The 47,953-nt window shown below is 71.4% G+C and carries 45 protein-coding genes and 7 pseudogenes (1 of these 52 only partly in view); 22 read left to right on the top strand and 30 right to left on the bottom strand.

What is annotated here, in order from left to right; translation table 11 throughout:
- A partial coding sequence (locus ABZ656_RS05410) for a zinc-binding alcohol dehydrogenase family protein (protein ID WP_360264771.1) occupies nt 1-575 on the bottom strand: 575 nt, incomplete at its 3' end.
- Nucleotides 576-720: 145 nt separating this feature from the next.
- Here ABZ656_RS05410 and ABZ656_RS05405 point away from each other — a divergent pair.
- From ABZ656_RS05405 to ABZ656_RS05390, 4 genes and pseudogenes are all read left to right on the top strand, one after another.
- The gene (locus ABZ656_RS05405) at nt 721-1,518 is read left to right on the top strand and encodes a VOC family protein (protein WP_101408397.1); all 798 of its coding nucleotides are present in this window, start codon (nt 721-723) and stop codon (nt 1,516-1,518) included.
- Between the two features lie 178 nt (nt 1,519-1,696).
- Nucleotides 1,697-2,731: a helix-turn-helix domain-containing protein gene (locus ABZ656_RS05400; RefSeq protein WP_101407143.1), complete on the top strand. Its 1,035-nt coding sequence runs from the start codon at nt 1,697-1,699 to the stop codon at nt 2,729-2,731.
- Nucleotide 2,732: 1 nt separating this feature from the next.
- Nucleotides 2,733-3,452: a ribonuclease H gene (locus ABZ656_RS05395; RefSeq protein ID WP_101407142.1), complete on the top strand. Its 720-nt coding sequence runs from the start codon at nt 2,733-2,735 to the stop codon at nt 3,450-3,452.
- A 108-nt stretch (nt 3,453-3,560) separates the two neighbouring features.
- A pseudogene (locus tag ABZ656_RS05390) lies at nt 3,561-3,878 on the top strand (hypothetical protein); the annotation flags it as partial.
- Between the two features lie 698 nt (nt 3,879-4,576).
- Here ABZ656_RS05390 and ABZ656_RS05385 read toward each other — a convergent pair.
- Nucleotides 4,577-5,401 carry a tyrosinase family protein gene (locus ABZ656_RS05385; protein WP_101407141.1) on the bottom strand — a complete coding sequence of 275 codons (825 nt, stop codon included), beginning with the start codon at nt 5,399-5,401 and terminating at the stop codon, nt 4,577-4,579.
- 34 nt (nt 5,402-5,435) lie between these two features.
- A complete protein-coding gene (locus tag ABZ656_RS05380) occupies nt 5,436-5,819 on the bottom strand; it encodes a tyrosinase cofactor (protein ID WP_101407140.1) in 384 nt (127 codons plus the stop codon).
- A gap of 402 nt (nt 5,820-6,221) precedes the next feature.
- Here ABZ656_RS05380 and ABZ656_RS05375 point away from each other — a divergent pair.
- The 3 genes and pseudogenes from ABZ656_RS05375 to ABZ656_RS05365 all read left to right on the top strand — a co-directional run.
- A pseudogene (locus ABZ656_RS05375) lies at nt 6,222-6,491 on the top strand (FAD-binding monooxygenase); the annotation flags it as partial.
- A gap of 98 nt (nt 6,492-6,589) precedes the next feature.
- Nucleotides 6,590-8,035, top strand: a complete 1,446-nt coding sequence (locus tag ABZ656_RS05370; RefSeq protein ID WP_360264766.1) for an MFS transporter — start codon at nt 6,590-6,592, stop codon at nt 8,033-8,035.
- Nucleotides 8,032-8,631: a TetR family transcriptional regulator gene (locus ABZ656_RS05365; RefSeq protein WP_101407139.1), complete on the top strand. Its 600-nt coding sequence runs from the start codon at nt 8,032-8,034 to the stop codon at nt 8,629-8,631. The genes ABZ656_RS05370 and ABZ656_RS05365 overlap by 4 nt, the downstream gene beginning before the upstream one ends.
- A gap of 39 nt (nt 8,632-8,670) precedes the next feature.
- On the opposite strand, the gene ABZ656_RS05360 is transcribed toward ABZ656_RS05365, so the two are convergent.
- Both ABZ656_RS05360 and ABZ656_RS05355 read right to left on the bottom strand, forming a co-directional pair.
- A complete protein-coding gene (locus ABZ656_RS05360) occupies nt 8,671-9,297 on the bottom strand; it encodes an alpha-ketoglutarate-dependent dioxygenase AlkB (RefSeq protein ID WP_360264763.1) in 627 nt (208 codons plus the stop codon).
- 45 nt (nt 9,298-9,342) lie between these two features.
- A complete protein-coding gene (locus tag ABZ656_RS05355) occupies nt 9,343-10,245 on the bottom strand; it encodes an aminoglycoside phosphotransferase family protein (protein ID WP_101407137.1) in 903 nt (300 codons plus the stop codon).
- 292 nt (nt 10,246-10,537) lie between these two features.
- Here ABZ656_RS05355 and ABZ656_RS05350 point away from each other — a divergent pair, with 292 nt between their 5' ends.
- The 3 genes from ABZ656_RS05350 to ABZ656_RS05340 all read left to right on the top strand — a co-directional run bounded on the left by ABZ656_RS05350 (nt 10,538) and on the right by ABZ656_RS05340 (nt 14,625).
- Nucleotides 10,538-11,596, top strand: coding sequence for a tetratricopeptide repeat protein (locus ABZ656_RS05350; protein WP_101407136.1), 1,059 nt, complete (start codon nt 10,538-10,540; stop codon nt 11,594-11,596).
- Nucleotides 11,593-12,648 (top strand): polyprenyl synthetase family protein, encoded by a 1,056-nt coding sequence (locus ABZ656_RS05345; protein ID WP_101407135.1) that lies wholly within the window; start codon nt 11,593-11,595, stop codon nt 12,646-12,648. Before ABZ656_RS05350 ends, ABZ656_RS05345 begins: the two co-directional genes overlap by 4 nt.
- A gap of 201 nt (nt 12,649-12,849) precedes the next feature.
- Complete coding sequence (locus tag ABZ656_RS05340) at nt 12,850-14,625, top strand: M4 family metallopeptidase (protein WP_360264759.1); 1,776 nt, start codon at nt 12,850-12,852, stop codon at nt 14,623-14,625.
- Between the two features lie 64 nt (nt 14,626-14,689).
- On the opposite strand, the gene ABZ656_RS05335 is transcribed toward ABZ656_RS05340, so the two are convergent.
- Together ABZ656_RS05335 and ABZ656_RS05330 are read right to left on the bottom strand one after the other, a co-directional pair.
- Nucleotides 14,690-15,367 (bottom strand): AIM24 family protein, encoded by a 678-nt coding sequence (locus ABZ656_RS05335; protein WP_101407133.1) that lies wholly within the window; start codon nt 15,365-15,367, stop codon nt 14,690-14,692.
- Nucleotides 15,368-15,501: 134 nt separating this feature from the next.
- Nucleotides 15,502-16,065, bottom strand: a complete 564-nt coding sequence (locus tag ABZ656_RS05330; protein ID WP_101407132.1) for an NADPH-dependent FMN reductase — start codon at nt 16,063-16,065, stop codon at nt 15,502-15,504.
- A 128-nt stretch (nt 16,066-16,193) separates the two neighbouring features.
- Here ABZ656_RS05330 and ABZ656_RS05325 point away from each other — a divergent pair, with 128 nt between their 5' ends.
- On the top strand, nt 16,194-16,853 hold the full coding sequence (locus tag ABZ656_RS05325) for a TetR/AcrR family transcriptional regulator (RefSeq protein WP_101408396.1): 660 nt from the start codon (nt 16,194-16,196) through the stop codon (nt 16,851-16,853).
- Between the two features lie 14 nt (nt 16,854-16,867).
- Here the strand turns inward: ABZ656_RS05325 and ABZ656_RS05320 are convergent, their stop codons facing one another.
- From ABZ656_RS05320 to ABZ656_RS05295, 6 genes are all read right to left on the bottom strand, one after another.
- Nucleotides 16,868-18,031: a glycoside hydrolase family 64 protein gene (locus ABZ656_RS05320; protein ID WP_360264778.1), complete on the bottom strand. Its 1,164-nt coding sequence runs from the start codon at nt 18,029-18,031 to the stop codon at nt 16,868-16,870.
- 199 nt (nt 18,032-18,230) lie between these two features.
- Nucleotides 18,231-18,476 carry a hypothetical protein gene (locus ABZ656_RS05315; RefSeq protein ID WP_360264754.1) on the bottom strand — a complete coding sequence of 82 codons (246 nt, stop codon included), beginning with the start codon at nt 18,474-18,476 and terminating at the stop codon, nt 18,231-18,233.
- An 83-nt stretch (nt 18,477-18,559) separates the two neighbouring features.
- Nucleotides 18,560-20,902: a helix-turn-helix domain-containing protein gene (locus ABZ656_RS05310; protein WP_360264751.1), complete on the bottom strand. Its 2,343-nt coding sequence runs from the start codon at nt 20,900-20,902 to the stop codon at nt 18,560-18,562.
- A 745-nt stretch (nt 20,903-21,647) separates the two neighbouring features.
- Nucleotides 21,648-22,538 carry a S41 family peptidase gene (locus ABZ656_RS05305; protein WP_360264748.1) on the bottom strand — a complete coding sequence of 297 codons (891 nt, stop codon included), beginning with the start codon at nt 22,536-22,538 and terminating at the stop codon, nt 21,648-21,650.
- A 641-nt stretch (nt 22,539-23,179) separates the two neighbouring features.
- Nucleotides 23,180-23,692 carry a universal stress protein gene (locus ABZ656_RS05300; protein WP_101407127.1) on the bottom strand — a complete coding sequence of 171 codons (513 nt, stop codon included), beginning with the start codon at nt 23,690-23,692 and terminating at the stop codon, nt 23,180-23,182.
- A gap of 180 nt (nt 23,693-23,872) precedes the next feature.
- On the bottom strand, nt 23,873-24,430 hold the full coding sequence (locus ABZ656_RS05295) for a DUF4389 domain-containing protein (RefSeq protein ID WP_101407126.1): 558 nt from the start codon (nt 24,428-24,430) through the stop codon (nt 23,873-23,875).
- Here ABZ656_RS05295 and ABZ656_RS05290 point away from each other — a divergent pair.
- From ABZ656_RS05290 to ABZ656_RS05245, 10 genes and pseudogenes are all read left to right on the top strand, one after another.
- Nucleotides 24,412-24,612: a hypothetical protein gene (locus ABZ656_RS05290; protein WP_101407125.1), complete on the top strand. Its 201-nt coding sequence runs from the start codon at nt 24,412-24,414 to the stop codon at nt 24,610-24,612. The genes ABZ656_RS05295 and ABZ656_RS05290 overlap by 19 nt on opposite strands.
- Nucleotides 24,613-24,961: 349 nt before the next feature.
- Nucleotides 24,962-25,159: pseudogene (locus ABZ656_RS05285) on the top strand (hypothetical protein); the annotation flags it as partial.
- 148 nt (nt 25,160-25,307) lie between these two features.
- The gene (locus ABZ656_RS05280; protein WP_360264744.1) at nt 25,308-26,213 is read left to right on the top strand and encodes a universal stress protein; all 906 of its coding nucleotides are present in this window, start codon (nt 25,308-25,310) and stop codon (nt 26,211-26,213) included.
- 42 nt (nt 26,214-26,255) lie between these two features.
- Nucleotides 26,256-27,278 (top strand): zinc-dependent alcohol dehydrogenase, encoded by a 1,023-nt coding sequence (locus ABZ656_RS05275; RefSeq protein ID WP_101407123.1) that lies wholly within the window; start codon nt 26,256-26,258, stop codon nt 27,276-27,278.
- A gap of 5 nt (nt 27,279-27,283) precedes the next feature.
- Nucleotides 27,284-28,156 (top strand): universal stress protein, encoded by an 873-nt coding sequence (locus ABZ656_RS05270; RefSeq protein ID WP_360264741.1) that lies wholly within the window; start codon nt 27,284-27,286, stop codon nt 28,154-28,156.
- A 227-nt stretch (nt 28,157-28,383) separates the two neighbouring features.
- Nucleotides 28,384-30,774, top strand: coding sequence for a phosphoketolase family protein (locus ABZ656_RS05265; RefSeq protein ID WP_360264738.1), 2,391 nt, complete (start codon nt 28,384-28,386; stop codon nt 30,772-30,774).
- A 31-nt stretch (nt 30,775-30,805) separates the two neighbouring features.
- The gene (gap, locus tag ABZ656_RS05260) at nt 30,806-31,819 is read left to right on the top strand and encodes a type I glyceraldehyde-3-phosphate dehydrogenase (RefSeq protein ID WP_360264735.1); all 1,014 of its coding nucleotides are present in this window, start codon (nt 30,806-30,808) and stop codon (nt 31,817-31,819) included.
- Between the two features lie 211 nt (nt 31,820-32,030).
- Nucleotides 32,031-32,643 (top strand): annotated as a pseudogene (locus ABZ656_RS05255) (acetate--CoA ligase family protein); the annotation flags it as partial.
- 12 nt (nt 32,644-32,655) lie between these two features.
- Nucleotides 32,656-33,387 carry a CBS domain-containing protein gene (locus ABZ656_RS05250; RefSeq protein ID WP_360264732.1) on the top strand — a complete coding sequence of 244 codons (732 nt, stop codon included), beginning with the start codon at nt 32,656-32,658 and terminating at the stop codon, nt 33,385-33,387.
- A gap of 32 nt (nt 33,388-33,419) precedes the next feature.
- Nucleotides 33,420-33,810 (top strand): annotated as a pseudogene (locus tag ABZ656_RS05245) (flavodoxin domain-containing protein); the annotation flags it as partial.
- Nucleotides 33,811-34,022: 212 nt separating this feature from the next.
- Here ABZ656_RS05245 and hypE read toward each other — a convergent pair.
- The 12 genes from hypE to ABZ656_RS05185 form a co-directional block, all read right to left on the bottom strand.
- Nucleotides 34,023-35,057, bottom strand: a complete 1,035-nt coding sequence (gene hypE / locus ABZ656_RS05240; RefSeq protein WP_360264729.1) for a hydrogenase expression/formation protein HypE — start codon at nt 35,055-35,057, stop codon at nt 34,023-34,025.
- A complete protein-coding gene (gene hypD / locus ABZ656_RS05235) occupies nt 35,054-36,157 on the bottom strand; it encodes a hydrogenase formation protein HypD (RefSeq protein WP_360264726.1) in 1,104 nt (367 codons plus the stop codon). The genes hypE and hypD overlap by 4 nt, the downstream gene beginning before the upstream one ends.
- A complete protein-coding gene (locus ABZ656_RS05230) occupies nt 36,154-36,774 on the bottom strand; it encodes a CBS domain-containing protein (protein ID WP_360264723.1) in 621 nt (206 codons plus the stop codon). Before ABZ656_RS05230 ends, hypD begins: the two co-directional genes overlap by 4 nt.
- Nucleotides 36,767-38,128: a nickel-dependent hydrogenase large subunit gene (locus ABZ656_RS05225; RefSeq protein ID WP_360264720.1), complete on the bottom strand. Its 1,362-nt coding sequence runs from the start codon at nt 38,126-38,128 to the stop codon at nt 36,767-36,769. The genes ABZ656_RS05230 and ABZ656_RS05225 overlap by 8 nt, the downstream gene beginning before the upstream one ends.
- Nucleotides 38,125-38,877: an oxidoreductase gene (locus ABZ656_RS05220; protein WP_360264717.1), complete on the bottom strand. Its 753-nt coding sequence runs from the start codon at nt 38,875-38,877 to the stop codon at nt 38,125-38,127. The genes ABZ656_RS05225 and ABZ656_RS05220 overlap by 4 nt, the downstream gene beginning before the upstream one ends.
- Before the next feature lies 1 nt (nt 38,878).
- Nucleotides 38,879-39,685: an FAD/NAD(P)-binding protein gene (locus ABZ656_RS05215; protein ID WP_360264714.1), complete on the bottom strand. Its 807-nt coding sequence runs from the start codon at nt 39,683-39,685 to the stop codon at nt 38,879-38,881.
- Complete coding sequence (locus tag ABZ656_RS05210; protein WP_360264711.1) at nt 39,682-40,146, bottom strand: cyclic nucleotide-binding domain-containing protein; 465 nt, start codon at nt 40,144-40,146, stop codon at nt 39,682-39,684. Before ABZ656_RS05210 ends, ABZ656_RS05215 begins: the two co-directional genes overlap by 4 nt.
- Nucleotides 40,146-41,285, bottom strand: a complete 1,140-nt coding sequence (locus tag ABZ656_RS05205) for a 4Fe-4S dicluster domain-containing protein (RefSeq protein WP_360264708.1) — start codon at nt 41,283-41,285, stop codon at nt 40,146-40,148. The genes ABZ656_RS05210 and ABZ656_RS05205 overlap by 1 nt, the downstream gene beginning before the upstream one ends.
- A 128-nt stretch (nt 41,286-41,413) precedes the next feature.
- Nucleotides 41,414-41,671 (bottom strand): HypC/HybG/HupF family hydrogenase formation chaperone, encoded by a 258-nt coding sequence (locus ABZ656_RS05200; RefSeq protein ID WP_360264705.1) that lies wholly within the window; start codon nt 41,669-41,671, stop codon nt 41,414-41,416.
- Nucleotides 41,672-41,677: 6 nt separating this feature from the next.
- Nucleotides 41,678-43,975 (bottom strand): carbamoyltransferase HypF, encoded by a 2,298-nt coding sequence (hypF, locus tag ABZ656_RS05195; RefSeq protein WP_360264702.1) that lies wholly within the window; start codon nt 43,973-43,975, stop codon nt 41,678-41,680.
- Nucleotides 43,972-44,478 (bottom strand): hydrogenase maturation protease, encoded by a 507-nt coding sequence (locus ABZ656_RS05190; protein ID WP_101408394.1) that lies wholly within the window; start codon nt 44,476-44,478, stop codon nt 43,972-43,974. The genes hypF and ABZ656_RS05190 overlap by 4 nt, the downstream gene beginning before the upstream one ends.
- A 472-nt stretch (nt 44,479-44,950) precedes the next feature.
- Nucleotides 44,951-45,277, bottom strand: coding sequence for a hypothetical protein (locus ABZ656_RS05185; protein WP_360264699.1), 327 nt, complete (start codon nt 45,275-45,277; stop codon nt 44,951-44,953).
- Nucleotides 45,278-45,505: 228 nt separating this feature from the next.
- Here ABZ656_RS05185 and ABZ656_RS05180 point away from each other — a divergent pair.
- Nucleotides 45,506-45,670, top strand: a pseudogene (locus ABZ656_RS05180) (putative PEP-binding protein); the annotation flags it as partial.
- 401 nt (nt 45,671-46,071) lie between these two features.
- Here the strand turns inward: ABZ656_RS05180 and ABZ656_RS05175 are convergent.
- The 5 genes and pseudogenes from ABZ656_RS05175 to ABZ656_RS05155 form a co-directional block, all read right to left on the bottom strand.
- Nucleotides 46,072-46,431, bottom strand: coding sequence for a hypothetical protein (locus tag ABZ656_RS05175; RefSeq protein WP_360264696.1), 360 nt, complete (start codon nt 46,429-46,431; stop codon nt 46,072-46,074).
- Between the two features lie 206 nt (nt 46,432-46,637).
- A complete protein-coding gene (locus ABZ656_RS05170) occupies nt 46,638-47,057 on the bottom strand; it encodes a cupin domain-containing protein (protein WP_360264693.1) in 420 nt (139 codons plus the stop codon).
- Nucleotides 47,058-47,094: 37 nt separating this feature from the next.
- Nucleotides 47,095-47,337: pseudogene (locus tag ABZ656_RS05165) on the bottom strand (aldo/keto reductase); the annotation flags it as partial.
- 57 nt (nt 47,338-47,394) lie between these two features.
- Nucleotides 47,395-47,766 carry a DUF2255 family protein gene (locus ABZ656_RS05160; RefSeq protein WP_360264690.1) on the bottom strand — a complete coding sequence of 124 codons (372 nt, stop codon included), beginning with the start codon at nt 47,764-47,766 and terminating at the stop codon, nt 47,395-47,397.
- A gap of 62 nt (nt 47,767-47,828) precedes the next feature.
- Nucleotides 47,829-47,953 carry the end of a nuclear transport factor 2 family protein gene (locus ABZ656_RS05155; RefSeq protein WP_360264687.1) on the bottom strand. 223 nt of this gene lie beyond the right edge of the window, so the window shows 125 of its 348 coding nt (coding positions 224-348); its start codon lies off the right edge, out of view; its stop codon occupies nt 47,829-47,831.

Below are 47,953 nucleotides of genomic sequence, written 5' to 3'. Positions count from 1 at the left end.
GCGCCCTGTGCGAGGGCCAGCTGCGCGCACAGATGGGCGCTGCCGCCGAACCCGTACAGGCCGAGCCGTCCGCCGGGCGGCAGCGCGGCCCGCCGCAGCGCGCGGTAGCCGATGATGCCCGCGCACAGCAGCGGCGCCAGCGCGACGTCGTCCACCTCACCGGGCAGCCGGTAGGCGAAGGCCGCCGGGACGGTCGTGTACTCCGCGTAGCCGCCGTCGGCGTCCCAGCCGGTGTACTGCGAGGCCGCGCAGAGGTTCTCGGACCCGCGCGCGCAGTACCCGCACGTGCCGTCCGTACGGCGCAGCCAGGCGACGCCCACCCGGTCGCCGACCGCGTGGTCGAGCACGTCCTCGCCCGTCGCCGCGACCACACCGACGACCTCGTGGCCGGGCGTCACCCGGGGCCGTCGCACCGGCAGGTCTCCCTCGCTGACGTGCAGGTCGGTGCGGCACACCCCGCACGCGCGCACATGGACGAGAAGCTCGTCGGCCCCCGGCACCGGGATCGGCCGCTCGACGAAACGCAGCGGTTTCCCCTCGATCGGCCCGGGCCGATCGACTTCCCACGCGTGCATCATCCCGTTTTCCCGTCCCGTCGACGACCACCCGAGGCCACTCTCCAGTGTCGTCCAGGGCGTCCCGCTCGGCGCGCGACCCGGACGGAGGCTGGCTAGCGTGAAACCGGAATGAATCATGACGAAACGGGAAGAGTGGAACGCCATGGCCGTACAGCCCGAGGGAACGCCCTGCTGGGCGGACGCGATGTTCAGCGATGTCGAGGGAGCGAAGAGTTTCTACGGTGAGGTGCTCGGCTGGACGTTCGGTGAGTCGTCCTCGGAGTACGGCAACTACACCCAGGCCTACGCGAACGGCAAGGCGGTGGCCGCCGTCGTCCCGCCGATGCCCGGCCAGGAGGGCCAGTCCGCCTGGTGTCTGTACCTCGCGTCACCCGACGCCGCCGCCACCGCCCAGAAGATCCGGACCGGCGGCGGCGAGGTGCTGATGGAACCGATGCAGGTCGGCGACTTCGGCACGATGGTGATCGCCCGGGACCCGAGCGGGGTCGTCTTCGGCGTCTGGCAGCCGGGCCGGCACGAGGGCTTCGAGGCCCGGGGCGTGCCCGGCGCGTACTGCTGGGCCGAGGTCTTCACCCGTGAGCCCGAGAAGTCGGACACCTTCTTCTCGGCCGTCTTCGGGTACCGCATGAAGCAGCTGGACGACGACGCCGTCGACTTCAGGCTGTACGACCTCGGCAAGGATCCGGTCCTCGGCCGGATGCGGATGACGGACGACTTCCCGCCCGAGGTCCCGCCGTACTTCAACGTGTACTTCACCGTCGAGGACTGCGACGCCGCGGTCGCGAAGGCCACCGAACGGGGCGCGATTCTCCGCTTCGGGCCGATGAGCAGCCCGTTCGGCCGCTTCGCCGCGCTGAGCGACCCGCAGGGCGCGGCGTTCTCCGTGATCGACGTCAAGACCACCGAGGGCGCGATGCCCAAGGCCACCGACGTCTCCTGAACGGACCACGGATCCCCCACGGACCGGCCGCCCCGGAGAATGGCGGAATTCTTCCGGGGCGAGCCGGGGCCTCTTGTCTCCGGGGCAACCATGCGCATGCGGTACTCGTCCACTCTTGTGGTTGCGGCACGTTCGAACGGCCGAACCCCCCACAAGGATTGCGAGCGAAAGAGACCCCATGCTCCGCATTCACTTCACTTCGGACGACCTGCAGAACATTCGAGTGGCCCGGCAGCCTGATCCCCTGTGGGAACTGATGTGCAGTGTCTGCCGTCTGGAAACCGGCCAGGGACCGCTGGAATTCGGACATTGGCGCCGCTCGGCGCGGCAACGATTCTCCGGTGACTCGAACCTGGGCCGCGCACTGCGCCCGCTGCGTGCCCTGATTCCCCCCACCGGCTACATTCCGGACTTCCTCACCCCACCGGTCACCGGCGGCGGTCTTTCCGCCGGACTCGACCAAGTGCTGCGCACACCGCGTGTGCAACTGGTGCGCGAACTGACGCGGCTGGCCGAGTCGCGCCCGGTCCCGAACTGGACCGTCTCGCTGGGCAGACCGGGCAGCGACGCGCTCAAGGTGCTGGCGAACTCCCTGGGGATCTATTTCCGCGGTCTGCTGGAACCGCAGTGGCCGCACATCCGCACGGCGGTGGGCAACGATGTCGGGGTGCGCGCCCGGGCCCTCCTCGACGGCGGTACCCAGGCACTGCTGGAGAGCCTGCGCCCGGTCGCGCGCTGGAGTGCCCCGGTGCTCGAAGTGGACTATCCCGTCCAGCGCGACCTGTATCTGGAGGGCCGAGGACTTCTCCTGGTGCCCTCCTACTTCTGCTGGCGCAGACCGACCGCGCTGGCGGACCCCGGTCTGGATCCCGTGCTCGTCTACCCGGTGGCGAAGACTCCGCTCGCCGTCGCGAACGGTACGGACGACGGGCTCGAGCGCCTGCTCGGCCGCACCAGGGCCGCCGTACTGACCGAGGTCGCCGGACAGAGTGCCCGCACCACCTCCGAGGTGGCCGAGGCCGTGGGGATCGCGCTGCCCAGCGCCAGCTACCAGATCGGCGTGCTGCGCGACGGGGGACTGGTCGCCAGCCACCGTGACGGCAAGTACGTCCTGCACACGGCGACGCTGCTGGGTCTGCGGCTGCTCGGTAGCAGCCCCCGCGTCCGGGAGAGCATGCTCCGGCCCGTGCGGGGAGCCGCCGCCGGACCGTGACATGATCGGGGACATGCTTGAACGTGTGGTGGCCGCCTGTGACGGGGCTTCGAAGGGAAACCCGGGACCGGCCGGATGGGCATGGGTCGTGGCCGACGGCGCGGAGACGCCGACCCGCTGGGAGGCCGGAGCGCTGGGCACGGCGACGAACAACGTCGCCGAACTCACCGCGCTGGAGCGCCTGTTGACGGCGATCGCGCCGGACGTCCCGCTGGAGATCCGGATGGACTCCCAGTATGCGATGAAGGCCGTCACGACCTGGCTGCCCGGCTGGAAGCGCAAGGGCTGGAAGACGGCCTCCGGAAAGCCGGTCGCCAACCAGGAACTGGTCGCCCGCATCGACGAACTCCTCGACGGCCGCACCGTGGAGTTCCGTTACGTCCCCGCCCACCAGGTCGACGGCGACCGGCTGAACGACTTCGCCGACCGCGCCGCGAGCCAGGCCGCCATCGTCCAGCAGCCCGCCGGCAGCGACCTCGGCTCCCCGGAGCCCCCGCCGTCCCCCGACACCCCGGCCCCCTCCGGCGCCGGCCGCCGCCGCACCACGGCCACGGCCTCCGCCAAGACACCCCGGCAGGGCACGTCGGCCCGCACGATCAAGGCCAAGTTCCCAGGCCGCTGCCTCTGCGGCCGCTCCTACGCGGCGGGCGAGCCCATCGCCAAGAACGGCCAGGGCTGGGGGCACCCCGAGTGCCGTACGGCCGAGCCGAGCAACGCCTAGTACTTTCCCTGCTTCGGTCTCCTTCGGGGGCTGTCCGCCGAACACTCGGCGGACAGCCCCCGAAGTGCGTGGCGGACAGTAGTGCGAAGACGCGGCGCGTCGGGGAGGATGTGGGATCTTCGGCACCGGCCGGGTGCGTGGGCCTTGGCAGGGGGTTGCGCGGAGGCGTTCGAGACGCTGGAGGCAGGGGACCCGCGACAGGCGGGGCGCTACCGGATCGTGGCGCGGCTCGGTGCGGGCGGGATGGGGCGCGCCTACCTGGGGCGCTCGCCGGGAGGGCGGGCGGTCACGGTCAAGGTGGTGCGCCCGGAACAGGCGGACGACGGTGACTTCCGGCGCCGGTTCGCCCGGGAGGGCACCGCGGCCCGACGGGTGAACGGCCTGTTCACCGCCGGTGCGGTCGACACCGACCCGGACGGTTCGCCCGAGGGGTGCCCTGTACTCCTCGCCCGCCGTGGCCGACGGGGGCGGTGGGGACTCTCCGCTGGGCGGCGCCCCGGCCTCCTGGGTACCGTGCCACGGGCGGGAGGGCCGGCTCGACGGGACACTGTTCACCGGCCTCGCCGCCGGTCCGCCGCTGCGGCTCTCGCCGGAGTTCGCGCGGCGGGCGGAGGAACGGATGCGCGGGCAACTCCCGGCGGCGGGCCGGTCGCGCGAGAGGGCCGCTGACCAGCGTCTTCTGGGACACCTCCGAAGCGAGGACACGACTGGTACGGGCCCTGGGCGAGCCCCTGGACGACACGCTCGGCCTGCACTGGGAGCGCGGGGAGCCCGGCGCCTACGAACTGGAGGAGGAGATGAGCCGCGTTCTTTCCCGGTCGACGCACCCTTCGCCGGGGCGTTTCGGCGGGCTGATGCAGCGCCGCCTTGAGGAGAGGCTCCTCGGTCCGGTGCCCGAGCGGATCGTCCGGCCCGTCCGCGTCATGGAAGTGATCACGTCGTCGTTCTCACCGAGCGCCCCGTCGTCCTGCCGCATCAGGACGAGACGGCCACGACCGCGACGTACACACGGATCGGGTACGCGGACGGCTGGCAGGTGGAGGACGTCTACAGGAGCGGCGTGGGGTGCAGGTCGCCCCTCCCGGTGAGGAGAGGCGACCGGGACCGGAGCTGTGAACGCGCGGTCAGACGGTGTCGAAGGTGTAGAACGCGGTGTGATCCAGCAGGTCCGCCGGTTTCACGTCGTTCCACGGCTTCATGGTCTCGTCGAGGTCCACGACGTCAGGGGTGCCGGAGAGCGGCAGATAGCCGGAGGCAGGGTGGCGGCGCTGCCAGTCGGCCCAGAGCTTGTCTATGTAGGCGTGGTGCAGCCAGAACACGGGGTCGTTGGGGGAGACACCGGTGGCCATCTGGCCGCCGACCCAGACGTGCACCCGGTTGTGGAGGTTGACGCCGCGCCACCCTTCGAGGTGATTGCGGAAACCGTCCGAGGAACTGTTCCAGGGCACCATGTCGTACGTCGCCATGGCGAGCACGGAGTCCACCTCCGCGCGGGTCGGCAGCTCACGGGCGCCGCTGCCGAGCGAACGCCGCAGATACGTACGGCCGTCGACGCGCACGCTGATCGGCCAGTTGCCCGCGGAGGCCGCGAAGGGGCCGTCCATCACCCGGCCGTCCAGGCTGCGCCCGGTGCCGCCGAGGAAGTCGGGGGCCCACAGGGTGGAACGGGGCGAACGGTCGGTGCTCCAGTCCCAGTACGGGAGGGCGACGGAGGCGTCCACAAACTGCAGTGCTCGCTCGAACTCCAGCAGGAATCTGCGGTGCCAGGGCAGGAAGGAGGGCGAACGGTGGCCCGTCCGTTCGCCGTTGTCCGTGTCGCCGAGGATGAACGCGTTGTGCGTGGTGACGAAGGTGTCGTACCGGCCACTGCGCTTCAACTGGAGGAGTGCGTCGGTGAAACGCCGCTTCTCGTCTGCGGTCAGGTTCGCCTGGTTCTTGCGTACGGTCATGTGCGGGACTCCACGGTGTGCTGACGGGGCTGGGTCACTGCTGGGGCATGGGCATGGGCATGCCGAGGTGGACGAGCGGTGCCCCCTGGAGTTCCACGACCGCGGCGCGGGCGGCGGCGCGCGGGGTGGGCACCGGGTCGTAGTGGCTGACGACGCTGATCCAGCTGCCGTCGGCGTTCTGCATCACATGCAGCTCGACCCCGTCGATGAACACCGCGTACCCGGCGCCGTGTTCGTGGTGGTGACCGCCGGCGGCGCGGCCCGTGATGCGACGGCCCCGGTAGACCTCGTCGAAGACCTCGGGCCCGCCGTGGTGTCCGGTGTCCGCGGCCCTGGCCACGGCGACGGTCTGGGTGCCGGCCGCGGCGGCGAGGGCGGCCGCGGCCCCGAGGGCACGGCGACGGGTGAGTTCCGGCATGCGGAGACCTCCTGTGATCAAGCTCGGTCGATGACCCGATATGCCTATCGGTTCGTCGGAGAGCGGGAGAAATCGCCGGATGTCGGTTGGCCGCGATCAGGACAATTAAGTAAATGTCGTGCAAAGTTGAACGAAGATGATCTTGCTGTACGGGTGCCCGCGACCGACCGGAAGGCGGAATTCCTCCGGTCGGCGGACGTTCCGCCGATGATCTTCCCGGGTCGGCCGGTGGCGGGTGGCGCGGCTCACGCCCGCAAGCTGGCGCGAACCACGGGGGTTGCGCTTCCCTGCCGCTCCACGTGATCAATTGACCGCTTTGTGTGACGAATTGGAGTGCGCGTGAAGACCGCGTGCGTCGGTGGCGGACCCGCGAGCCTGCACTTCTCGATCCTGATGAAGCGCCAGGACCGCAGGACCGCGCTGCTGTCGGCGCAGAGCGCCGCCCGGCACAGCGCCCAGTGGTACGAGAGCCTGCCGCGTTACATCCGTCTCCCACCGGCGCAGATGTTCGCCCTGCTCGGCCGGCGGCACTCTCCGATGCTCCCGTACATTCCGCCGCAGCTGTACTACCGGATCGACCGCGCGGCCGGGCGGCTGGAGGCGCTGCGCCGGTTCAAGCGCTGGCTGGGTCCGCGCGTGGCGCGCACGGTGCAGGCCCGCTCGCGCCGGTAGCGCCCCCCGAAGTAGGGCTCCAATTGGGTGAATGGCAATTCACCAGCTATGGTGAATTGCCATTCACCCCCCTCTTCGCGCCGACTTCTGGAGAGTTCATGGTGGCACTGCGTGACCGACTGACGGTCCCGGTCCTCGCGCTCGGCGGGAGCCTCATGGCCGTCATGCAGGTGGTGGTGGTGCCGCTGCTGCCCGACCTGCCACGGCTGACGGGTGCGTCGGCGGGTGCCGTGTCCTGGATGGTGACGGCGACGCTGCTGACCGGAGCGGTGCTCAACCCCGTGCTGGGCCGCGCCGGCGACATGTACGGCAAGAAGAAGGTGCTGCTGATCGCCCTCGGGATGATGACGGTCGGCTCGCTCATGTGCGCCCTCACGTCCGACATCCGCATACTGATCGCGGCCCGAGCCTTGCAGGGGGCCGCGGCGGCCGTCGTACCGTTGTCGATCAGTCTCCTGCGGGACGAACTGCCGCCCGAGCGCACGGGTTCCGCGGTGGCGCTCATGAGCTCCACCGTCGGGATCGGCGCCGCCCTCGGCCTCCCGATCGCCGCGATGGTGGTCCAGTACGCCAGCTGGCACGTCATGTTCTGGGGGACGACCGCGATCGGCGCCCTCGGGACGGCGCTGGCCTGGTGGGCGGTGCGCGAGTCGCCCGTCCGCGAGCCGGGCCGTTTCGACATGACCGGCGCCCTGGGCCTGGCCCTGGGGCTCTCCTGTCTGCTGCTGGGGGTGTCACAGGGCGGCCAGTGGGGCTGGGCCAGCCCCCGGATCCTCGGCCTGTTCGTCGGGGGCGTCTGCGTCCTCGGCCTGTGGTGGGCTCAGCAACTGCGCGCCGAACGCCCCCTGGTCGACCTGAAACTGGCGACCAGCCCCCGCGTCGCCCTGCCCCATGTCGCGGCGCTCCTGACCGGTTTCGCCTTCTACGCCAACTCCCTGGTGACGGCGCAGCTGGTACAGGCGCCCAAGGCGACCGGCTACGGCCTCGAACTGTCCATCGTGGCGACGGGCCTGGTCATGCTGCCCGGCGGGGTGATCATGCTGCTGCTCTCGCCGGTCTCGGCGCGTATCTCGGCGGCCCGCGGTGCCCGGGTGACGCTGGCCATCGGCACCCTGGTCATCGCCGCCGGCTACGGCATACGCATCATCAACAGCCACAGCCTGCTGGTGATCCTGCTGGGCTCCGCGGTCTGCGCGATGGGAACGGCGTTCTCCTACTCGGCGCTGCCCACCCTCATCCTGCGCGCAGTGCCCGTCGGGCAGACCGCGTCCGCGAACGGTGTCAACGTGCTGATGCGCACCGTCGGCCAGGCCGTGAGCAGCGCCGCCGTCGCCGCCATCCTGGTCCACCACACCAGTCTCGTCGGCGGTGCCCCGATACCCACGCTGCACGGCTATCTGCTGGCCTTCGCCATGGCGGGTACGGTCGCACTGGTGGCCTGTGCCGCCGCCCTCGTCATACCCGCCGATCCCACCCTCCGTGACACCCGACGGGCCGCCGGCAGTTCGGACGCACCTCGGGACGAGGCATTCGAAGGAGCCTGAGCACCGTGTCCACTCCGCCCCCCGGCCTCAGCGCGACCCCGATCGCCCCACCGCGACGCGACGCCGAGGCCACGAAGGCGGCCATCCTCCGCGCGGCCCGCCATCTGATGGCCCGGCACGCCCACGCGGACATCACGCTCAAGGCGATCGCCGACCGGGCGGGGGTGAGCGCTCCGCTGATTCTCAAGTACTTCGGGAACAAGGACGCGCTCTTCGGGCGCGTGATGTCCTTCGAGACGGACGCCGCCGCCCTCCTGGACGCACCCCTGGACCAGCTCGGCCCCCACATGGTCCGCCAGGTGCTCGTCGGCCAGACCGAGCGCGGAGCCGACCCCGTGCTGCGGATCATCTTCGCCCCGCGCCAGGGCGACCAGGGCGACATCATGCGCGCCAACTTCCGCACCCAGGTCAGCGACCGCCTCGCCCTGCGGCTGAGCGGCCCCGACGCGGACCTGCGTGCCGAACTCGCCGTCGGCACACTGCTCGGCCTCGGCGCGATGTACGGCATCGCACGCGGCACCCGGTTGCGCGCGACGGCGATCGAGGACATCGTCGACCGGTACGGCCCCACGGTCCAGGCCCTCCTGACGCCGTGAGGCGAAAGGCGCTGCCGGACACGAACGCCCGCGTCCGTCTCAGTTCACGCCGTTCGGACGGAACTGGACGCTGATCCGAGGCCCCGCCGCCCGCGCCGTCTTGGGAATGGCGTGCTCCCAGGTGCGCTGGCAGGAGCCGCCCATCACGATCAGGTCACCGTGTCCGAGCGGGCGCCGTACGGTCTCCCCGCCGCGGCGCGGGCGCATCAACAGGTCGCGCGGAGCGCCCACGGAGAGGATCGCGACCATGGTGTCCTCCCGGGCGCCCCGCCCGATCCGGTCCCCGTGCCAGGCCACGCTGTCGCGGCCGTCCCGGTAGTAGCACAGGCCCGCGGTGGTGAACGGTTCGCCGAGCTCACGGGCGTAGTGCGCGGACAGTGTCCGTCGCGCCTCGTCGAGGATCGGGTGCGGCAGCGCGTCGCCCGCCCGGTAGTACGCGAGCAGCCTCGGTACGTCCACCACGTGCTCGTACATCTGCCGCCGCTCCGCCCGCCACGGCACCTCGTCGACGAGCCGTGCGAACAGGGCGTCGGCGCCGCTGAGCCATCCGGGCAACAGGTCGATCCAGGCCCCGTCGCCCAGGACCGTCCGGCGCATCGCGGTCAACTGACTGAGGTGGAGCTCGTCGGTCTGGTCGAACAGCGAGCCCTGGAGGTGCGTGGACATGTCTCCAGCCTACTCCCTATTCGAATGTACGTTCCATTGTGATGCTCAGGGCCTGGCATCGGCCTCGGCGAGGGTGTCGTCCTCCGTGAGGACCGCGTGGATGACGTGCTCGGCGTTGGCGGCGATCACCGGATTGGTGACGCGGTAGTACGGGAGCTGGACGATCGCCATGGACAGGGCCCAGCCGCGCCCCCGTGCCCAGGTGGCGTCGTCGGCGCCCGTCGCCTGCCGGAAGGTGTTCCGCGCCTCGGCGGGGAGCAGGTTCCAGGCCGGGATGAGGTCGCAGGCCGGGTCACCGACGCCGACGGTGCCGAAGTCCAGTACGGCGTCGAGGCGGCCCCCGCGGGTGAGCAGATTGCCGGGCATCAGGTCGGAGTGGACCCACATGGGCGGACCGGTCCACGCGGGCGCGTCGAGCGCCGCCTCCCAGGCGGCCGTGGCGGCCGACGTGTCGATCGTGCCGCGCAGCTCGTCGAGCGCGGCGCGTGTGGTGGCATCGACGGTGGACAGGGGTACACCCCGGTAGGCGGTCGGCCCGTCGGGCAGCCGGACCCGGCGCAGCGCGGACACGAAGGCGCCGAGGTCGGCGGCCAGGGGCCCCGGATCGGTGAGACGGCCGGCGCGCGGGGGTTCGCCGTCGAGCCAGCGCTGCACCATCCAGGGCCACGGGTAGCCCTCGCCGGGGGTGCCGGTGGCGAGGATCTCGGGGACGGCGGCCGGGAGCAGTGGGGCGAGCCGCGGCACCCAGTGCGCTTCCTTGCCCACGTCCTCGGCGCCCCCTTCGATCCGGGGGAGGCGTACGGCCAGGTCGTCGCCGAGCCGGTACAGGGCGTTGACGGTACCCGCCGACGGGAAGTGCTTCAGGGGCAGCTCGGCCCACCGGGGGAACTGCGCGGCCAGCAGTCGTCGCACGAGCGAGGCGTCGATCGGGAACTCGCCCGGACGCATCGGGCCCCCGGGGATCGTTTGCGCTTCTGGTTCTCTGTCTGACACGGGGCCCAACTATGCCTGCGACGACGGCGGTTCGCGCCTCTTTTTCGCGGCAGGCAACCTGGCGCACGCCGCCGCCGTCTTGATCGGCAACGGGTGGGCGACGTGACAACCGCGACGGAGCACGGATTCCCGAGTGGAAATCCAGCACGCTATACGCTCCGTGTATACAAGGCATGTATACGTGAGGTGCATAGTCGAGTCGTCGGATGCCGCCGATCCGTGAAAGTCGGCCGATCGAAAGGGATCCATGTACGGCAAGGCCTTCGCCCCGGAATACCAGGGCGCTTTGACCACTCTGTCCGTGAACTCCTCGCTGACCGATGTCCTGGCGGCGGGTACCGAGCAGCTGCGCGCCGCCGAGCGCGTGGGCGCCCGTGCCGAGGCGGCCCGTTCGGGCCTGGCGGTCGCCGAGGCGCACCGCAGGCTCGGACAGGTGGCCGACGCCGACCGGGCGTGGAAGGCGAGTTACCGCACCGCCCGCGAGGCCGGGGACACCGGAGCGATGGCATGGGCGCTGTGGAGCGGCGGCACCCTGGCCCGCCAGCGCGGGGCCTTCCCGCTGGCCTGGCGGCTGCTGCGACTGGCCGCCGAACTCGGCAAGCAGGCCGGGGACGTCGTCGTACGCGGCTACTCCCTGGCGGGCATGGCGGAGACCGGCCGCATCCAGGGCGACTACGCCGCCGTGACCGCCCTGCACGAACAGCTGCTGGCCGAGGCCCGCAAGCGCGGCGAGGCCCGCCACACCGTGTGGGCCCTGGAGGGCATCGCGCAGATACACCGCAACACCGGCGCCTACGACACCGCGTACGCCATGTTCGAGGAAGCGGCCGAGATCGCCGCGCGCGCCGAGGACCGGCGCGGTCACGCCTGGGCTCTGCGCGGACTCGCGGACATCGTCTCCGTACGCGACCGGGACCCGGACCGCGCGCTGGCCCTGCTGAGCGAGGCCGAGGTGTCCTGCCGGGCGATGAACCTGTCCGGGGCGCTCGCCTACAACCACAAGATGCGCGGCAACGTCCTCTACCGGGCCGGGCGTTATGAGCGGGCCCGGGACCTCTACGCGCAGGCACTGGCGGAGTTCGAGGCGATGAGCGAGCCGCGCGGCCGGGCGCTGTCCCGGCTCGGGCTGGTCAAGTCCCTGGCCAGGCTCGGCCGCGCGCACGCCGAGACCGCCGCCGAACTCACCGAACTGGCCGAGGTGTTGGAGGGCATCGGACTGCGGCACGCCCGGGAGATGGTCGAACGGGCGCGGACGGAACTCGGCCTCACCCCGGCGGAGGGCACGGACACGGAGGCGGCCCGATGACCTCTCCCCGTACGATCCTGACGGCGCCGCCCGCCGCCCCGGAGATCCTGGCGCGCTGCCGCGAACTGGCCGCCCCGGCCCTCGCGGAGGCGATCGACGGGCTGCACCCCTGGGTGGCGGAGATGGCCGGCTACGCGCTGGGCCGCTGCGAGGTCGGCGGCGCCCCCGCGACCCACCGCCAGGGCAAGGGCGTACGGCAGGCACTCGCCGTGCTCGGGGCCGAGGCGGCCGGAGGTGCCGCCGAGGCGGGCGTGCCGGGCGCGGTGGCGGTGGAACTGCTGCACACCTTCTCGCTCCTGCACGACGACATCATGGACGGCGACGCGATGCGCCGCGGCCGTCCAGCGGTGTGGAAGGCATACGGCACCGGCCCCGCCGTCCTCGCCGGCGACGCGCTCTTCGCCCTGGCCGTCGAGACCCTCACCGCGGCGCCCGCGACCTCCCAGGCCGCGGCGGCCGTACGGCGGTTGACGAGGGCCTCGCGCGACCTGGTCCGCGGCCAGGCCGACGACCTGCTGTTCGCCCACCGCCCGTGGAGCGGCCCCGACGCGGTGAGTGCGGGGGAGTACGAGGCGATGGCGGAGCACAAGACCGGTGCCCTGCTCGGCTGCGCGCTGGCCCTCGGCGCCGGGCTGGCGGGCGCGCCGCGGGAGACCACTGCCGCCCTGGACCGCGCCGGACGCCATCTCGGGGTGGCCTTCCAGATCGCCGACGACCTGCTCGGCATCTGGGGCGATCCGGCCGTCACCGGGAAGCCGGTGCACGGTGATCTGCGGCACGGGAAGAAGACCCTCCCCGTTCTCGCAGCCCTGGCCGCGCCGGGCCGCTCCGCGCTCGCCGGACTCCTCACCTCCGCCGCCGTCCTCGACGACGGCGCCGTACGCCGGGCGGCGACCCTGATCGAGCGGGCCGGCGGCCGCTCGGCGGCCCTGGGCGCGGCGCGCCGCCATCTCACGGCGGCGGACACCCTGCTGACGGAAGCCTCCCTGGCCCCACGTCCCGCTACGGACCTGCGGACGCTCCTCTCCTCCCTCGCCCACCGCACGATCTGAAACCTGCTCGCCTCCGGCTCCCCCACTGTGGGCCGGAGGCGCTGCGACCTCGATCACATGTGCGGGTTGGTGGACCTCGCCGGGCAACCACCGCCCCCCTCGTCGCATCTGTCGGGAGGGCCCGACAGCCCCCACGGTGTTCAACGAAGCCGTGCCTCACGGCGGTTGGCGACGCCGACCGCCCCCGTTCGAAGGAACTCAGTGCGTAGACCCCACATACGCCGCGTGGCGATCGCCGTCGCGGTGACGACGGCGGCCACGCTTCCGGCGGGCCCCGCCTTCGCGGCGCCCGACTCGCCCGCCCGCTCCGCGACTTCGGCCTCCTCGCCGGTGGAGGCCGCCCGGGCCGCCGCGTTCGCCCACGCCCCGGCCACCGGTGTCGGCCCGGGTGACACCCTGCGGGCCACCGACGTCATGACGGACCCGGACGGCAAGCAGCACGTCCGCTTCGTCCGCAGCCACCGAGGGCTCCCGGTGCTCGGCGGCGACCTCGTCGTCCATCTCGGCAAGCAGTCCGCCTACCTGGGCGTGACCCGGGCCGCCGACCACGCCGTCAAGCCGGCCACGACCGAGGCGAAGCTGACGCCCCGGCAGGCCGAGCAGAAGGCCGCCGCGGCCGCCCAGGGCGACGCGGGCAGCGCCGCACTCGTCGTCGACGCCCGCGACGGCGCCGCCGCCCTCGCCTACCAGGTGCGCGTGACGGACAGCGACACCACCGAGGCCGGCGGCTCCCGCACGGTCGTCGTGGACGCGCAGAGCGGCCGGATCCGCAGCAACACCCCCGACAGCGACGAGTTCATCTCGCCGCACCTGGAGAAGACGCTTCGCGAGAAGGGCGAGACGGCGAGCCCGGCGACGGGCGTGGCCACCCAGCCGTCCGGCCTCCTCGGCGTGACGGCGGCCGCCCGCTACCCGGTCAAGGCCACCGGCAGCGGCACCTCCCTGTTCGCCGGCAAGGTGACGCTGACCACGACCCGGACCGCGCGCACCAGCTTCCTCCTCAAGGACCCCACCCGGTGGAACACCGAGACACGGGACGCCAAGGGCGCGGAACTGGAAGCCTTCTCGCGCGGCACGAAGTTCACCAGCACCACCAACAAGTGGGGCACCGGCACCACCGCCAACCGGACCACCACCGCGGTCGACGCCCAGTACGGCGTCACCCAGACGCTGGACTTCTACAAGAAGACCTTCGGCCGCAAGGGCATCAAGAACAACAGCACCGGCGCCCGCGCGATGGTCCACTTCGGCCGCAAGGTCGGCAACGCCTTCTGGGACTCGACGTGCGGCTGCATGCTCTACGGCGACGGTGACGGCGACATGTTCAAGAAGCCGCTGGTCGTCCTGGACGTCACCGGCCACGAGCTGACCCACGGCGTCGTCGACGCCACCGCCGCCCTCGAACCCACCCGGGTGGACGCGGACGGCAACCAGTACGGCGAGCCGGGCGCCCTCAACGAGTCCCTCGCCGACATCTTCGGGTCCAACGTCGAGTTCTCCGCCAACAACCCGAAGAACCCGCCCAACTACCTCATGGGCGAGAAGCTGGGCCTCGCCCAGAAGTTCCTGCGCCGCCTCGACCACCCCTCCCTGGACAAGCTGGAGGGCACCGTCGACTACTGGTCGCCCGCGGCGTACGACACCGAGGTGCACGCCGGCTCCGGCGTCTCCTCGCACGCGTACTACCTGCTCGCCGAGGGCAGTGGCCGCAAGACGATCGGCGGTGTGAAGTACGACTCGCCGACGTACGACGGCTCGCGGGTGACAGGCATCGGACGCGCCAAGGCGACCGCGATCTTCTACCGCGCGCTGACCCGCTACATGGTCTCCACGACCGACTTCCACGACGCGCGGACCGCGACCCTCAAGGCCGCCGCCGACATGTACGGGGCGACCAGCACCGAGTACCGGACGGTGGACGCGGTGTGGGCCGCCGTCAATGTCACCACCGCCAACACCCCGGCCGCAGGGCGCTGACGGACGGGACAAGAAGCAGGGGCCCCGCCATCGGGCGGGGCCCCTTTCGGCCGTTCTCCCGGCGTCAGTGCTGCTGTGCCTTCTGCGGAGTCGCCTCACTCGGCCGTACGACGACCACGCCGTCGCCCTCCAGCTTCAGCTGTACGGCCTCGCCCGAGCCGCCGCGGATCATCGAGCCGATCGACTGCGAGCGGTGCAGCGAGGTGTGGAGCTGCGCGGACCAGCCGACGACCGCGTCCGTGTCGACGTACACCGGCTGCTGCGGTGAGACGGGTATCACCAGCGGGTTGCCCTCGCAGATCAGCCCCAGTCTGCCGTGACCGCTGAAGACGCTGTTGAAGATGCCGCCGCCGGTGACGCCCGCGCCTTTCACGGTCTTTATCTCGTACGACAGCGTGGAGTCGAAGCACAGGATGTTGCGCCCGTTCACGGTGAACAGGTCGCCAGGCTCGATGTCGATGATGAAACAGTTCTGCGCCTCGTGCGCGAACCAGGCCTCGCCCTGCCCGCGTACCGTCATCAGCGGCAGTCCCTCACCGGTGACCGCCCGCTTGAGCATGCCGCCCACGCCCTGGCCCTTGCGCTCGAACTGCAGATTCCCCCGGTAGGCGATCATCGCCCCCTGGCGCGCGAGCATGTCGCCGTTGACGGCGTACTTGATCGACTTGGCGTTCTGGATGGTCATGCCCGGCGTGACGGCGGGCTGCACCATGTGGTCACTGGAAAAGAGATCACCCTTCATGCGGGCATCTTGGCCCGGAGGGTTCGGTTCCGCCAAGATCGCTGACATCCGGGGCCCGTTGGGGGGCGGTCGGCGGCTGCCGGGAACGCGCGAAGGGCCGGTCCGGCGCACCGGACCGGCCCTGGGGGGAGTCGTCAGGCGGCGCCGGCGGTGCCGACCTGGCTGTGCAGGCGGGCGACGACCTCGGTGAGCTGGGCGGCGACCTCGGCGTCGTCGACCGGGTGGGTCTCGGCGAAGCGGGTCACGGAGCCGGGAACGGAGAGCTTCAGGTCCTCCAGGACGGCGGCACCCGCGATCCCGAGGGCCTTACGGGCCTCGTCCTGCGCCCAGACGCCACCGAACTGACCGTACGCGGTGCCGACCACGGCGGCGGGCTTGCCGGTGAAGGCGCTGGCGCCGTACGGACGCGACAGCCAGTCGATGGCGTTCTTCAGGACGGCGGTGATCGTGCCGTTGTACTCCGGCGAGAAGAGCAGGAAGGCGTCGGAGCGGCCCGCGGCCTCACGAAGGGCGGTGGCGGCGGCCGGCACCTTGCCCTCGACGTCAAGGTCCTCGTTGTAGAACGGGACGTCGGCGAGCCCCTCGAACAGCTCGATCTCCGCGCCCTCCGGGGCGAGCTTGACGGCCGCCTCCGCGAGCTGGCGGTTGTGGGAGCCGGCGCGAAGGCTGCCGACGAGCGCGAGGATGCGTACGGACATGGGGAACTCCCGGGGACGAAACATTGCGGCAATAAAGCGGACCGAGGTCCGCTTGCTGGTCTGTTTAATGTTGTAGCAGCTAAACGGACCAGGGTCCAGTTGTCCCCGCCTGCCGTTACGCTGTGTTCATGTCCACCCCACTTCCGCCCTTCCCGAGAGGGCAGGAACCCTCGGGAGCCCCGGTCCCGCTGGAGCTGACCGTCGGGCCTGCCGCGCCGCAGCTCCGCGCCGATGCCGCGCGCAACCGCGCGCGGCTGCTGGAGGCCGCCACCCGCCTGGTGGAGGAGCACGGGGTCGCCAATGTCACGATGGAGGCCGTCGCCGTCGCGGCCTCGGTGGGCAAGGGAACCGTCTTCCGGCGCTTCGGTGACCGCACCGGCCTGCTGATGGCCCTGCTCGACCACACCGAGCAGCAGTTCCAGGCCGCCTTCCTCAGCGGCCCGCCACCTCTCGGCCCCGGCGCGTCACCGGCGGACCGCCTGCACGCCTTCGGCTGCCGGGTCCTGCGCGAGATCCACGACCGGCTCGACCTGTACATCGCCGCCGAGCCGGACGCCTCCCGGCGCTTCAGCTCCGCCCCGTACCGCGTCCGCTTCACGCATGTCGCCATGCTCCTGCGCGAGGCCGTGCCCGGCGCGGACAGCGTTCTCCTGGCCCAGACCCTCATGGGCTACCTGGAACCCGCACTGATCCATCACCTGACGCGACAGTGCGGGATGCCGCTCGAACGCCTGGAGTCCGGCTGGCACGACCTCGTGAAGCGGACCACCTGCCCGGTGTCCGACTAGCCTTTCGGCATCCGTCAGTTGAACGGGTCCAGCGTGACGTACGCCTGTTGGGGGTTGCCGTCGTGGACGAGGGACTCGTAGTTGCCGACGTCGTCGAAGGCGAACGCGTAGGCCTTGCCGTCGGCCATCTGCGCGTGGATCTTGCGGGCGTACTGGTTGGTCACCGTGTCCTGGTAGAAGTTCCCCGAGCTCGTGTCCGGCTGGTTGGGGTTGGTGAGAAGCGTGGAGCGGTTGAAGCCCGCGCACAGGGTCCGTGAAATGGGGCCGCGTACCAGGTCGTTGGGGGCGTCCAGCCGCTTGTAGCAACCGAAGATGCTGTCCGAGTCGGGCTTCTGGAAGCTGGTGACGACCGCTCCGGCGCTGTTGGTGAAGTTCATGACGTCACCGGAGACCCGCCCGTAGTACTTCGTGTTCGGCTGATCGGTGAACGGCGTCACCGTCAGCGTCGACGAACTGTACTTCTGCCACACGCGGTTGACGTAGTCGTCCATGACGGTGCCCGGCAGCGCGCCCGCCTCGATGCCGTGACCGGGAGCCAGCGCCCGCAGGACGGTGCCGTCGGACCGGGTCTGGATCAGATTGGCCCAGCCGCCCGGCTGGCCGCGCAGGGCGTTGAAGAACCCGGTGTAGCCGCCCGTTTTGAGGTGGCCGGTGTTCTTGGTAGTGCCGTCGGCGAGCTGGACCCCGACGGCGTACGGGGCCGAGAACATGTCGACCTGGGTGCTGTTGATCCACAGCCCGGAGTCGTTGAGCGTGTACTCGGACCAGTTGAAGAGGATGTTGCGGTTGGGGTCGCTCGGGTTCTGCACGGCCGGCTGCACCAGACCGCCGGTGGTCAGACGGAAGTCGAGCTTCTGGCCGTAGGAGAAGTAGATCCGGCCGGAGAACTTGGGCATCCGGATCGTCATCGACTGGCCGTTGGCCGGTCCCGTGATCGAGGCGTCGGGCGCGGGCGTCGGCGGATTGCCGCCGGCGGGCCAGGCATGGAACGTGCCGTTCGCGTCGGCCCAGCCCTGCTGGCCCGTCGAGAGGAGTGTTCCGAGGTCGTAGATGTAGACGGGTTCGCTGCGGCCGGAGTTGTTCGTGAACTTCAGCGGGATCGTCGTCGGGACGGCCGCGTTCGCGTCGGAGGGGGCGCCGAACGTGAGAAGCGCCGTGGTGGCGGTGGCCGCGGCCACCGCCAGGGCATGCCATTTGAGACTCCTGGGCCTTCTGGGCACTCGCTCTCTCCTTGGGTGGGGGGATTCCAACGAGGTGGATTCCGGCGGAGTGGAGCCGTCCGGTTCTCGTTGAGAGCGCTCTCAGAATTGCGGCGGGTGACGTACATGTCAACGATTCCGACAGGATAGGTCTGGTCCAACCTGCCCTGGGATGGCGTCACATGATGATGTCCGGGGCGGCATACGTGCATGGCGTCTCCACCCGCAGCGTCGATGACGGCCAGCGCTCGCGGGTGGCCCGCTCGTTGTCGGTCCACCGGACGCTGGACGCTTGACCGGGGGCCATGTCGGCCATGAAGGCGGCCTGGATGCCGCCGGACCACCAGTGGGCCAGGGGGACTTCGGTAGCGCGGGCGAGGATGCCCACGTCCTCGCTGCCGCTGGCCCGGCCGACCTGGTGCACGTTCTCCGAGCCGAGAGCGGCGCTCGGCCAACCGGCGGCGGGCAGTTTCGTTCGGGGGCCTTGACCTGGTCGAGCCCCGCCCGTCACTCGAACCGGGTCGGCGGCGCAGGTCGGCCGACGGCCAGGGCGTCAAGGCTTGCGCGGGCCTCTTCCACTATGGCCGGCGGGATGGGGCCTTCCAGCGTGAGCACGACGCGGTACTCGACGGCGGCCTCGGTGTCGTCGCCGAGGTGAGCGAGCGCGTGGCCCAGGTAGAGGTGAGCCTTGCTTGCCGCCCGGTGATAGCCGCGAGCGCCGAGCTGCCCGCGGATGCGACGCAGCACATCGACCGCCTCCCGCCAGTGGCCTTGGTTGAGATGGACGAACGACACGTGCCACGTGGCGATCAAGGCGGTGATGTCCCGTACGCTGGGCGCGATCCGGTCATGGTTGCGAGGATCGGCGAGGGCGTGCATCACCTCCCCATAGGTCTCGATGGCGTCCTGCACGCGGCCGGCCTTCCGCAGCACCGTGATGTTCACGTTGGCGGCCTGGAGGTATCCGCCTATTTCGTCGGCCTCGGCGAACAGCTCCATGGCACGGAGAAGGTTGTGGACGGCGGCCGACACGTCGTCGACCGCGGCCTGTAGCCAGCCGAGATACATGTGCGCCTGTGCTTGCTGGACGACGTCCCCGCAGGCCGTGGCGAGACCGAGTGCCGACGTGGCGGCGGCGACCGCCTCGTCATGGCGGCGTTCGCACTGCCAGTAGACCCATGCGAGGTAGCTACGGTGGCTGGCTTCCACGGCGGGGTCGCCCAGGGCCGCACTGGCCTGGGCAGCGCGTTCGTAGATCTCGGTCCAGTGGCCCCAGGACACCCAATTCTCGGAAAACCAGTGCATGGCTCCGGCGACCTCGGTGACCCTGGCGTGCTCGCCGCACTCGACGGCCTCGCGGAACGCCGCCAGCCAATTGTCGGCCTCCGCCTTGAGCCAGCCCCGTGCCTGCTCGGGGTCGTCCAGAGAGACCAGGCAGCTGGTGTCCGGCGGCGGCGCACCGTAGCCAGGCTCGTACCAGCGGCCGGCGACCATTGCGGTGTCCAGCAGCCAGGACCGCAGACGGGAGCCGGCCGCGGCCGACTCCTCCTCGCTCTCCTCCGTCCGGTGCCGGGACCGCGCGTACAGGCGCAGCAGGTCGTGGAAGCGGTAGCGGTCGTCGCGGGAGGTCATCAGCAGTCCCGCCTCCAGCAGTTCCTCCAGCAGGTCTTCGGCGTCGGGCAGCGACACACCCGCGAGGACGGCCGCCAGCGGCATGCTGAAATCACCTCCCGGCACCAGCGACAGCAGCCGGAACGTCCGGGCGGCGCCAGGTGCCAGACGCGAGTACGAAAGGGAGAACGCGGAGTTGACGCGCAGGTCACCGGCGCTGAGCACGTCCAGCCTGCGATCCTCGTCGGCGAGCCGGGTGGCGAGCCGTCGCAGACTCCAGTTCGTGCGGGTGGCCGCCCAGTTCGCCGCCACCCGCAAAGCCAGGGGCAGATGCCCACACAGCTCGGTCACCGAGCGTGCGGCTGCGAGTTCCGCGTCCACGCGGCCGTCGCTGACGATGGCACGCAGCAAGGAGGTGGACTCCTGCTCGGTCAGTGCACCGAGTTCCACGCGCTGCACGCTCTCCAGGCCGGCGAGGGTGCGGCGGCTTGTCACCACCACCAGCACACCCCCCTCGCGTGGCAGCAGGGGCCTGACCTGCGCCTCGCTACCAGCGTTGTCCAAGACCAGGACCGCACGCAGTCCGGCTGTGGTCACGTGGTAGAGCGCCAGACGCTCCTCAGCGCTCAGGTGCGCCGCGTGGACGTCCCATGCGCCCAGCAAGCGCAGTACCGCCTCCTCCGCCGACAGGGGCTGCTCCTCCAGACCTCGCATGTCCAGCAGGAACCCGCCGTCCGGAAAGGAGGACGCGAACTCCTCGGCAAGCCGGACCGCCAGGGTCGTCTTCCCGCTGCCCGGCGCACCGAACACCACCGCCACCGGCGGTGCGGCGGCACCCCTTCCCTGCTCATCAGGCTCTTTTTCCTCGGCGGCCCGCTGCGCCAGGGCACGCAGCTCGGCCAGTTCCGCATGCCGGCCGACGAAGTCCCGGACCCCTCTGGGCAACGCATAGGGTGACGATTTTGCCGACGGAGAGGCTTTTGCGGCAGGCCGGGCCACTCGGGCCGCGGCCAGCAGTTCGTCGTGCGCCGCGTCGTCCAACCGCAGACCCTGCGCCAACGCGGTGACCGTTCCCCGGTGCGGGCGCAGGCTCCGCCCGCGCTCCATGTCGCCTATCGCGCGCCCCGAAACACCCGAGGCCTCCGCCAACTCCTCCATGGTCAAGCCACGGCTGTGCCGCAACTCCCGCAGCAGCCGACCGAACGACGACCCGCCGGGGACGCGCGCCACCTGGTTCACAGCCACTCTCCAGCAAAAGCGATTCCACTGTCCCGGATCCCGTCGGCGGTCGCCCCGATCCCCAAAACTCCTCCGCCTCCCCAGCCGCCACCACGGCCCTACAGGCCCCAGGGGACCGAGACCTATCCGTGACGGCAGAAAACCGACCATCCCGCATGCAGCATACGATCCTGCGCACGGAAGACCGAAAGCGCCCGCTACGCTGGGTGATCAGTCGCTGCTGTGTCGGCGGTGATAAAGGCCCTCCGTTCGTGACTCCACTACCCCGCGAACGGCGTGGCCTCATCCTCCGCCGATCGGCATGAAGACCTTCCCGAGTCCAGGAGCAACTCAGAACTACCACCGGACCGGAGCGCCCCTCCCGCCGAGGATGCACGACCACGCGTGATCGGGACGATCCACCCTGCGCGGGCGACACCGCGTTGGCATGGCGCGGAGTTCTTCCTGTATTTCTCCCTGGTCGTTCCTGCGCGGCTGCGATGTGATCAAGCAGGTGACCCGACGCCCTCAAGTTGCTCCCTTCTGCGATAGAGGTGCCGTACGCGGATTTCTGCGCAGCGGCTCCGTAACGCCCGTGGCCGCTGCGCGGCCCTACGACCTCGCTATGGAGTTGCCGTGTCGTTGATTCTTTCGACCTCTGTCCTGTCCCCGTCGGATCGAGCTGATTTCTGGCATGACGCCGTATCGAGAAACCCCATCCGCCCCCAGCCTCCCCGCCGCTTATCTGCAAAGCGTCGAACGCTGCTCAGCCGATCCGCGTGCGTAGGTGCTCCAGTGCCGCCCTCAGCGCGTCCTCGGCCGCGATGGCCACGTCGGGCTCGACACCGGCGCCTTCCCAGTTGGTGCCGGTGACCGGGTTGATCGAGCGGGCGGTGGGAACGGTCACGGTAACGTGCGGGGCGACCGGAATACGAGCCGTAGGGTGGGCGCCACCGCGGGTGGTCTGGCCGATCAAGGTGGCGCGCCCCAGCACCTTCAGGTTGTACGCCAGCTCCTCTCCGCCGGAGAAGGTGAGGTCGCTGGTCAGTACGGTGACCGGGCGGTCCAGGTAGCGCGGTGTGGCCAGGTGCCCGAGGGTCCAGTACTGGCGGGTCAAGCCAGTGGCCCGCTCGTAGATGTCGTTCAGGTGCACCCCGTCGTCAGCGAAGAAGTAGCTGCACCACAACTGCACGCCCTCCGGTGAGCCGCCCCGACACTGCCGCAGGTCGATGACCAATGCCGCGGTGGTAGCGAGCAGTTGCATGGCGGCAGCGATCGCGGGACCACCCAGATCGGCGGGGGCGATCATGCGCAGGTCGAGATAGCCGATGTTGTCGTCGAACTGCTCCACCCGCCGGATGCCGTAGTTGCTCTCCCTGGCGTACTGCGCGAAACGAGCGCGAGCGACGTCCTCCGGCTCCTCGTCCATCGACTGTGGTTCCTCGGTCCACAACAACCGCAAATGTCTGTCCGGACAGACATTCTGGAGGTCGTCCGTGACTCGCTCGCACAGCTCCCGCACGTCCAGGTCCTGATATGCGCCTTCGTCCAGCCGACGCCGGATCGCCGCGTCGATGGCAGCCGTCTTTTCGGGGAACACGTAACCGGCGGTGATCTGGGCCAGCGCGGCTTCGAGTATCTCGTGATGAGTCGTCATGCGCGCGATGGTAGGTCCGGGTCGAACATGTGCCCAACGGATTTCACGGCCGCTTCTTCACATGCTCCGCTCACCGACTTCCTCGGCGATACGACCCCTCAGCACCGGACGCTGTGCGACGGCCCGGTGGAGACCGCCCGCCTCATACGGACCGCCTATCTGCGCAACCTCTCAGCGCCAACACGTACATGCAGTCGAGCACACATGGCCGCGACCGGGGTCATCGGGCTCTGCGCGAACATCCTGGCCGTGCTGCTCGCCCCACCCGAGGCCAACCGGACCGCGGCCGGCCTGATCAGCGGTCTGACGTCGACCACGGCGGTCCCGGCCACGCCTGCCCGAGATGCTGCTGGTCGGCGCTGGTGTGGCGGGTCCCGGTGGCGGGGCAGTAGGGGAGCCCGCTACTCCCGCGGCGGCACCATCGCCGCACGGCCCGCCCTGGCCGCGGTGCGGGCGGCTGCCCACGCCGCCGAGGGACAACTGGCTATTGCCCTTGTCGCCCCCGCGAGGGTGCTCGGCCCCGACGGGCACGTGCTGTGCGCGCTTTTGGGACCGCCCCGCCGGCCGGAGGCGAACCCTTCTGAACAGAACCCGCCCGGACCCCAGGTCCGAGCCGGTCGGCCTTCAGCCCGTCCGCGGCGCTACGAGGCACTGCTCCCGGCCAGCGAAGGCGAGTTGACGGCTCCCAGCGGATTCCGGGAGCGGTCCGCGACCGGCACGGTCACCACCGGAACCGTCGCGTGCCGCAGGCACTCACGGCCCACCGGGCCGACCGAGGCCAGTCCGAAGCGCCCGTGCGCCTTGCGTCCCAGGGCCAGCAACAGGGCGCCGCACGCCTGTTGGAGCAGCACGCGAGCGGGCGGCCCCTCCACCACGACGTGGCGCACGGTGCCGTCGATCCTGGGCCCCAGGGCCTCGCGCACGCTGGCGGCGAGGATCTGGGCCGCGCGATCGCGCTCCTGGGCGACCGTCGGACCAGCGGGTGCCGGAGCGTAGGGCGCGTGTCCGCTCGTGGCCGGTTCCCAGGCGTGCACCGCGACGAGATCCGTGTGCAGGACTTCCGCCTGGTCGGCCGCCCAACGCAGGGCGGCCATCGACGCCTCGGATCCGTCGACGCCCACCACGATGTCGTTGCCGTCGGTGTGTTCCGTCATGGCAGCCTCCCTGCGTTCCGTCATGGCAGCCTCCCTGCGTTCCGTCATGGCAGCCTCCCTGGTCGGCCTCTTGTGACCACGGTGCGCCGGATACGGCAGCCGTGGCGTGGGCCGACGGGGCCCTGTCCATGCCCAACGGTCCCTTGCGCCGGCCCCGGAGGGCCGGGACGGGTGCCGCGGTCAGGACGAGGCTCCCGGTTCGTCACTTCCCTGGTCGAGCCGGAACGGCGGATACACGTCGGTGAGGAGTGCCGCGTAGGCAACCACGCGCAGGACCCACCGGTTGAGCCCGATCACCAGGTCGAACAGACCGCGCGGGTAGCGCCCGGTGGCGGCCAGCGAGACCCCGGCGAACAGGGCGAGCAGTGCGATGAGCCCGCCCGACGTCCAGGGCACCTTGAGCCCGCCGAGAAGGAAGGCCAGGATCAGGTGGTGCGGAACGGCCAGGAGCCACCACTTCACCAGGACGAGACCACGGGACAGTTTCTCCGGGTATGCCACGTCCCAGTGTGTGGGGTAATCGGGTACGTCGGCGAGAGTGAAGGGCGGGTAGCGGTCGGTGGCCAGGGTGCCGTACGCGTAGTAGGCAACGCGCCAACTCCATCGCAGCACACCGGTGTTGAAGTCGAACAGCGGGCGCGGGTAGCGGCCGGTGAACAGCCTCCCGCGGTTCGATGAAACCGTGAGAGGTACTCGACAGACAGAGGGGGGTGAACACCGTGGGCACGACCTTGACACCGGAGTTCTGGAGGCAGTTCGCTGTCCTGCTGTTGATCGCGACAGCGGTCACCCTCGTGCTCAGCGCCGCACTCGACGCGCTCGTGCTGCGGATGCGCGGCCGCCGGACACCGCAGCGGCCGCCGGTCACACCGGTCGTTCGCACGCACCGGCCGGCCCGGCGGACACCCGTCCACCACTGACACACCGTTCGTGAAGAGCTGAACCCCTGCGCATCGCCCAGGGCGGCAACGCGCACGTGCACCGGGGCGAGCGGCCCGACGCGGACGTCGAGCGGGCGGACAGCGTCCGGGCCGCCGCCGCGCCCGCCCTGCCGGCCCACGAGCACGAGTTCGTGGGCCGGCAGGGCGACTGACTCCATGTCACCTGCTCGCGACAAGAGTGTGGCGGACCGGCGTTGAGCGCCCTTTGGTTCGGCGCCCAGCCCCGGGTCCTGACCGGTCGCCGGCCGGAGCGTTTCCTTCATCACGTCCGGCCCGGACGCCGGGTCACCGCGCTGGTCACCCATGTCCTTGTGCGCGGCGGCCTTCGTGGATCGCGCAGTGGCCGCCGGCCAAGCACCTCTCGGGCGGGTCGCTGAGCATGTCGTCCAACCCGTTCGCGGACCACCACCTCATCTACGCCGTCGTCATCATCGCCCTCGCGGCCGCTGGCGCCGGCACCACCTGGGGCCTGGGAAAGCTCTGGGCGCGGCTGCCGTTCGTCAGCGACGACGGCCGGCTGCGCTGACCGCAGGAAAGTCGGCGGGTCCTCGTGACAGGGCCCGCCGTGCGGCTGCCCATTGGGCCGAACGGCCCCTGTCGGGGACCTGCAGCCCCTGCTGCGGGAACCCCTGCGTCATGAAGCTGGAATCAGACATCCGTTCAGGAGGAAAACTATGGTCCGCACTGTTGTTGCAGGTCTCGACGGTTCGTCCGAAAGCCGTGCCGCCGCCGAATGGGCGGCCCGCGAGGCGAAGTTGCGCGGTCTGCCGCTGAAGCTGGTCCAGGTCTGGGAGCCGGTGCCGGCGCCGATGGCGCAGGCACCGCTGCTCGGCGCCGAGACCCACCAGCACTGGACCGAGCGAATTCCCCGCGAGGCGGCCGAAGGCATCCGGCTGCGCCACCCCGGCGTGGACGTGACCGTGGAGCAGATGACCGGCGCGCCCGCGGACGCGCTGGTGTCCGCGGCGAAGGACGCCGAACTGCTGGTCCTCGGCTCCCGCGGCCTGAGCGGCGTCGGCGGTTTCCTCGTCGGTTCCGTCGGCTTCTCCGTCGTCGCGCACGCCGAGCTGCCTGTCGTCCTGGTCCGGGCCGACGAACAGACCGCCGACGAGGACGAGACGGACCCGGCGGGCATCCCGTCGGCCGCCACCCCGTATCGGCCCGTGGTCCTCGGCCTCGACGCCGACGCCCCCGCCGACGCGGTGATCGAGTTCGCGTTCGCCGAGGCTGCCCGGCGCGGCACCAGCCTGCGGGTCGTCTACGGCTGGAACCTGCCGCCGTACTACGCCTACGGCCTCGCGATGGACGCGGGCCTGAACGACGAGCTCTCCCGCGAGGAGACCACGGCCCTCACCGAGGCCCTGCGCCCCTGGCGGCGGAAGCACCCCGCCATCGAGGTCGTCCTGGAGCCCCGCGTCGGCAGCGCGGCCACCCACTTGGTGGACGCCTCCCGCGAGGCCTGTCTGGTCGTCATCGGCCGTCGGATCCGCCGCGGCGCGCTCGGCGCCCACATCGGCCCGGTCGCCCACGGCGTCCTGCACCACGCCACCGCCCCGGTGGCCGTCGTCGCACACGACTGAGCCACGACCCACCCCCGTCCCTCCCCCTGAGGAGCAGCAGTCATGAAGGCAGCCGTTGTACGAGCCTTCGGTGAACCCCTGGTCATAGAGGACCGCCCCGACCCCGAGCCCGGCCCCGGCCAGGTCCGCGTCCGTGTCGAGGCCTCCGGACTGTGCCACACCGACATCCACGCCGCCCACGGCGACTGGCCCGTCAAGCCCAACCCGCCGTTCGTGCCCGGCCACGAGGGCGTCGGCCTCGTCGAGAGGCTCGGCGACGGCGTCGCGCACCTCTCCGTCGGCCAGCGCGTCGCGGTGCCGTGGCTCGGCAAGGCCTGCGGGCGGTGCGAGCACTGCCTGTCCGGCTGGGAGACGCTGTGCGAGCAGCAGATCAACACCGGGTACGGCTGCGACGGCGGGTACGCCGAGAAGATGCTGGCCTGGGCCGACTTCGCCCAGCCGGTACCTGACGGCGTGACCGCCGTGGACGCCGCCCCGCTCACCTGCGCCGGCGTGACCACCTACAAGGCCCTCAAGGTCGCCGGCGTGCGGCCCGCCCAGCTCGTCGCGATCTCGGGTGTCGGCGGGCTCGGCCACCTGGCGGTGCAGTACGCGAAGATCGCCGGGGCCAGCGTCGCCGCGATCGACGTCACCGACGAAAAGCTCGAACTCGCCACCGCACTCGGCGCCGACCTGGTCATCGACGCCCGCAAGGACGACGTCGGCGAGGTCCTCAAGCGGCACGGCGGCGCGCATGCGGCCATCGTGCTCGCGGTCAACGAGGCCGCCTTCGCCGCCGTCAACTCCGGTCTGCGGCGCGGTGGGAAGCTCGTCATGGTCGCCCTGCCCGCGCACGGCACGATCCAGGTCCCGATCTTCGACACCGTGCTGAACGGCACCTCGGTGATCGGCTCGATCGTCGGCACCCGGCAGGACCTCGCCGAGGTCTTCCAGCTGCACGCCACAGGACGGACCAAGGTTGTCTCCGAGACCCGCCCGCTGACCTCCGTCAACGAGTCCATCGCCGACGTGCTGCGCGGCGAGATCAAGGCCCGGATCGTCTTCGACCTCGGTACGGGACGGTGACCACGATGACACTCCCGATCGTCGTCGGCGTCGACGGCTCCGAGCCCAGCCTGCGGGCCGTCGACTGGGCGGCCGACGAGGCCGCCGTGCGCGGACTGCCGCTGCGGCTGGTGTACGCGTCGCTGTGGGAGCGGTACGAGGGCAGCTCGCTCGCCGAGGACGTCGGCAAGCCGTCGGAGCAGGTGCGGGCCGAGGACATCGTGGCGACCGCCGCCCGGCGCGCTCGCCGGCGTCAGCCCGACGTGAAGGTCTCCACCGACGTGCTGTCCGAGGAACCCGAGTACGTGCTGGTGCGCGAGAGCCGGAGCGCCTCGGCTCTGGTGACGGGCACCCGCGGCCGCAGCGGCCTGGCCGAGGCGCTGCTGGGCTCGGTGAGCCTGACCGTGGCCGGACACTCGCAGTGCCCGGTGATCGTCGTCCGCGGCAACCACGACAACCAGGCACGGACCGGAACGCACGGCCGAGTCGTTCTGGGCGTCGGAGAGAGGCCGGCAGGCTCGGCGGCGGTGCGCTTCGCCTTCGAGGAGGCGCGGCGGCGCCGGGTGCCGGTGGACGTCGTACGGGCCTGGCGCTGCCCCGCGCACGAGTCCACCGACCATCCGCTGATGGCCGGAGAACCGGCCCGGCTGCACGAGCAGCAGGCGGTGGAGGCCCTGGAAACGGCGCTCCAGGACGTTCCCGCCGACGTCGAATCGCACCGCCGTATCGTCGAGGGCCACGCCCGGACCGTGCTCGTGGACGCCTCGCGCGACGCCGACCTCCTGATCGTCGGAGCCAAGCGCCGCCCTGGGCACTACGGGCTCCAGCTGGGCCGAGTGGCCCACGGAGTGCTGCACTACTCCGCCTGCCCGGTCGTCATCGTGCCCGAGCAGGGATGAGCACGGTGACCGGCTGCTCGGAGACTCACCGCAGGGTCGGGGACGTAGGGCTGCGGATCGCGCGGCGGGCGCTCCCGGCCTCGCACCCACGCCTGCGATGTCCCCAACTCCGTCTGTGGGAACAGTAGTTCCCTCTCGTACGCCCTGCGCGGCAGCGCCTCCGCCTCTTGTCGGCCATGCCGCCTGCACTGCCCGTTGCCCCACGCCGATGACTTCCGGAGCCTCTGATGCCCAAGGTCGAACACCAGGACGCCACCGCTCTTTCCGTACCTTCCGACGACGAACTGCGCGCTCTTGACGCCCACTGGCGCGCCGCCAACTACTTGGCCGCCGGACAGATCTACCTGATGGCGAACCCGCTGCTCGCCGAACCCCTGAAGCCCGAGCACATCAAGCCGCGACTGCTGGGCCACTGGGGTACCTCGCCCGGCCTCAACCTCGTGTACACCCACCTCAACCGGGTGATCAAGGCGCGCGGCCTGGACGCGCTGTGCGTGTGGGGACCCGGCCACGGCGGCCCGTCCGTGCTCGCCAACTCCTGGCTGGATGGCAGCTACAGCGAGACCTACCCGGACGTCTCGCGCGACGCGGCGGGGATGGAGCGGCTCTTCAAGCAGTTCTCCTTCCCGGGCGGCGTGCCAAGCCACGTGGCGCCGGAGACCCCTGGGTCCATCCACGAGGGGGGCGAGCTTGGGTATTCCCTCGCGCACGCGTACGGCGCCGCCTTCGACAACCCGGACCTGCTGGTCGCCTGCGTGATCGGCGACGGCGAGGCGGAGACCGGCCCGCTGGCCGCCGCCTGGCACTCCAACAAGTTCCTCGACCCCGTCCACGACGGCGCGGTCCTGCCGATCCTGCACCTCAACGGCTACAAGATCGCCAACCCGACGGTCCTGTCCCGGCTCCCGGAGTCCGAACTCGACGAACTCCTGCGGGGATACGGCCACGAGCCGATCCACGTCACCGGCGACGACCCGGCCCAGGTGCACCGGGCGATGGCCAAGGCCTTCGACCAGGCACTGGACCGTATCGCTGTGATGCAGCGGACGGCCCGCGAGGACGGCGTCGCCGAACGCGTGCACTGGCCCGTGATCGTGCTGCGCACCCCGAAGGGCTGGACCGGCCCCGCCGAGGTCGACGGCGTCCCCGTCGAAGGTACCTGGCGCGCACACCAGGTCCCGCTGGCGGAGGTGCGCGAAAACCCCGAACACCTGCGGCAGTTGGAGGCGTGGCTGCGCTCGTACCGGCCCGAGGAGCTCTTCCGCGCGGACGGCCGGCCGGTTGCGGACGTCCTCGCCTGTGTCCCCGACGGCACGAAGCGGCTCGGTGCCACCCTGCACGCCAACGGCGGGCTCCTCGTCCGCGACCTCCCCATCCCCTCCCTGGACGCCTTTGCGGTGCCGGTCGAGAAGCCGGGCACCACCCTGCACGAGCCGACCAGGATCCTCGGCGACCTTCTCGAACAGGTCATGCACGACACCTCCCACCGCCGCGACTTCCGGCTGGTCGGCCCCGACGAAACCGCCTCCAACCGTCTCCAGGCCGTCTTCAACTCCAGCGGCAAGGCCTGGCAGGCCGAGCACCTGCCGGTCGACGAACACCTGGACCGGCACGGCCGCGTCATGGAGATCCTCTCCGAACACACCTGCCAGGGCTGGCTGGAGGGCTACCTCCTCACCGGCAGGCACGGATTGTTCTCCTGCTACGAGGCGTTCGTGCACATCGTCGACTCGATGGTCAACCAGCACATCAAGTGGCTCAAGACGTCGAGGGAGCTGGCGTGGCGTGCCCCGATCGCCTCCCTCAACTACCTGCTCACCTCACACGTCTGGCGCCAGGACCACAACGGCTTCTCGCACCAGGACCCGGGCTTCGTCGACCACGTCCTCAACAAGAGCCCCGAGGTCGTACGCGTCTACCTCCCGCCGGACGCCAACACCCTTCTCTCGGTGGCCGATCATGTCCTGCGCAGCCGCGACTACGTCAACGTCGTCGTCGCCGGCAAGCAGCCGTGCTTCGACTGGCTCTCCATGGACCAGGCCCGCGACCACTGCGCCCGCGGCGCCGGCATCTGGGAGTGGGCGGGCACCGAGAACGGCGGGGAACCGGACGTCGTCCTGGCCTGTGCCGGCGACGTGCCCACCCAGGAGGTGCTGGCCGCAGCCCAGTTGCTGCGCCGGCATCTGCCCGAGCTCGCCGTCCGCGTCGTCAACGTCGTCGACATGACCCGGCTGCTGCCCCGCGACGAGCACCCGCACGGAATGGGCGACTTCGAGTACGACGGGCTCTTCACCACCGACAAGCCGGTCATTTTCGCCTACCACGGCTACCCCTGGCTGATCCACCGGCTCGCCTACCGCCGCACCGGCCACGCCAACCTGCACGTCCGCGGCTACAAGGAGTCCGGTACCACGACCACCCCGTTCGACATGGTCGTCCGCAACGACCTCGACCGCTACCGCCTGGTCATGGACGTGATCGACCGTGTCCCCGGCCTCGGCGTGCGCGCCGCCGCCGTCCGCCAGCAGATGGCCGACGCCCGCACCCGCCACCACGCCTGGATCCGCGAACACGGCACCGACCTGCCCGAGGTCGCCGGCTGGACCTGGAACGCCTGAAACCCCCTACCCCACAAAGGAGTTCATCGCCATGACCGTACGCGTCGGCATCAACGGCTTCGGCCGGATAGGCCGCACCTATCTGCGCGCGGCACTCGACCGTGCCGAGGCGGGCACCCAGGACGTCGAGGTGGTCGCGATCAACGACATCACCTCGCCCGCCATCTTGGCCCACCTCCTGGAGTACGACTCCACGTTCGGGCGTATCGGACGGGAGGTCAGCCACGACGACAGCTCGATCACCGTCGACGGTCGGCGCATCGCCGTCACTGCCGAACGCGATCCGGCCGCCCTGTACTGGTCCGACTACGGCGCGGGCATCGTCGTCGAGTCCACCGGCCGCTTCCGCGACCGCGACGCCGCGGCCCTTCACCTCAAGGGCGGTGCCCACACCGTGCTGCTCTCGGCCCCGGGCAAGAACGTGGACGCCACCATCGTCATGGGTGTCAACGACGACACCTACGACCGGCACAGCGACCGGATCGTTTCGGCGGCGTCCTGCACCACCAACTGTGTCGCCCCGATGGTGAAGGTGCTTCACGAGACCTTCGGCATCGACCGCGGCATGATGACCACCATCCACGGCTACACCAACGACCAGACCTTGCTCGACGGCCCGCACAAGGACCTGCGCCGGGCCCGTTCGGCGGCCCTGAGCATCATTCCGACCAGTACCGGGGCCGCCCGCGCGGTCGGGCTGGTGCTACCGGAGCTGGCCGGCGCCCTGGACGGCATCGCCGTGCGCGTACCGGTGGAGGACGGGTCGCTCACCGACCTCGCGGTGGTGCTGAACCGCGAGACGACGGCGGAAGAGGTCAACGCCGCTTTCGCCGAGGCGGCTAACGGCCCGTTGAACGGCATAGTCCGTGTCTCGAAGGCCCCGATCGTCTCCCGCGACGTCATCGGCGACCCCGCGTCCTGCGTCTTCGATCCGGCGCTCACGCAGGCGCACGGCACCCTGGTGAAGGTCTTCGGCTGGTACGACAACGAGTGGGGCTACACCAACCGCCTCCTCGACCTCACGGCGCTGGTCGCCGACGACTGAGCACGACCGTGAGAGGCCCCGTGCTGTGGGCCTGTGCGGCGGGGTCCTGAGGGCCGAAAGGCCCCACGGTCCGCCCCCAGGCAGCCCATGGGGCCTCGCTGCGTTCCGCGGGACGCTCGAAGTGTCGAAGAACCCTGGAGGAGACCCGTGATGACGGACGACGCACTCAGCCGACCCACCGTCGGTCGCCACGGCGACCGCCGTGGGGACCTGGGCCTGGGTGGAGACCGAGGACGACGCCGTCCTCGCCGCCGATCGGCTGCGCGGCGCCGACGGCCGGGTGGTCATGAAGGGCCACTGGCCGGGCCTGTTGCACAAGAGCGAACAGCACGCCGTTCACCTCGACCTGCGCGGTGACCTCCAAGTGCGCGCCGCCTTCCGGGACTTGGAAACCCGGTTCGCCGGACTGCTGACGGGTGTGGTCGTGCAGCCGCTCGCCGAGCGCGGGACCGAGCTGTTCGCCGGCGTCGTCCCAGGTCTTCGGACCGCTCGTCCTGTTCGGCCTCGGCGGCACCGCGACCGAGATCCTCGCCGATCACACCGCCCGGCTCGCCCCGCTCACCGACCGCGACGTGCACGACCTGATCACGGGCCCGCGCTGCGCCCCGCTCCTCTTCGGCGCGCACGGCAGCCGGCCTGTCGACCTCGCGGGCCTCGAACAGCTGCTGCTGCGGCTGTCCCGGATGGCGAGCGACCTGCCGCAGCTGGCCGAGGCCGACTTCAACCCCGTACTCGCGGCACCAGGCGGAGTCTCCGTCCTCGATGCCCGCGTGCGCCTGCTGCCCAGCAGGCCGCAGGACCCGTATCTGCGCCGACTTCGCTGAGGAGGGAACACCATGAAGCACAACAAGGTCGGCTCCGTGATGACCACGGAGGTTGTCCGTGCCACCTACGGAACGCCGTTCAAAGAGGTTGCACGACTGCTCGGCGAGCACCGCGTCAGCGGCCTGCCCGTGGTCGACGAGGACGACCGGGTCGTCGGAGTCGTCTCCGAGACGGACCTGATGGCCCACCAGGCCGAGGCACCCGACCCGTACGGGCCGAAGAAGCGGTTCCGGTTCGCCGAGCTGACGCGCAGCGCCAGGCAGCGGGCCGCGAAGGCCACGGCCCGCACCGCCGGTCGGCTGATGACCGAGCCGCCCGTCACCGTGCACGCCGACGACACCATCGTCGAGGCGGCCCGGACCATGGCGCAGCATCGTGTGGAGCGGCTGCCCGTCCTGGACGAGGAACAGCGGCTCGTCGGCATCGTCACCCGCCGCGATGTGCTCCAGGTCTTCCTGCGGCCGGACACGGAGATTCGTGACGAGGTGGTCGAAGAGGTGCTGGTGCGTGCCCTTTGGCAGGCGCCGCGCAGCATCGACGTCTCCGTGGTGGAGGGCGTCGTCACGCTCTCCGGCCAGATGGAGCGCAAGAGCGAGACGGAGATCGCCGTCTCCATGACCCGTCGGACCGACGGTGTCGTCGCGGTCGTCGACCACCTCTCCTACCGGCGGGACGACTCGCGCATCCAGCCCGACGAGCAGAAATACCACGGTGTCACCGAAAACTGGGTGCACCACCTGTGAAGCGCGAGGAGGCGGAGCGTCATGCCACCAGCGTGCTGGTCGCCTACGGGACGGCGAACGGATCGACCGCGCAGCTCGCCGAGGCCGTGGCCGAGGTCCTTCGCAAGGGGGGACTCATCCCCGACCTGTTGCCTGCCAGGTGCGTCGTGGACGTGACGCCGTACGACGCGGTGGTGCTCGGCAGTGGGCTGTACGCCGGCCGCCGGCACCGCGACGCCCGCCGGTTCGTGAGCCGGCGCGGCCGCCAACTGGCCGAGCATCCAATGTGGTTGTCCAGCAGCGGTCCGCTGGACTCCTCGGCATCGCAGCGGGACATCCCCGCCCGTGCGCGGCGTACGACGCACCATGGTCCGGCTTGATGCCAGGAGCCAGGTCACCTTCGGTGGCTGTCTGGAGGAGGGAGCTAGGGGACGCATCGGCCGGATCCACCCCCCCCGCGTGTGACTGGACGCCGAAGGCTGCCTCGCGCCCGCTCCCGCCGACCAGGCGCGGCTCCAGGGTGTGGTGCTGGGCGCATGGACCAGCGGGACGCCGAGTGGGCGCACGTCGGCCCGCAGTGGGGCCACGGGACCGGCTGACGACCACTCCCGCGTCAACGACCACTCCCGCGTCTACGACCACTCCCGCGTCAACGGTCAGCAGATGCGCGGGAGTTGCTCGCCGAGCGGCATCTCCACGATGCGCCGTGCGCCGACCAGGGTCCGCAGTGTCACCCGCCCCCGCGGCCCCTCCCGGAGTACCTCGCCGATCCGTACGGCCCGTGCCCCCTCGGGAACCGACCGCATCGCGGCCAGCGCGCTCTCGGTCGAACCGGCGTCCACGAAGGCGACCAGACAGCCCTCGTTGGCGACGACCAGCGGGTCCAGGCCGAGCAGATCACAGGCCGAAGCGACCGCCTCGGGCACGGGAACCGCGTTCTCCTCGATCTCGACGGCAGCGGACGAGTCACGGGCGATCTCGTTGAGCGCCGCGGCGAGCCCGCCCCGGCTCGGATCGCGCAGCACGTGCACGGTGTCCCCGAGCGGCGCCAGGGCCCGCACCAGCCGGTGCAGCGGCCGGGAGTCGGAGGCGATGTCGCCCTCGAAGCCGAGGTTCTCGCGGGTGCTGAGCACGGTCGTGCCGTGCAGTCCGATCGGCCCCGACAGCAGTACGGCGTCCCCGGGCCGGGCCGACGCGGCGGACGGCGCCAGCAGTTCGTGCCGTTGTCCGACGCCGGTGGTGTTGATGAACAGCCGGTCGGCCGCACCGCGCCCCACGACCTTGGTGTCCCCGGTGATCACGGGCACACCGACGTCCTGGGCGGCCTTGCCCAACGACTCCATGACGGCCCGGAGTTCGGCCAGCGGCAGCCCCTCCTCGATGATCAGGGACACCGACAGCGCGAGCGGCCAAGCGCCCCGCATCGCCAGGTCGTTGACCGTGCCGTGCACGGCGAGGGACCCGATGTCCCCGCCGGGGAAGAACAGCGGGCTGACGACGAAGCTGTCCGTGCTCATCACCAGCCCGGGGTGTCCGGGCAGCAGCGCCGCGTCCTCCAGAGGTCCGGTGCCGCCGCCGACGGCGGGCAGCACCAGTTGGTCGAGCAGTTCCCCGGTGAGCCGGCCGCCGGCGCCGTGGCCGAGCAGGACGACCTCGTCCTCGTGGGCGGGGGTGGGACATTGGACGTTCATGCCGTGCTCCTCGTGGGCGTGCGTCCGGCCGTGTGGAAGGCGGCGCAGGTGCCCTCGGACGACACCATGGGGGCGCCGAGGGGACGACGGGGCGTGCAACGGGTGCCGTACGCGGCGCAGTCGGTGGGCAGCCGGGCCCCGGTGAGGACGGCGCCGGCGATGCACTCCGGGTCCTCGACCGGGCACAGCCCGCCCACGTCGAAGCGACGGGCGGCGTCGAACTCCCGGTACTCCTCCGCGAGTTCGAGCCCGCTGTCGGGCAGCTCGCCGATACCGCGCCAGGCCCGGTCGGTCACCCGGAACACCCGGCGGACCGTGTCCTGCGCCGCGGTGTTGCCCGCCCGCCGAACTGCCCGCACATACTGGTTCTCCACCTGGTACCGGCCCGACTCCAGCTGCCGTACGGCCATGAGGATGCCCTCCAGCAGATCCAGCGGCTCGAACCCCGTGACCACGATGGGCACTTGGTACCGGGCGGCGATCGGCTCGTACTCGCGCCAGCCCATCACCGCGCACACGTGCCCGGCGGCGAGGAACGCCTCCACCTCGCAGTCCGGGTCGTCGAGCAGCGCGGTCATGGCCGGCGGCACCAGGACGTGACTGACCAGCATCGAGAAGTTGGCCAGCCCGAGCCTGGCCGCGTGCAGCACCGCCATCGCGTTCGCGGGCGCCGTGGTCTCGAAGCCGACGGCGAGGAAGACGACCTCGCGGTCCGGGTGTTCGGCGGCCAGGCGTACGGCGTCCATCGGGGCGTAGACCACCCGTACGTCCGCGCCCCGCGCCCGCAGCGACAGCAGGTCGGTGTCCGTGCCGGGCACCCGCAGCATGTCGCCGAAGCTGGTGAGGATCACGCCGGGGCGGGCGGCGACGGCCATGGCCCGGTCCAGGGTCTCCAGCGGGGTGACACAGACCGGGCAGCCCGGGCCGTGGATCATCCGCATCCCGGCGGGCAGCAGCTCGTCGATGCCCTGGCGGACCAGGGTGTGGGTTTGGCCGCCGCACACCTCCATGACCCGCCAGGGGCGCGTGGCCGTCCGCCGCAGCTCGTCCAGCAGCTGCCGGGCGAGCACCGGATCGCGGTACTCGTCCAGGTACTTCATCGGTGCGTGAGGTCGAGCCGGATGGCGACGACCCCCTCCACCGCCCGCACCGCCCGGGCCACCACGGGTACGATCGACCGGGCGGGCAGGGAACCGCCGAGTGTGACGACGCCCTCGGCCACCTCGACCGTCAGCGGGGTCGTGACCGGGAGCTGACCGAGGACGTCGCGCCGGATCTCCTGGGCGATGTCCCCGTCGTCCCGCAGGAACACCTTCAGCAGATCGCTGCGGCTGACGACGCCCTGCAGGATGCCGACCGCGTCCACGACGGGCAGCCGCTTGAGGTGCCGCCGCGCCATGATGCGGGCGGCCTCCGCGAGCGAGGCGTTCGCCTGCACAGTGATCGCCGGGGTGCTCATCAACTCGCCCGCGGACACCGCGCCCGCCTTGGCAGGCACCGTCGGATCGCCGTCCGCGGCGTCCCGGTACTCCTCCTTGGCCAGCAGATCCGCCTCGGATACCACTCCGACGACCCGGCCCTCGCCCGCCAGCACCGGCAGGGCACTGATCTTCCACTGGTCCAGGAGCTCGACGATCTCCTTGAAGGGCGCCTCGCTCCCGATGGCAACCGCGGTGTGGGTCATCACATCGCTCACGGTGTACGGAGATTCAGGCATCACAGCCTCCCGTGGTTTCTCCTGAGGTACGGACGACCGTCAGGTCGAGGAAGTGGGTGGAGCACGAGTTGCACGGGTCGTGGTTGCGGATCGCCCGCTCGCACAGCGCCGTCAACTCGTCGTCGTCCGGGTCGTGTTCGCGGATCGCCTGCTGGGCCAGCCGGCGCAGGTCGTCCTCGATCGCGCCCTGGTTCTGCGCGGTCGGCGGCACCAGCAGCGCACTCCGCACGATGCCGTCGGCGTCGAGTTCGTAGCGGTGGTAGAGCAGCCCGCGCGGTGCCTCGGTGGCGCCGTGCCCGACGCCCGCGACCGGCGGCACGTCCGTGTACGGGTGCGCGGGCGGCTCGTAGCCGTCGATGATCCGCAGCGCCTCACCTACGGCGTACACCGTCTCCACCGCCCGCACCAGGATGGACCGGTACGGATTGCGGCACACCGCGCCCTCGCGCGGATCGCCGAGCCCCGCCGCGATGGCCGCCTCCAGCGCCACCGGCGACAGCAGCCGGCCGCTGATCGAGAACCGGGCGAGCGAGCCGGTGAGATGGATGCGCCCGTCGAGCCGTGAGTGCAGCGCGGTGGAGTGGGCAACGTGCGTCTCGGTGACGTGTGCGATGAAGTCCCGTACGGGGAAAGAGGTGTTGGTGCCGTCGGCCCTCAGCACGGTCGGGATGCCGCCCTCGATGGCGTACGCGTCCGGCTCGGTCAGCGCGAACAGGTCGGCCTCGACACTCGCGTCCGGGAACTCGAAGCCCGCGACCCAGCGCACCGTCTCCCACGCGTCGTCCAGGGCACGTTTCAACTCTTCGGTCAGCGACCGTAGTTCGAGACGCGCCGGAGCCCGGTGGAAGCCGCCGAGACGCACGTTCACCGGGTGCACGGCCCGCCCGCCCAGCAGCTCCATCAGCGAGTTGCCGGCCTTCTTCAGGCGGAGCCCCCGCTCGACCTCGGCGCGGTGCGTGCGGGCCAGGTCGATCGCGCTCGGCCGGCCCAGGAAGTCCGGGGCATGCAGGAGGTAGATGTGCAGGGCCTGGCTCTCGATCCACTCGCCGCAGTACAGCAGCCGACGCAGATCCCGGATCACCGGATCGACGCTCACCCCACAGGCGTCCTCGATCGCCGCGCACGCGCTCATCTGGTAGGCGACCGGGCAGATTCCGCACACCCGGGCCGTGATGTCCGGTGGCTCGGTGTACGAACGGCCCCGCAGGAACGCCTCGAAGAAGCGCGGCGGTTCGTAGATCTCCAGCCGCGCCTCGGTGACCCTGCCGTCGTGCACATGGAGGCTGAGCGCGCCCTCGCCCTCGACCCGGGACAGCGAGCCGACGTGCAGCACACGGGATCCACGGTGCGTCACTTGGGCAACTCCTTGTCGAAAGCGGGGGCGTTGAAGGTGTGCAGGAAGCGCACCACGGCGTCCTCGTCGAGGCCGTCGCGGCGCAGCAGCGGGATCAGCGCGGGGAGGTTCACCGACCCGGACGGGCCGAAGCAGCCGAAGCAGCCGCGGTGGTAGGCCGGGCACAGTGCGCCGCACCCGGCGTGCGTGACCGGGCCGAGGCAGGGGGTGCCGTGGGCGACGGTGACGCAGACCGTGCCGCGTCGCTTGCACTCGAAGCACACGCTGTGGTCCGGGACGTCCGGCTTGCGGCCGGCCAGGAACGCGGTGATCACCTCGATGAGCTGCCGCCGGTCGACCGGGCAGCCGCGCAGCTCGAAGTCGACGTCCACATGGGCCGACACGGGGGTGGAGGTGGCCAGCGTGGAGATGTACTCGGGGTGCGCGTAGACCGTCCGCCGGTACTCGTCCAGGTCCGCGAAGTTGCGCAGGGCCTGGATGCCGCCGGAGGTCGCGCACGCCCCGATGGTCACCAGGTGGCGCGAGTCCGCCCGGATCGCGTGGATGCGCTCGGCGTCCTCGGGCGTGGTCACCGAGCCCTCGACGAGGGTCAGGTCGTAGGGGCCGGGCGCCATCGTGCTGGACGCCTCCGGGAAGTGCGCGATCTCCACCGAGCCTGTCAGTGCGAGGAGTTCGTCCTCGCAGTCCAACAGGGTGAGCTGGCACCCGTCGCAGGAGGCCAGCTTGAACACCGCGAGTGTGGGCGCCATCTCACAACTCCCTCACGGACAGCAGGGGTTCGGCCAGGCCCCAGCCCACCACCGGACCGGCCTGGCACACCAGCACCGGACCGAGCTGGCAGTGCCCGCAGTGCCCGGTCGCGCAGCGCATGTTGCGTTCCAGGGAGACCCGGACGTGGTCGCGGGGCACACCGCGGTGGGCGAGTTCGCGGGCGGTGGCGCGGATCATCGGCTCGGGACCGCAGACGAACGCCGTCGTCTCGTCCGGGTCGAAGTGCGCCCGCCCCAGCAGTTGGGTGACCACGCCGACGTCCCCGCGCCAGTCGGCGTCGGGCTGGTCGACCATCACGCCGGTGTACGCCGTGGTCCAGCTCTCGACTTCCTTCCGGCCGATCAGGTCGTCCGGGGTGCGCGCCCCGATCAGCACGTTGACCCGCCGGTACGCCTCCGGCTCGGCCAGCGTGCGCAGGATCAGCGGCCGCAGCGGGGCGAGCCCGATGCCGCCCGCCACGACCAGCACGTCCCGCCCGCGTGCCCGCTCCAGCCCCCAACTCGTGCCGTACGGGCCGCGAATGCCGACGACGTCACCGACCCGAGCCGCACACAATCCTTGGGAGACCGCGCCCACCGAACGGATCGTGTGCGCGAGCCCCCCGGTGGCCTGCACGGAACTCACCGAGACGGGGATCTCGCCGCGGCCGAAGCAGTGCACCATCGCGAACTGCCCCGGCACGAACTCGGGAAGCGCGGCGTCCACGGGTTCGAGCCGAAGGGTCACCGTGTCGCCGGTCTCCTGCCGGCGGGCGACCACGCGATGGGGGACCGGTACGGCGGTCATCGCGGTTCCTTCGTCTCGTACGTCCCGTACAGGTCGACCAGGCGGGCGCGGGCCGCGTTGAGCCGGTGGGCCAGCACCCGGCCGACCCAGTGCTCGACGGCCTGGCCGAAGGCGGGGTCGTCCAGGCACATCAGCCGGACTGCGACCGCGTCGAACTCGTAGGCGCGCAGCTGGGTCACCGCCGCGGCGCCCAACTGCCAGACGTAGGGCTCGTACAGCCACGACCAGCCGACGAGATCCCCGATCCCGAGCGTCTCGACGACCGGGGTCCGGCGGCCGGGCACATGCATGTCGAGGGCGGCGTTGCCGTCCCGGATGATCCAGAACCGGTCGGCGTGTCGGCCCTCCTCGAACAGCCGGGTGCCCGCCGGGAAGCTGACCTCGCGGCCGACGTGCAGCAGTCGTTCACGGTGGTCGTGGGGCAGCGCGTGGTTCATGCGGAGGGCGATCGAGGGGGGCATCAGTCCATCTCCGATTCGTGTTCGGCCTCCAGCGCGGCGACTTCCTCCGTGATGTCGATGCCGACCGGGCACCAGGCGATACAGCGCCCGCAGCCCACGCAGCCGGAGGAGTCGAACTGGTCCTGCCAGGTGGAGAGTTTGTGGGTGAGCCACTGCCGGTAGCGGCTGCGGGGCGTGGCGCGGACCGGCCCGCCGTGCAGATACGAGAAGTCCAGGTCGAAGCAGGAGTCCCAGCGCTGCCAGCGCTCGGTGTGGTCACCGGTCAGGTCGGTGACCTCCTCCGTGGTGGTGCAGAAGCAGGTGGGGCAGACCATCGTGCAGTTGCCGCAGGTCAGACAGCGCTCGGCGACGTCGTTCCAGCGTTCGGCGTCCAGGCTCGCGCCCATCAGCGCCCGCAGGTCGACCGGCGGCATGGAACGGCCCATACGGTCGCGGGCCGCGTCCACCGAGGCACGGGCGGTGGCTTCTGTGCCCAAGTCGGCCGCTCGGTGGGGGACTTGGCCGATCAGCCGGGCGCCCTCCTCGCTGCCGACGCGCACCAGGAACCGGTGCCCGTCCGCGTCGACCACCTCGGTCAGCGCGAGGTCGTAGCCGGGATCGGCCGCGGGCCCGCCGCCCATGGACACGCAGAAGCAGGTCGCGCCCGGTTCGGTGCACTCGGCGGCGATCAGCAGCGTGCGCCGCCGCCGCTTCCCGTACCCGGTGTCCTCGTGCGCCCCGCCGGTCAGGACGCGGTCCTGGATCGCGATCGCCCGCAGGTCGCAGGGGCGTACACCGAGGAAGGCGTACGACGGCGGCTCGGCCTCGTGCGCGGTGAAGACCACGCGGCCCTCCGCCGACCGGTCGGCGCTCCACAGCCGCTCACGCGCGGGGTGCAGATAGGACTTCCAGGACTGCGGTCCCGCGCTGTGCGCGAAGGCGGCCCCGTCCTCGCGGGGGACCAACCGGTAGCGCCCGGCGTCGAGTTCGACGCCCCAGCCGTACGGCAGCGCGTCCGCCGAGGTCATCTCCGACAGCACGATCGCGCCGTCGCGGACGGTCGGTCCGACGACGGTGCGTCCCTGTGCCACCAGAACCGCGACCAGGGCGTCCAGACCGTGCCGGTCGAGTACGGCGGCAGGGGCTGCGATGGGGGTCATGCCGGTCCTCCCAGTCCAGGGGTACGTCCGAGGCGGCGCTGTGTTCCTTTGCTGTCAGGTTCGGCCCCGGGCGGGGTCCGAGGGCATGGGCTGACCGGCCCTTCCCGGGCCGACCGGCCCACGAACCGTCACGGCAGCGGCTCACCCAGCTCGCCCTTGACCGCGCCCGCCATCGCCCGCAGCACGTCGAGCGTGCGCCGCGCCTCCGCCTCGTCGACCAGGGTGATCGCGAAGCCGACGTGCACGATGACGTACGACCCGACGTCGGCCTCGGGCGTGCAGCTGAGGCACACCTCGCGCCGGATGCCGCCGAAGTCGACCGTGGACATGAGGAGTCCGGCGTCGTCGTGGATCTCCAGGACGCGTCCCGGGATGCCCAGGCACATGCGCGTTCACCTCTCCTGGGCCAGCCGCGCGGCCGCGACCGCCGCCTGGCCGTAGCTGATCCCGCCGTCCCCGACCGGGACCTGACCGCCGACCAGCACCCGCAGTCCTTGCGCGTGCAGTCGGCGTTTCACCTCGGTCAGCAGCCGCCGGTTGACGAAGCAGCCGCCGCCCAGGCACACCGTGTGCGGCGCGCCTTCGGCCACCGCCCGTGCGACCAGGTCCGCGGTGACCAGCCCGAGCGTCACATGGAAAGCGGCGGCCAGCCGGGCCGCGGGCTCCCCGTCCGACTGCCGGCCCAGCAGGTCGGCGAGGGTGGGCGCGGGATCGTACACCCACAGGCCCTGCGCCCGCACGACGCGGTGGGCGAGCGGGACGGCGTGCTCGTCGCCCGCCGCGGCTTCGAGCAGGACGGCCGCCTCGCCCTCGTAGCCGACCCGGTCGGCGAGGCCGAGCAGGGCGGCGACCGTGTCGAAGAGCCGGCCGGCGCTGGAGGCGCGCGGGCAGTTGACGTCCCGGGCGACCATGGCGCGCACGATGTCCACCTCGGCCGGATCGAGCCGGTCCGTGAAGGAGCGCGTGAGCCAGGGGTACGGGCGGGGAAAGCCCATCGGCTCACCGCCGAGGAGCCGGCCGAGGGCCGCACGGGAGGGATGGCGTACCGCCGCGTCGCCGCCGGGCAGGGGCGCTGTCGCGAACCTGCCCACGCGGCGGTAGCCGCTCAGGTCGGCGACGAGGATCTCGCCGCCCCACAGCGTGCCGTCGTCGCCGAGCCCGAGGCCGTCGTAGGCGACCCCGAGGAACGGGCCCCGCACCCCGTGCTCGGCCGCGCAGGCGGCCACGTGCGCGTGATGGTGCTGCACCGGGATGCGGCGCAGTCGCTGCGCCTCGGCCCACTGCGTGGACAGATAGCCGGGGTGCAGATCGTGGGCGAGGGTCACCGGCTCGATGCCGGTGAGCCGCTTCAACTGGCCGTACGAGGTCAGGAACGCCTCGTGGGTCGCCGCGTCCGCCAAGTCGCCGGTGTGCGGCCCGAGATGGGCCTGGCCGTCGGCGGCCAGCGTGAACGTGTGCTTCAGCTGGGCGCCGGCCCCGGCGACGGGTTCGTTCACGAGCAGCGGCAGCGGCAGCGGCAGTGGCGCCGGGGCCAGCCCGCGCGCTCGGCGGACCGTGATCCGGGTGCGGCCGGTGCACTGGACCACCGAGTCGTCGTAGCGGGAGCGGATCGGCCGGTCGTGCGTGAGGAAACCGTCCGCGACGCCCGCCAGGACGCGCCGGGCCTCCTCGTCGTCGATGGTGATGGGCTCGTCGCCGAGATTGCCGCTCGTGACCACGAGCGGCCGGTTCAGGTCGTCGAGCAGGAGGTGGTGCAGGCCGGTGGTCGGCAGGAACAGGCCGATCCGGTGCAGGCCGGGATGCACCTCGGGCGCGAGCGGGTCCGAGCCGTGTGGCATCCGGGCGAGCAGCACCACGGGACGCTCCGGGGATGTCAGGACACCGCGCTCGGTGGCGCCGATCCGGGCCAGCCGGGCCGCCGTGCCGAGGTCGCGGACCATCACGGCGAACGGTTTCGTCGGGCGACGCTTGCGGCGCCGCAGCTCCGCCACGGTCGCCGGATCGCCCGCGTCGCACACCAGTTGGTAGCCGCCGAGTCCCTTCAGCGCGACGATCCCGCCCTCTACGACGGTCTTGACCGCGGCTTGCAGGGCCGCCTCGCCGCGGAGTTCCTGCCAGGCCAACTCCGGTCCGCAGGCGGGGCACGCGATGGGCTCGGCGTGGAAGCGCCGGTCGGCCGGGTCGGCGTACTCGGCCGCGCAGTCCGCGCACAGCGGGAACCGCCTCATAGTCGTGCGGATCCGGTCGTACGGCAGGTCCTCGACGATCGTGGCCCGCGGCCCGCAGTCCGTGCAGTTGATGAACGGGTAGCGGTGGCGCCGGTCCGCGGGATCGCACAGCTCGTGTAGACAGGCCTCGCAGATCGCCGCGTCGGGTGGGACCTCGCGTGCCGTCCGATCGGCGGGTGCGGGCGGGCTGTGCCGCACGTGGAAGCCCGGACGGTACGCCGACTGCCGTGCGCTGGCGGCCAGTTGGACCCGGCGCACCCGGGCCAGGACGGGTCCGGCGGCCCGCAGCCGGGCCGCGAACTCGTCGATGGCGGGGGGCGGTCCGGCGACCTCGCCCTCCACATGACCGTCGACGTTGGCCACCCAGCCGTCCAGGCCGAGCTCGGCCGCCGTGCGGTAGACGAACGGGCGGAAGCCGACGCCCTGGACGGTGCCGTACACGCGGAATTGCCGCATCATCATGACCGCCCCCCGCTCATCGCGCCCCGGTGCCGTGCGAGTTCGTCCTCGACGGCCGTCACGAGCAGATCCACGGCGGCCGCGACAGCGGGGGAGAGACCGGTGCCGAACGAGCCGTCGGCGCCCTCCACCGCGTACACCACCAGGTGGTCCGGCAGGAGTCCGAGAACCCGGGCCAGTTCGACGGCCTCGCCGAGTCCCAGCCCGTGCGAACTCGTGGTCCGCGGCCGGCCGATGTGTCCGGCATCGAGTTCGAGCCGGTGGATGCGGCCGGGGGCACCCGGGTGCGCGTGGGCCGCGTCGACGACCACGGCGAGCGCGGCGCGTTCCCACAGCCCGATCAGCCGGCCGGGGTCACCGTCGCAGGTCGCGAACACGGTGTCCGACGGGAGCGGCCCGTCCTCGGCCCGCTTCCGGAGCCGTTCGACCACGGCCCAGCCCACGCCGTCGTCACGCCGGAACTCGTTCCCGACGCCGATGACGGCGATGTGCGTACGCGTCCTCATACCTCTCACCGTGCCCCAGCGTCGTTCGATCCCACAGGGGCCGAACGACCCATCGGCCGGGGCCGATCCGCCTTGCCCCGGCCCAGCCGGCACGACCGCGACCGGGCATCGCGCGTGCTCCGGGAGGGCCAGGGCGGTGGTGGCGGGGGCGGTGTGTCGGCCTACCACCACCAGCCCGGAGGTCGCCGAGGCGTGGGCCAGGGCCTCGGCCGGGGGGAACAGCAGCACGTCCGCCCGGACATCGACGTCCGCGTACTTCGCACGCCATGGCCGAGGCGCGTCGGACAGCAGGGCCACCTCGTGGTCCTCCTCCAGGCGGCGCGGTCCTTCTCCGACACCGGGAGGGGCGACTCGGCGCCCACCGGCAGCGCCCAGGCGTGCACCGCGTGCAGATGTACGCCGTGCAGCCAGGCTGTCTCGAAGGCGAAGCCGAGCGCGCCGTCCGCCGGGTCCCGGGCGTCGACACCCACGGTCACGGCATCGGTGCGGCCCGGCGCATCCGGCCCGGCGAGGGTCTCGGGTACGAGCACCAGCGGCCCGGCGCATCTGGCGGCCCGGCGCATCCGGCGGCCAGGGCCGCCGCGGTCGAGCCCAGGGGCACCTGGGGGTGCTGACCCTCGCCGCGCAGGCCGAGGACGACCAGTTCCGCGTGCGCGCTCGCCGCCAGCAGCTCGGGGACGGGCGCTCCGGCGAAGCTCACTGCCCGGACCGTCAACGACGCCTGGCGGACGGCGAGTTCGGCGACCACGTGGTCCGCCACCTGTCGTTGACGGTCCGGGCGGTAGGGCCACTGCTCCACCGGTCCAGGTTCTCCGGCGGTGCCAGATGCACCACTCGCAGGGGCAGACGCAGCGCCTCGCGCGCGGCCCGGTCCGCGGCCGCACGGCTGCGTGCCGACCGGTCGACTCCGGCGGTGATCACTCGTTCCATGGTGTGCCGCCTTCCAGGTCCGTGGCCTCTCCGCCCCGACCGTGCGGGGCGGGTGCGCGCTGGGGCCGAACGGACCTCGGGTGCAGACCTGGCGGCTACCGGGGTGTGTGGCGAACACGGCGGCGACCCGGAGTCCATCCACTTCTTCCACCGGGCAGGTCTCGACTACGTCTCCTGCTCACCGTTCCGCATCCCGGCGGCCCGGCTGGAGGCCGGACGGGCGGTCCTCATGGACGCCACCGGGGGCAGCGACAGCAGGTGAGCAGAGCCGCGACGGCAGTTCGGGCGCGGGTCGCCTTCACGGGACCTGCGTCCGAGCTGCCCTTGGCGCTGCAACCCGTCACCGAAGGCCGGGACGCGCTCAGAACAGCGCCGGCACAACCGCCTCGACGAGCGGTGGTAGCCGACGGCGCCCGTCTCTCCGATTGCCGGACGGGCCGAGGACCGGCAGGGGCCATGCGGTCGTGGCCGTATGGGGGAATTGTGAAGTTGCAGGCCGGAGGCGTGGGGCGACCGGCCGGGGAGGGTGCCGCTGCGACCTGCTCCTCGATGTCCGACATGCCGAGGTGGCCGAGGTTGTCCGGGCGTGTCCTGGCCCTCGGTGGCAGTGCGCATCTGTGCCCGGTGTGGCTGAGTCGATCCGCCCGTGTGGCCGCTGTCCTGTCAGTCGGCGCTCGGCACACTCCAACACCGGACGGTGTCACCGAGCACGAGGCCGCGGCGGGCGACGGCTCTCGTCCGGGGCCGTCGGGCAAGCCGTCTCGTACAACGTGTTTGCCAGGGCGAGCAGTCGGAGCACCACGGTGTATGACGATGTCGCAGGCACACGACGACCTGCCGGCCGTCCGTCGGCACGTCCGCCACCGTCCGGCCGTGGTAACCGTTCACCTTCGCCGTCGGCGTCCCGTACACCGGGCAGGGCACCGGCTCGTCGCGGGTCCGCGCCGTGACAAGCACCGCATCGACAACATCCGTCACGTCCTCGACGACCACCACCGATAGCTCCGAAAGCGTCGTCGCCACAGAGAGTTGATGTCAGCCACGCCTGATGATCACAGCTGAACAGCTACCGTCACCACCGACTGCGTGACAGACCTGAAGACCGTACAGACCCGCCGAACGCACGCAACCCGTACGCAGGGCACTGTGGAAGGCCTCGCGTACGGGGTCCCGGAGTCGGTGCGGTCGGCGGTCCTTCTGCCGTGTCAGCCTGGGACAGGAGTGCCGGGTCAGGTGTTGCGGGTGCGGGGCCCGCGGTACTGCTTGTCGGTGATGTGCTCGCGCCAGGTGGTTTCGGGCCGGTCGTCGTCGGGTGCGGTGCCTTCCCACAGAGCCAGGTGCTGCATGAAGCGGTCCTCGGTGGCGCCGTGCCAGTGCTCCTCGCCGGGCGGGCAGGTCACGGTCTCGCCGGGGTGGGCCTCGTAGACGGTGCCGTCGCGGGTGCCGATCAGGGCGATTCCGGCGACCACGTGGAGGGTCTGGCCGACGGCGTGGTGGTGCCAGGCGGTGCGGGCGCCGGGAGCGAAGCGCACCATGTTGGCGCGCAGGCGGGACGGTTCGGTGCCTGCGTGGATGACGTCGAACCAGACGTCACCGTTGAACCAGTTCTCGGGCCCCTTACCGGTGGGCTGAGGCTTGACGAATTCCACGGGTTGCTCCTTGCCTTCGTGCGGGTTAGAGGGCGGGTCAGCGTTCCAGCATGCGCAGGCCGGCTTCGGTGTGGGTGTCGCCTGCGGCCGGCGGGAGGCTGGAGAGCTTCGCCAGGATGTCGGTGGGAAGCTGGAGGCTGTCTGCGGCGGTGTTCTCCTCGACGCGAGCCACGCGCTTGGTGCCGGGGATGGGGGCGATGTCGTCGCCCTGGGCGCGCAGCCAGGCAATCGCGACCTGCGCGGGCGTGGCGCCCACCTCGGCGGCGACGGCCTGGACTTTCGGAGCCGCACACGCAGGCCAAATGGCCGTCGCGCGGGTGCGGGCGGCCCGTTGGGGTCAGCGGGGTTCGAGGCGGAGGGTGGAGGCGCGGGCCGCATCGGTCAGGACGTGTTCGACGATGCTCGTGTAGTGCCCGTACTTCTTGCGGTAGGCGGCGTCCGCACCGGCGTACTCGCTGGGATCGGCCGGGTGGAAGGTGACGTCCTGGCTGACGCCGCCTGCGTCGATGCGGCCCTGGTGGCGGGTCTGCGTGCCCCGGTACCAGGGGCCGTCGGTGCCTTTGACCGAGCGGACGTACAAGTGGTCGCCGGAACGGACCACCCACATGGTCACCGGATCGCGCAGCGTGCCGTTGGCCCGCTCGGAAGCAAGGTCCAGCTCCTCAGCTGCGGCGATCTTTTCCACGTCCGTGCCGTTCCAGTCCGTCATCGTCGTTTCCTTCCGGTATGCAGGGTCGAGAGCCATGGCTCCGCCGGCCGTGTCGGCGTCCATCACGTTTCGGTGCGGGCGTAGTCCAAGGTCAGTTGCAGCCGCCACCTCGCGCGCGTGCCGTACACCGTGGCGTCAGTGACGATCTTGCCCACCAGGAGGACGCTGTCGCTTTCGGTTTCGACGC

Source organism: Streptomyces sp. NPDC007095 (assembly GCF_040634475.1).
Classification (GTDB): domain Bacteria; phylum Actinomycetota; class Actinomycetes; order Streptomycetales; family Streptomycetaceae; genus Streptomyces.
This window is presented reverse-complemented; position numbering and strand designations above follow the sequence as displayed.

Bases quoted from the DNA above. Each gene is read 5' to 3' on its own strand.
- ABZ656_RS05355 (WP_101407137.1), bottom strand. From the start codon at position 10,245: ATGCGTCCGGGCGAGTTCCCGATCGACGCCTCGCTCGTGCGACGACTG.
- ABZ656_RS05335 (WP_101407133.1), bottom strand. From the start codon at position 15,367: ATGAAGGGTGATCTCTTTTCCAGTGACCACATGGTGCAGCCCGCCGTC.
- ABZ656_RS05300 (WP_101407127.1), bottom strand. From the start codon at position 23,692: ATGACGGAACACACCGACGGCAACGACATCGTGGTGGGCGTCGACGGA.
- ABZ656_RS05220 (WP_360264717.1), bottom strand. From the start codon at position 38,877: ATGGCGCCCACACTCGCGGTGTTCAAGCTGGCCTCCTGCGACGGGTGC.
- ABZ656_RS05230 (WP_360264723.1), bottom strand. From the start codon at position 36,774: ATGCCTGAATCTCCGTACACCGTGAGCGATGTGATGACCCACACCGCG.
- ABZ656_RS05305 (WP_360264748.1), bottom strand. From the start codon at position 22,538: ATGACGACTCATCACGAGATACTCGAAGCCGCGCTGGCCCAGATCACC.
- ABZ656_RS05380 (WP_101407140.1), bottom strand. From the start codon at position 5,819: ATGCCGGAACTCACCCGTCGCCGTGCCCTCGGGGCCGCGGCCGCCCTC.
- ABZ656_RS05190 (WP_101408394.1), bottom strand. From the start codon at position 44,478: ATGAGGACGCGTACGCACATCGCCGTCATCGGCGTCGGGAACGAGTTC.
- ABZ656_RS05345 (WP_101407135.1), top strand. From the start codon at position 11,593: ATGACCTCTCCCCGTACGATCCTGACGGCGCCGCCCGCCGCCCCGGAG.
- ABZ656_RS05265 (WP_360264738.1), top strand. From the start codon at position 28,384: ATGCCCAAGGTCGAACACCAGGACGCCACCGCTCTTTCCGTACCTTCC.
- ABZ656_RS05325 (WP_101408396.1), top strand. From the start codon at position 16,194: ATGTCCACCCCACTTCCGCCCTTCCCGAGAGGGCAGGAACCCTCGGGA.
- ABZ656_RS05370 (WP_360264766.1), top strand. From the start codon at position 6,590: ATGGTGGCACTGCGTGACCGACTGACGGTCCCGGTCCTCGCGCTCGGC.
- hypD (WP_360264726.1), bottom strand. From the start codon at position 36,157: ATGAAGTACCTGGACGAGTACCGCGATCCGGTGCTCGCCCGGCAGCTG.
- ABZ656_RS05360 (WP_360264763.1), bottom strand. From the start codon at position 9,297: ATGTCCACGCACCTCCAGGGCTCGCTGTTCGACCAGACCGACGAGCTC.
- ABZ656_RS05160 (WP_360264690.1), bottom strand. From the start codon at position 47,766: ATGACGGACTGGAACGGCACGGACGTGGAAAAGATCGCCGCAGCTGAG.
- ABZ656_RS05400 (WP_101407143.1), top strand. From the start codon at position 1,697: ATGCTCCGCATTCACTTCACTTCGGACGACCTGCAGAACATTCGAGTG.
- ABZ656_RS05250 (WP_360264732.1), top strand. From the start codon at position 32,656: ATGAAGCACAACAAGGTCGGCTCCGTGATGACCACGGAGGTTGTCCGT.
- ABZ656_RS05280 (WP_360264744.1), top strand. From the start codon at position 25,308: ATGGTCCGCACTGTTGTTGCAGGTCTCGACGGTTCGTCCGAAAGCCGT.
- hypE (WP_360264729.1), bottom strand. From the start codon at position 35,057: ATGAACGTCCAATGTCCCACCCCCGCCCACGAGGACGAGGTCGTCCTG.
- ABZ656_RS05330 (WP_101407132.1), bottom strand. From the start codon at position 16,065: ATGTCCGTACGCATCCTCGCGCTCGTCGGCAGCCTTCGCGCCGGCTCC.
- ABZ656_RS05215 (WP_360264714.1), bottom strand. From the start codon at position 39,685: ATGACCGCCGTACCGGTCCCCCATCGCGTGGTCGCCCGCCGGCAGGAG.
- ABZ656_RS05205 (WP_360264708.1), bottom strand. From the start codon at position 41,285: ATGACCCCCATCGCAGCCCCTGCCGCCGTACTCGACCGGCACGGTCTG.
- gap (WP_360264735.1), top strand. From the start codon at position 30,806: ATGACCGTACGCGTCGGCATCAACGGCTTCGGCCGGATAGGCCGCACC.
- ABZ656_RS05270 (WP_360264741.1), top strand. From the start codon at position 27,284: ATGACACTCCCGATCGTCGTCGGCGTCGACGGCTCCGAGCCCAGCCTG.
- ABZ656_RS05275 (WP_101407123.1), top strand. From the start codon at position 26,256: ATGAAGGCAGCCGTTGTACGAGCCTTCGGTGAACCCCTGGTCATAGAG.
- ABZ656_RS05210 (WP_360264711.1), bottom strand. From the start codon at position 40,146: ATGCCCCCCTCGATCGCCCTCCGCATGAACCACGCGCTGCCCCACGAC.
- ABZ656_RS05395 (WP_101407142.1), top strand. From the start codon at position 2,733: ATGATCGGGGACATGCTTGAACGTGTGGTGGCCGCCTGTGACGGGGCT.
- ABZ656_RS05350 (WP_101407136.1), top strand. From the start codon at position 10,538: ATGTACGGCAAGGCCTTCGCCCCGGAATACCAGGGCGCTTTGACCACT.
- hypF (WP_360264702.1), bottom strand. From the start codon at position 43,975: ATGATGATGCGGCAATTCCGCGTGTACGGCACCGTCCAGGGCGTCGGC.
- ABZ656_RS05200 (WP_360264705.1), bottom strand. From the start codon at position 41,671: ATGTGCCTGGGCATCCCGGGACGCGTCCTGGAGATCCACGACGACGCC.
- ABZ656_RS05405 (WP_101408397.1), top strand. From the start codon at position 721: ATGGCCGTACAGCCCGAGGGAACGCCCTGCTGGGCGGACGCGATGTTC.
- ABZ656_RS05385 (WP_101407141.1), bottom strand. From the start codon at position 5,401: ATGACCGTACGCAAGAACCAGGCGAACCTGACCGCAGACGAGAAGCGG.